Genomic DNA, 42,298 nt, shown 5'->3' with positions numbered 1-42,298 from the left:
TCTAGTAAAATGCTTTACACAAAATTTTATACATCATCAAAGGGGAAACGGTATGAATAAAATGATGTCCGATAAGAAAGTCATCGCTTTATATATACTTCCGTCCTTGCTGCTCATTATGGCATTAGTGTATATTCCAATCTTCATGACAGGCTACTATAGCCTAATGAAATGGGACGGTATTGGTACCATGAAATTTATCGCATTAGATAACTATAAACAATTGATTAAAGATGATATGTTTTGGAGAAGTGCGTATCATTCTTTTTTACTGGCGCTTTTTTCTGTTATTAGTTTAGCAGGATATTTAGCTGTTTCATTGGTGCTTTCGGGAAAAATAAAAGGGGCAAATGTGTTAAGAAAGACTTATTTAATTCCAATGTTATTGTCTTCGGTGGCAATCGCTCAACTTTGGTTAAGGATTTACCATCCGTCTAACGGAATGTTAAACCATTTTCTTACCTCTCTTGGTATCGATGATCCGCCGAACTGGCTGGCTGATCCTTCTATTGCTCTATATTCTATTTTTGTTCCGATTATTTGGCAATATGCCGGTTTTTATATATTGATTTACTATGCCGCTTTGAAAAACATCCCATCTTCCATCATCGAGGCTGCAGTGATCGACGGGGCGAATCCATGGCAGTTGGCCTATAAAATCAAACTTCCGTTAGTTTCTGGAGTGATTAAAATCACCGTTGTGTTAGCAGTCGTCGGTTCATTAAAGTATTTCGATTTAATTTACGTTATGACAGGAGGAGGGCCGAACGGTGCAAGCGAGGTCATCGCTTCGTATATGTATCAAAAAGCGTTCCGCAGCTTCAATTTTGGCTACGGAAGTGCAATTGCTTTTTCTTTATTGCTGATTTGTATTATCATTACGTGGTTGATTAGAAAATTAACCCGCTCCAATGAGGAAATACAATACTAACAAAAAGGAGGGAAAGAAACAATGAGAGAAAAATCAGTGAGACCATTACCGCTGAAGAAATTTGGAAAGCAAGCAGGAATGGCCGTTTTTTATACAATTTTAATTGTTTTTGCAGCTTTACAAGTTCTCCCTCTTGTTTGGCTATTATTTTTTTCCTTGAAGAATAATCAAGAAGTTTTTAATACCCCCTTATTTTCCTTGCCTTCTGTACCAAGGTGGGAAAATTATGTGAAAGTATGGGTGGAGGGCGACATTGGCCGATACTTTTTCAATAGCGTTTGGATCACTACCGTATCTGTCATTTTTACTGTTTTGTTGGCAAGTTTTGCTACATTTGCAATTACCCGCATGAATTGGAAGCTAAAATATGCCATGCTCGGATTGTTTATGGTTGGGTTAATGATTCCGGTTCATTCTACACTTATTCCGTTATTCGGTTTTTTTACAAAGATCCAATTAATTGACCATCCAATGTCTATTATTTTAACAAATGTTGGGTTTAATTTACCAATTACTATTATGATCTTGCTTGGCTTTTATAATGCTTTGCCAAGAGAGTTAGAAGAGTCAGCGGTTATTGATGGGTGTTCCGTTCATCGAATGTTTTTTCAAATCATTTTGCCTATGACCTCTCCTGTTATGGTGACAACGACCATTATTAATATGATTTACAATTGGAACGAGTTTGTTTTTGTTAATACATTTATTAGCTCCGAACAGTATAAAACATTAACGGTAGGCATTCAAAACTTTATCGGTCAATATACAACAGATTGGGGAGCGATTGGAGCTACGCTGATGATCAGTGTGTTGCCTATTTTACTAGCATTCTTTTTTCTTAGCGACAAAATCGTTGAAGGAATTACTGCGGGAGCGATTAAAGGATAAAACCACGATAATTGGAGAGAGGAGAATCATATATGCCGCAAAATATATTTTTTAACGCCCATCATTCACCTGTTGGGGCGTTTGCCAGCTTTACGTTAGGATTTCCGGGAAAGAGTGGAGGGTTCGATCTGGAACTGGCTCGGCCGCCGCGGCAAAACGTATTCATTGGAATCGCCTCTTTGGACGATACAGGACGTTATGAAATGCTGCCTTTTTGGAAATCAGGAGATGACGAGAGCAAAAGATACGATATCGAAAATCCAGACCCTAACCCGCAAAAGCCGAAAATTCTTATACCGTTTCGTAAAGAGCAAATTGAACGAAATTTTCACGTTTCTACTGATACGTGGAAAGCAGGAGACTTAACATTTACTATTTATTCGCCGACCAAACCGGTTCCTAATCCTCAGACAGCAACGGAGGAAGAATTAAAATTTGCCTTAGTTCCAGCCGTGCTTGTTGAAATGACTGTTGACAATACGAAAGGGACAGCGGCAAGAAGGGCGTTTTTTGGTTTTGAAGGAACTGATCCTTACACCTCTATGAGAAGAATCGATGATACGTGCCAAGAGCTGCACGGAGTCGGTCAAGGGAGGATGATTGCCATTGTTTCTAGAGACAATGTGCGATCAGCGCTCCATTTCAGTATGGAAGATATTTTGACAACACCATTAGAGGAAAATTGGACGTTTGGGCTAGGAAAAGTCGGAGCATTAATGATGGATACTCCGGCTGGAAAGAAAAAAACGTATCGATTCGCCGTTTGTTTTTATCGAGCGGGATACATAACGGCTGGGCTAGATGCTTCCTATTATTATAACCGCTTTTTTAAAAACATTGAGGAGGTAGGTGAGTATGCGCTTGCCCATTTTGAAGAGTTAAAGAAAAGTTCGTTACAATCGAATCAATTGATTGAAAAAGAAGGGCTATCCGATGATCAAAAATTTATGATGGCCCATGCGATTCGGAGCTATTACGGAAACACCCAATTACTTGAACATAATGGAAAACCAATTTGGGTTGTCAATGAAGGCGAATATCGAATGATGAATACGTTTGATTTAACCGTTGATCAATTGTTTTTCGAATTGAAAATGAATCCGTGGACTGTGAAAAATGTATTAGATTTTTATGTGGAACGATATAGTTATCACGATCATGTTCGATTTCCCGGAGATGACAAAGAATATCAAGGCGGAATTAGCTTTACTCACGATATGGGAGTAGCCAATACGTTTTCACGCCCTCATTACTCTTCGTATGAACTATATGGGATTAGAGGCTGTTTTTCCCATATGACACACGAGCAACTTGTCAACTGGATACTATGCGCAGCAGTGTATATAGAACAAACAAAGGACTGGGATTGGCGAGATGAGCGTTTATCGATTTTCGAGCAATGTCTAGAAAGTATGGTTCATCGTGACCATCCAGACGCACAAAAAAGAAACGGAATCATGGGGCTTGATAGTAGTCGAACGATGGGAGGAGCAGAAATCACAACATACGATAGTTTGGATGTTTCTCTAGGCCAGGCGCGTAATAATTTGTATTTGGCCGGAAAATGCTGGGCCGCCTATGTAGCGCTTGAAAAATTATTTCGTGATGTTGGCAAAGAAGGGCTCGCTACATTGGCGGGAGAGCAAGCGGAAAAATGCGCAGCGACGATTGTAAGCTATGCGACGATTGAAGGTTACATTCCAGCAGTGATGGGGGAAAGAAACGATTCAAAAATTATTCCAGCTATTGAAGGATTAGTGTTCCCTTATTTTACGAGTTGCCAAGCAGCTCTTGATCCGAACGGCCGGTTTGCTGGATATATTAGGGCTTTGCGAACACATTTGCGATATGTGTTACAGGAAGGGATTTGTCTCTTTCCGGATGGCGGATGGAAAATCTCATCAACGAGCAACAACTCTTGGTTAAGCAAAATTTATTTATGTCAATTTATTGCTCGCCATATTTTAGGCTGGGAGTGGGATGAGGCGGGGAAACGAGCAGACGCCGCGCATGTGTCTTGGCTAACACATCCAGAGCTTTCATTTTGGAGCTGGAGCGATCAAATTATTGCAGGTAAAATCAGTGGAAGCAAGTACTATCCGCGTGGAGTGACGAGTATTTTATGGCTGGAAGAGATAAAGTGAAATTAGCATTTGACAAGTTATGTTGAGTGAATTACTAGTGAGGGGAGGGAGGTCGAAAATGCCCGTGGATGGGAGAGAAGCACAGTTATACCGTGTATGTGATTGGATGGTGAAGTTGGCATACGCGAACTTATTATGGCTAGTTTTTTCGTTAATTGGATTGGTGGCTGTAGGTCTAGCGCCTGCCTCTATCTCATTATTTACGGTTATTCGAAAATGGCTAATTGAAGAGGAGAACATTCCAGTTTTCAAGACGTTTTTTCACACATACAAAAAAGAGTTTTTCCGCGCTAATGCATTAGGATTATTGATCATGCTTGCCATGTGTGTTCTATATGCCGATTTTCTGTATATGCTCAACGAGAAAGGAGTTATGCAAGGCCTTTTTTCTGCAGTTTTATTGATGGCTATCGTATTTTGTATAATGATTGCTCTGTACATTTTTCCTATTTATGTCCATTATCAACTAAGTGTTTTCCAATATATAAAATATGCTTTTTTGATTGGTGCCACTAACCCGATCACTACCGTTGCTATGATTGTTTCTATCTTTTTCTTAGGGATCATTTTCATGTATATGCCAGCATTCATCCCGTTTTTTGGAGCAAGCTCGTTTTCTTTTATTCTAATGTGGGGAGGATTAAGTTGTTTTCGAAAAATTGAGAAGAAAAAACGATTGATCAAGAATGTAAAATAATAGTTTCTTTAATTGCATTTTTACTAAAACTCGGAAATTCATTCTGTAGTTAAATGAACTTCCTCCATCTATACTTTGTTCAGAGGCGGGAGATTTCTCGGTGAATACGTTTAAAATGTTGATGGGGGATGGAGAAGCTCGTTTTCTGCTCGGCCATTGTAGTTAGCCGATTCTTACGAGCAGGCTTTTATCCCACTCCTCCCCTTAAATAAAAAATACTTTCCAAATACCTTTGGAGTAGAGTTTGTCCATAGTGAAGGAGCGCAAACAACTTTGTTTATCTAATAGACAAACAAATTTAAAAAGTGTATAATTTTATTGAAAATTCTGCTTGTTTTGACGTTCGCTAGTTAGTAATCACATTGTAAAACCATGATAAGGAGGAATTTGCTATGCCATATTTTAAAACGATCGGTACAGTCTGTTACGAAGGCCCAACTTCCAAAAATCCGCTGGCGTTTAAGTTTTATAACCCGGAGGAGAAAGTTGGCAATAAGACGATGGAGGAGCATTTGCGGTTCTCTGTTGCGTATTGGCACACATTTGTAGGGGATGGATCTGATCCGTTCGGGGTGGGAACGATGCTTCGTCCGTGGGACCATTATCGCGGAATGGATTTAGCGAAAGCGCGTGTCGAAGCCGCATTTGAATTATTTGAAAAGCTAAATGTACCGTTTTTCTGCTTCCATGATGTCGATATTGCACCAGAGGGAGAAAGTTTAAAAGAAACATATAAAAACTTAGACACGATTGTTGATATGCTTGAAGAATACATGAAAACAAGCAAAACGAAACTGCTTTGGAATACGGCCAATTTGTTTACGCATCCTCGCTTTGTGCACGGGGCGGCGACTTCCTGCAACGCTGATGTATTTGCCTATGCCGCAGCGAAGGTGAAAAAAGGATTGGAAATTGCGAAACGGTTAGGAGCTGAAAACTATGTGTTTTGGGGGGGACGTGAGGGCTATGAAACGCTTTTAAATACAGACTTAAAACTGGAGCTTGACAATTTAGCGCGCTTTTTACATATGGCAGTAGACTATGCAAAAGAAATCGGATTTGATGGGCAATTTTTGATCGAACCGAAGCCAAAAGAGCCAACGAAACACCAATATGATTTTGATGTGGCAAGTGCGCTTGCATTTCTTCAAACATATGGGTTGCAAGATTACTTTAAATTCAATATCGAGGCCAATCACGCAACATTGGCAGGACATACATTTGAGCATGAACTTCGTATGGCGCGGATCCACGGGATGCTAGGCTCTGTCGATGCGAACCAAGGAGACACGTTATTAGGCTGGGATACGGATGAGTTTCCGACAGACTTATATTCTACTACTCTTGCCATGTATGAAATTTTGCAAAACGGCGGTCTTGGCAGAGGCGGATTGAACTTTGATGCGAAAGTAAGAAGAGGATCGTTCGAAGTAGAGGATCTGTTTTATGCGCATATTGCTGGAATGGATAGTTTTGCCGTTGGTTTGAAAGTAGCCCAGCGTTTAATTGAAGATCGCGTTTTTGAGGATGTTATTGATAAACGATATAAAAGCTACACCGAAGGAATTGGCAGGGAAATTGTTGAAGGAACCGCGGATTTTCATAAATTAGAGGCATATGCTTTACAATTAGGAGAAATTCAAAACCAATCAGGGCGTCAAGAGCGGCTTAAAACAGTACTGAATCAATATTTGCTTGAAGTTAGTGCAACCCTTTAATGGAAAGAGGGATTACGTTGGAATATGTTATTGGCATTGACTTAGGAACGAGCGCTGTAAAGGTGCTGCTGGTTGATAAAAACGGCCGAGTAAAAGGAGAATGGACGGAGCCATACCCGCTTTACCAACCGCGTTCCGGATATAGCGAACAAAATCCCGAAGATTGGATAGAAAAAACAATCGCTGCGTTGAAGAATGTATTACAAACAGCGAAAATCGATCCTCACTCTGTTCGGGGCTTAAGTTTTTCCGGGCAAATGCATGGGTTAGTGTTGTTGAATGAGAAACACGAAGTATTGCGGGAGGCCATTCTTTGGAACGACACAAGAACGACAGAAGAGTGCCGAGAAATCGAGGAGCGGGTTGGAAAAGAGAAATTATTGTCCATTACGCAAAATCGGGCTTTAGAAGGCTTTACGCTTCCGAAACTATTGTGGGTGAAAAAATATGAGCCGCATATTTACGAACAGGCCCATACCTTTTTATTACCGAAAGACTATGTTCGTTTCCGCTTTACAGGGCACGTCGCAATGGAATACTCTGATGCTGCAGGGACGTTGCTTTTGGATATAAGAAATAAAGTATGGAGCCGGCAACTTTGCCATGCGCTTGACATTGATATTGGCCTGTGCCCCCCTTTAGTTGAATCGGCTGCCTATGTCGGCACGCTGCTTCCGGAAGTCGCAGAACAAACGGGGCTGCCAACGACTGTAAAGGTGTTTGCTGGAGGAGCGGACAATGCTTGCGGAGCGATTGGCGCGGGGATTTTATCAGAAGGAAGAACAATGTGCAGCATTGGTACGTCGGGTGTTATTTTAGCATATGAACAAACAGGAAATAAACAATTTGCTGGAAAAGTCCATTATTTTAACCATGCCAATCCCAACTCTTATTATATTATGGGGGTTACTCTGGCAGCGGGATACAGTTTTGAATGGTTTAAACGAACATTTGCCCCGGAAGATTCATTTTCCGAAATTGTAAAGCGAGCCTCTGAATCAACGATAGGCGCTAATGGACTATTGTTCACGCCGTACTTAGTAGGCGAGAGAACTCCTTATGCGGATGCTAATATTCGTTCTTCATTTATTGGAATTGATGCATCGCACACAAAATGGGACTTTGCTCGTGCAGTAATAGAAGGAATTACATTTTCTTTAAATGAATCGATAACGATTATCAAAGAAAGCGGAAAGCAAGTAAAATCAGTCGTATCGGTTGGCGGAGGAGCCAAAAGTCAGGAATGGTTACAAATTCAAGCAAACATATTTGATACCCCGATCGAAAAGTTAAAAAATGAACAAGGTCCGGGAATGGGAGCGGCGATGATTGCCGCATGCGGCTGCGGGTGGTTTACATCGTTAGAAGAGTGCGCAAGCGTGTTTAAGCAAGTGGAGCAGATTGTCGAACCGCGAGAGGAAGAAACCAAACTTTATCGGGAACTCTTCCTTGTATACCGCCAGATCTATTCACAAACGAAAGAAATAAATGAACAGTTAAAAAAGCTTCGCAAATAATCAAGCGCCGGTGGCTGCCGGTGCGTTTTTTATGTTTTGGCATGAACCTCTTCCACCTACACTCCGTTAAGAGGTAAGAGGCTTCTCGATGGATATGTTAAAGCCTCTCAGAAGTTTTCACAGCCTTTCTAAGAGCTACCCTATTTTTCTATTTCTGCCAAAAAGTTGAACAGTTTGCTTTATCCTCAATAGTGAACTACCCACCACTTATCAACCTTGCGGTTTGATTGAAGTGGGGGCTTCTCGGGTAGTCCTATCTAACGATAGGAAATGGACCGAGCGAACCCTCTCGTTCCAAGAGTTGTTGTTGTTTATGCTAACGCTAATAAGCCCAATCCTTCATTTTTGATATTGATCGCAGAATTGTGATCGCGATCCAATACCAAACCACAAGAACATTGGTACACACGTTCAGATAACGGCATTTCTTTTTCTTTGCCACAACAAGAACACTTTTTTGTCGAAGGAAACCATTTATCGATTTTGATCAGTTGTTTTCCTTGCTCTTTTAGTTTGTATTCTAAGAATCTTGTGAACATCCCCCACCCGTTATCATGAACGCTTTTTCCAAAATGAAGGGCTTGAGACATCCCCTTCATGTCTAAGTCTTCGATGACTACAGCGTCATAAGTGATTGCTAATTCTTTTGACTTGTGATGAAGAAAATTCATGCGTTGGTTTGCTATTTTTTCATGTAATTTAGCCACTTTTAAGCGTTGTTTTTCCCATCGTGAAGAACCTTTCTTTCTACGGGAAAGAATCCGCCCTGCTTTTGCCAGCTTGTCTAAAGCTTGTCGATAGTAACGTGGGTAATTGGCTTTCTCACCCCGTTCACTCTCGACATATAGACCGTCCATGGCAAAATCTAAACCGACCACTTTTTGAATCTTGACAGGTTCCATTTCCTTTTCATATTCGGTCAAAATCGAAATATAGTATTGGCCCGACTTTGTTTTAGAAATGGTACAAGATTTGATTTTATACTCGGCGGGGATTTCTCGATGTTGCTTCATTTTGATTGGTTTTTTGAACTTGGGCAATTGGATATGACCATTTTCCAACTTAATATTGCCGTTGACCATGTTTGTTGTGTAAGATTGCTTGTGCTTTTTACTTTTGAATTTCGGAAATTCCGTCCGACCTTTGAAAAAGTTTTTATAGGCATTTTGCAGGTTGATTTGCGCGTTTGCCAAAGCTAATGAGTCCACTTCTTTGAGAAACGGAAATTCTTCTTTATATTTGGCGGGTGTTGGCCACTTTTGCTTTTTAAGCCGTTCTTTATCGTTTTTGAATTTTTCATATAGTTCTTTGCGTTCGGCGAGCATTTTATTGTAGACAAACCGCACACAACCAAACGTTTTCTCTAATAACTCTTTCTGTTCTTCATGGGGGTATAGGCGAAACTTGAACGCTTTGTTTTGATGGGTCATATCTCATCAACTCACTTTTTGCCTTGATTCTCAATATACTTCCTTATGACATCTATTGGAGCACCGCCTGTTGTAAGCAGACAAAAGCTTCTTGACCAAAACATTTCTTTCCACAGTTTTGTTCTGATATGAGGAAAATTTTTCTTTATCAGTCGAGAACTTGCGCTTTTATAGGCATTGATAAACTTTGACAATTCGGAATTAGGATGGGCTTTGAATAGAACGTGAACATGATCGTTGTCATGATTCCATTCTGTCAAAGTAATGTTGTATTTGCTTCCAATCTCAATAAACATATTTTTTGCAAAATCAGATATTTCATCAGTGAATACTTCTCTGCGGTACTTCACGACTAATACAAGATGATAATGCAACGAGAACACTGAATGATTATTACTATCTAATTTCATTGATATATCAATCCTTTTATCTTTATAAGACTGATTATATCAAAACCTTTGGTTATCGCCAACCGAAATTCATCTCCCAGCCTACTCACGGGGCTGTGCCCTTCACGTTCCTTGAGGCGGGAGACTTCTTTCGGAAATTACGTTAAATTGAATGATTTTCTCAAGCAGTTCGTAATTTACCGGCTCATTCCAAGGAATTCGAAACAAACCTTTGGTAGCGCTGTAGCCAGCTTGTGCAATGTCATCGGCGAAGTGCGCAATGCATACTTCTTCGGGTGAAACGCTTAGATGATGCTTTGCCGTGGAAAAGCCAATGATAAATGTGCCATGATCGGTAAACATTGGCGTGTTCCACTTAATTTGTGGCTCCAAATTTGGAAATTGATTAGCAACCCATGCCAAAACTTTCTCTGTTCGGTCACGATGGTCGGGGTTATCGATACTTGCTAAATATTTCGCAAAAACTTCCATGTTATTCCCTCCTAAAATAAAAATTATGTCGTTCAGAGAAGTTCCTCAAACGCATTAGTCGTTACAACTCTTCATAGAACGCTCAGACACGTTCTTCAACAACACCCATTTCTAACTACATATTTGACAATCTCGATAGCCAAAACGGCTTAAAATGCAAATTAGAAGCTGTAAAAAGTCTTACAAGTAGAGGATAGAACATATGTTCTTATTCTTCAACCACTTAGGTTAATACCAACGGCCAGTCGTCTCCCACCTTCTCATGGAGATCATGCCCTTCCTATTTCTTTAGATAGGAATCTCGTGTAGGAAAGTGATAAAAAAGGAAATTTGAAAACTACGGGGAAATACAATAATGAAGGGAAAAAATCGGTCAAACAGGGGGAGTAAAATGCAAACAGTATCGTTGGCTTTTTCAGAAAATGTAGCGGTATTGGAGTTAAATCGCCCAGATTCCTTAAATGCAATGGATGTACAAATGTTAAATGAATTAGTAGAGGTGTTGCAGCAAATCGAGCGAAGCGAGGCATCGATCGTTGTTGTGCGCGGCAGGGGAAGAGGGTTTTCTGCTGGCGGCGACATTAAAACGATGTTGAGTGTCGATGCCCCGGAAAAGTTTTACGAGGTGATGAACACCATTAAGCAAGTCATTACAACCTTGTATACGATGCCGAAAATTGTGGTGGCAGCGATACACGGGCCGGCAGCAGGGCTAGGCCTCAGCTTCGCGTTAGCGAGCGACTATGTGATGGCGACTAAAGAAGCGCGTTTAGCCATGAATTTTATCGGTATTGGGCTCATTCCGGATGGTGGAGGGCATTTCTTTTTAGCGAAACGGGTCGGTGTCGTGAAAGCGAAGCACCTGATTTGGGAAGGCAAACAAATGAGCGCAGACGAGGCGTATAAGCATGGCATCGTGGATTTTGTTGCCGAAGATATAGCACAAATTGAACAAAAAATTGCTGAGTGGCGAGCTAAACCACTACAGGCGATGATCGCAACGAAGATGTTGTATGCTGATGTAACGAAAGATGAGCTGCATCGTGTGCTCCAACTTGAAACAGAAGCGCAACAAAAAATGCGACAAACGGAAGATCACCGCGAGGGCGTGCGGGCATTTCTTGAAAAAAGAAAACCGAATTTTATAGGGCGGTAAGTCGTTCTATTGATTAGATACATAGTAGTGTATCTTTTGTATCAACGTACCTGTTGCCGCGAAAACGCGGGTAACAGGTTTGTTTTTATCATTGAGACAGGAGGAATACAGAAATGCAGAAAACAATACTTCATACGCTTCGAATTCCAATTATTCAAGCGCCAATGGCTGGCGGAGTGTCGACGCCTCGATTGGCGGCAACGGTTTCCAATGCAGGCGGACTCGGGTTTTTAGCGGGCGGCTACAAAACGGCAGAAGAGATGAGAAAGGAAATCATAGCGGTTCGGGAAATGACGTCCGCCCCATTCGGCGTGAACGTATTTGTACCGGGCGCGCAAAGTAGCGATGAAAAAGCCCTATCTTCCTATCAGAAAGAACTAAGAAAGGAAGCAGAGCGGTTAGGAGTGCCGCTTGGGGATTGCCAATGGGACGACGACGATTGGGAAGCGAAGCTTGTTGTTTTATATAACGAGAAAATTCCGGTAGTTAGCTTTACGTTTGGATGTCCTTCGGCAGATATTATCGCCCGCTTAAAAGCGAACGGATCTTTTGTTATCGTCACGGTCACATCAACAGAGGAAGCGATCATAGCGGCACAAGCAGGAGCAGAGGCTCTATGTGTTCAAGGAGAAGAAGCCGGAGCGCATCGAGCCGTATTTCGAAATGCAAAAGATGCAGATCAGCACATAGGTCTTTTCACTCTGTTGCAGCAAATTCGTACCATCGTTGATCTTCCGTTAATTGGGGCAGGGGGGATTATGACGGGACGCGATCTTGCCGCAGTGCTAGCAGCGGGTGCGTGCGCGGCGCAGTTAGGAACGGCATTTTTACGCTGTTCGGAAAGCGGGGCACATCCCGTTCACAAAGCAGCGCTTGTCGATCCACAGTTTTCTGAAACCGTTGTGACTCGCGCTTTTACAGGTCGCCCAGCGCGCGGGTTAGTGAATCGATTTTTGGCTAAATATGATGCGATGGCACCGGCGGCTTATCCGCAAGTGCACCATATGACGAAAAGTCTTCGAAAGGCAGCGGCAGAGCAGAACGATCCGCATACGATGGCGCTATGGGCTGGACGAGGGTATCGGCTTGCTAAAGAGATGCCAGCCGCAGAGCTTCTTTCTTTGCTAATGGAAGAGGCGAGAGAGGCTGTGAGGGAAGCGATGGGCAGAGTAGATAAGTTGTGATGGAGAAACGCGGGATACATCGAAAGGTGCGTTTATCGAGGAAAACAAATGAGGTGATTACAAACTATTATTTACGTGGCAAATAAAGGGCTGGCACTCGAAGTCTAACAGGCTCAATTTTAAGGCAGAAAATCCAAAATGACGTGGTTTTCGGCAGAATGATGGAAACGAAAAACTCGGCAAATAGCCGAGCTTTTTGTCATTATCACTTTTATTACCAAGCCTTTATTAAAAGATGGTGTTGATTGTTTGGCAAAAGAAAAAAATCGTTTCAATCTTTTAATGGCTTCTTTTTTGTTATTTTATTAACAATCTTTTTTGAATAATACAACTCTTGTTCCAACACAAACATCTCGCTAGTTTGAGGAAAAGAATCTTTAAATGTATGAAAAAACTGCTCGGCTTGCCGATATGTTTCCATAAAAAAATCGTCATATAAACAATGAAAGGTAGTAGTTAGCAATTCTCCATCTTCAGAATAAATGCTATGAACAATCCAAGGATTATAGTTGATTCTTTTAACGAAATCGATAGATAGTATTTCTTCTTCTACCAATTCCAACAAAATGTATTTTCCGTTGTGAGGTAAAAAATATACTTCTCTTTTTTTAATGGGGTTATTTTTTTTCGCTAATAGACGCATCTGTCTTAACAACCATCTTAAAATATACGCAGACATGGCTTTCGATTTGGAGTGCGAGAAGACAAAATCACCGCTAGATATATTCATATTCGTCATGAATCCGCTATATAATTATATTCTTCAACAAACACCACATTTTCCATGTCAATATTAATTCTTACTTTTGAAATATCCATTCTATTCTGTCCTCTCTTCTTTGTATGTGCACCCTATGTAATTCTAATAGCTGAGATTATTCTTCTCTTAATTAATCTAACCTGTCTGTTGGATTGCAATCAACATCGTTCTTTAACAGAACATGGTATATCGATGAATAAAATATCTACAGTTATTTTAGGGAAGAATCAAGATTTTAATGTATATTGAGTGCTTGTTTGAATAATTTTAGTTCCTGTGTTTCTTCAGTATTTTTGAGTGTAAAGTGTAGTTTTTTCAACTAACACCTCAAAAGCTTCCTCATCTCCTCGCTTTTTAATATTCTAGTTCTGCCTTTTTGAAGTTCAATATTAATGAACCTTCCTCACCTATACTTCCATTAGAGGTGGGAGACTTCTCGGTAGATATGTTAAAAATAACCTCTTAATGTAAATAGTTTTTTGGGAATTTAAAATGATACTTAAAATTACTAGGAAAATGGATAACATTTTCCTGTCAAACTGACTATCAAAATGTAAAAAGTTTGATATAACAACAAAAACGGCATGTAAAACTGATTGTCAGTTAATACACCATTTTGCGTGTCAATTCAATTTTTCCACGACAAAGGTGAACCCGTTCCTCTAAGTCTAGCCATTTATTTTTTTAGTGTAAAAACATGTGAGTCTTTTGTATAATCGATGATAAGATCAAAGTAGAGGTGAAAGCAGTGTGGCAGCTTTGTCTGACGATGGTAGAACGGCTTGGGATTATTGTAATGGTCGCTTTTTTATTAACGCGTCTTCCCTATTTTCGCCGATTGATTTATCATCAGAAAGTAGATGGAATGCAGCGGTTTATTATCATGTTAATTTTCGGAATCTTCGGTATTGTCGGCACTTATACCGGTTTGACGGTGCATGTAGAAACGTTTGCAGTATCAAAATGGACATGGTCATTAAAAGAAAATGAAGCGCTCGCGAATTCACGCGTGATTGGTGTGGTCATTGCCGGACTTCTCGGCGGATGGCAAGTGGGGCTTGGAGCTGGGATTATCGCAGGCATTCACCGATTGTTTCTTGGCGGCTTTACAGCGGTGGCTTGCGGGGTTTCAACAATGGTTGCTGGAGCGATTGCGGGGATGGTGCATCATCGCAAGAAAAGAACGTTTGCACTTTCACCGGCTGTGGCGCTTGTCGTTGGCATGGCGGCGGAGGCTTTACAGATGCTTGTTATTTTATTGATAGCTAAGCCATTTGAACGAGCATGGCTTTTAGTGGAGGAAATTGGCATACCAATGATTATCGCCAATGGGCTAGGGAGCGCTATTTTTATTTTAGTGATTCGCAACGTGTTTCATGAGGAAGAGAAAGCCGGGGCTTTGCAAGCGGAGAAAGCGATGCGTCTTGCAGAAGCAACGGTGCATCATTTGCGCAACGGGCTGACGTCTCAATCGGCCAAAGCGATTTGTGAGCTTTTTATTAAAGAAGTTCCGTCGGTTGCCGTCGCAGTAACCGATCGAACTCACATTCTTGCTCATGTAGGAGCTGGAAGTGATCATCATTTTGCGAATGAACCGATTCAAACGGAAACGACCCGTCAAGTGATCGAAACGGGCGAGATGATGGTTGTGCACGATCGAGTCGTTTGTCATGACCGGGATTGTCCGTTGCACCAGGCGATTATCGCCCCGTTGAAGCGAAAAGATGAAACGGTGGGGACACTAAAGTTTTATTTTCAATCGGAAGCAGATTTATCGTCGATTACATTTGAATTTGTGAAAGGATTATCATCACTTTTAAGCTTGCAGCTGGAGATTGCTGAAGCAGAAAAGTATTATCAATTGATGAAAGAGGCACAAATTAAGGCATTGCATGCACAAGTGCATCCGCATTTTTTGTTCAATGCGCTCAATACGATTGTGTCATGTGTTCGCCTTGACCCCAATAAAGCGAGGCAGCTTCTCGTTTCTTTAGCTTATTATTTCAGAAAGAATTTGATTGGTGCGACTGAAATGATGTCTACATTGGAAGAAGAAATCCGTCACGTCCAAGCGTATTTGACAATTGAAGAAGCGAGATTCCAAGACAAGCTGCGCGTACGGTACGAGATTGAGGAAGGATATGAACAAGTGACGCTGCCGACGATGACGCTACAGCCGCTTGTTGAAAACGCGGTAAAACATGGACTAAAGCATATGAAAAAAGGAAGTGAAATCATCATTTCCGTTCAATCGCATGGAAATATGGTGCGAATTTCCGTTTCTGATAACGGAAAAGGTATGTCGGAGGAACAGGTTTCGCGGCTATTGCGAGCCCCGATTGTGTCGCAACAAGGGGCAGGAATCGGATTATATAATGTGAACGAACGGGTAAAATCGCTGCTTGGAGAAGAGGCGCATTTTTCGATTATATCGAAAGAAGGAGAGGGAACAACGGTTCAATTAATGGTCCCGCTGAAACACGAGGAAAAAGGGGGATATGAAATTGCGCATTCGGGTTATGGTCGTAGATGACGAACCGTTAAGTCGCGAAGAGCTGAAGCATTTATTATGCGTTTATGAACAAGTTGAGTTGGTTGGTGAAGCAGATTGTGGGGAAAGCGCTCTAGAGAAAATTGTGATGTTGGAGCCTGATGTCGTATTTTTGGATATTGAAATGGCGGAAATGTCCGGGCTTAGCCTTGCAAGGATGCTGCAGCGAATGAAGCAGCCGCCAAGCATTGTATTTGCAACAGCGTATCCGAATTATGCAGTAGAGGCGTTCCGCTATGAAGCGGTCGATTATTTACTAAAACCGTTCGACGAGGGACAAGTCGGGGAAACTGTATTGCGTCTCATTCGCAAATTTGAAAAAGAGCGGCTTGACTCTTCGGAACATACGCTTCGTAAGTTAGCCATTGAAGGGGAAGATGGGATTGTATACGTTTCTCCGCACGATATTTTGTATTGCTGCCGAGAAATTAAAGAGACGCTCATTGTAACAAAACAAAAAAGATATTGTACAAAGGTATCTTTAAAAGAATTAGAACAAAAATTAAAAGGAAATCTATTTTTCCGTCCGCACAAAAGCTATCTTGTGAATGTCCAAAAGGTGGAACAGCTGACCCCGTGGTTCAATGGCGCTTATCAGCTGACGCTTTCAGGAACAGACGAAAAAATTCCTGTCAGCCGCAATTATGTAAAAGCATTGCGGCAAAGATTGGAGTTATAAAATGATTTTGGGGTGATTAGTAGCTATAGTTACTTTTTGAATCAGCATATTAATTATTTACATGTATACTTGGCAGACAAAAAAGTATATCAGCAATCCTTCTTATATAACGAAAGATGGGAATGGCTAATTCCCATCTTTTTATACGCGAATTTTATATTTATACGCGAATTTTATAGTTGTGCGTTTCACCGTAATAAAATCTTCTTTAACTCTACTTGAGAGTCAATTGGTGCATTCATATTTTGATTTTTTGCGTAATATTTATTTGTTTTGTACTAGTCGTAACAACTCATATGCTTGTTCCCCTATGAGGGACATTAGATGCTCGAACATCTTATCTCGCTGTAAGTCTAATTCAATAATTCGCTTCGCTAGTTCAAACGCCTCTCTATTCAAATCGCTCCCTCCTTCTTTTTTCTGCATAGGCAGCTATTCGTTCATATTCGCGCCGCAATTCGCTGATCGTCCATTGTTGAAGGGAGGTATCATTCGAAAATATTCCTAATCGTAACAGTTTACCGATGTAAAATTGTTTTTGCCTCAGTACTGCTTCTCGGATCAAACTGCCCATTTTTCTCACTCCCTTTTTATTTATAATCATATATTCATTTTTGGGAAGGGGATATATTATTGTTAGGTTTCATTACATAAAAAATGAACTATTGTTAGGTTTTTTGACATTTTAGTAACGAGTTTAAATAAAAACTTATATAATTATGTTAATAAATTTACCGAAGGGAGAATTGGAATGAAGGGCAAGGATGATTCTTATAAATTGAAAAAAGTTATTTCAATCGGGGTTGTCAGCGAGCTAACTGGGCTGTCGCAGCGGCAAATTCGTTATTATGAAGAGCGGAAGTTGATTTTTCCAGATCGTTCGAGAGGGGCGCGAAAATATTCCTTTGATGATGTCGAGCGGCTAATGGATATTGCGGACAAGAGAGAAGAAGGGGTCACAACACAAGAAATTCGCAGGGAATTGACAAAAGAGCTGAGGGAGAAAATGTTAAAAGGGCAAATGAATGCACATTTTCGGTTTCGCGGGTAGCTAATAACAAAACTGGGAGAGAGAATACGTTGGCTCTATATGCACCATACTAAACATTAGAGGGTGGACTGATTTTTTAAGAAAAGGAGCTGTAAAATATGGAGCCATCTTGGAAAGCTCTTCTCCCGTTTTTAGTAGTAATTCCGTTATCGATATGGACGAGACAAGTCATTCCGGGGTTGTTCGTTGCGCTACTTCTTGGCAGTTATTTAGTGGACCCTACTTTGCTTGGCGGTTTAAAAACGATGCTTTCCTACACTGTGAATAATTTAATGCAGACAAACAACATTCGGATCATAATCTTCCTATATGTGTTCGCCGGTCTTATCAGCATGATTAAATATGCCGGGGGAATTAAAGGATTTGTTCATCTTGTAAGCAAAAAGGTCAAAACGGCAAGAAGCGCTTTACTTCTGACGTGGATTTCAACGATGGTGACGTTTAGCGATCCGGATTTTCGGATTGTAACGATCGCTCCAATCATGAAAGCGCTCAAGAAGCGCCTGCATTTATCTTCTCAGCAAATTGGGTTTACAATCGAGGTCACATCGAATCCCGTCGTGGCGCTAATTCCGCTCGCTACCGCGTTTGTCGGCTATATGGTATCGGTCATTGACAAGGCATTAAAGACGGCAGGGATTCACGAGAAAGCGTACAGCGTGTACGTTCAAAGCATCCCGTTTAACTTTTTTTCATTTACTATCATTATCGTCGGTCTATATTATAGTTTTTTTAAATACTCAAAAAAAGCGAAAACAGCCGAAGATGTGCAAAAATGGAATAGAGCCGTCCTGATGGAAGCGGCAACTGAGGCAGGAGAAAGTCCGAATGAAGCGCAAGGGGAAGAAGATTTAGAGTCGTGCCCTGAAGCGTTTGAGGAGGACACGCCGATTAAGCCATGGAACTTAATCGTTCCGCTTTCCATTGTTTTAGTGTTGACGCTTTTTTTGAGCTGGTGGGATGGACATAAAGGCGCCACGAGTTTCTTTGATGCGTTTCTGCGCAGCGATGCCCTCGGTGTCATGTTAGAAGCGCTAATGATCACTGTAATTGTCACGGTTGTTTATTTTTTAGTACAAAAATTCAAGCTCGCTGATCTTTTGACACATTTTGTTAAAGGCGGAAACGAACTAATGTCTGTTATTTTAATGCTGGCGCTCATTTGGGCGGTATCTGCTATTTCAGAAGATCTAGGGTTTTCCGAGTATATTACCGACCATGTGAAAGGATGGATTCCGCACTACTTTGTAGCTCCTGTGTTATTTTTGTTAGGTGCTCTTATTTCTTATTTTATCGGCTCATCGTGGGGAACGTGGGGATTGTTAATGCCGCTTGGTGTGACGCTCGCCCATGAGTCGGGAACAAACATTTTATTAGTGATTGGAGCTGTATTTGCCAGCGGCACATTTGGCGCTTTTGCCTCCCCGCTTAGCGATAATACGGTAACGTTGTGTACAATTTTAGATTTGCCGGTGATCGAGTATGCTCGCACAAAAATCGTCCCTTCGTTCATAGCAGCCGGACTGGCGGCCGTATTGTTCGGTGTCATGTCGTTTGTGATGAGATGATACAGTAAAAAGTCTAGTTTGCAGGCGCAAACTAGACTTTTTTGCTGTGAATAAATATGGAAAAATACATTTTTGTTTTGTATGATGAATAATAACCAAATCAGCTAAAAACGGAGAGGGGCTTTATGACGTACGATATTTCGTTTTCCAATCGGGAAATGCTCGGCTTATTGCTGACCACATTGTTGGGAATTTTTATTTCTGTTGTATGCCATATCACATTGCTTATTGGATTTACTCCCGGCCTTTTATTTTTAATCGCTGCATGCAAGAAAAAAGGAGTTGGCACCCGTGATCTTATGTTAATGGGATTACGCGGAGCGATGAAAACAAAGGAAGTGATCATTATTCTTCTTTTTGTGAGCATGTTGCTGCCAATGTGGGAGTTAAGTGGGACAATTAACGAAATGGTCGCCCTTTTTTTGCATTTTTTATCAAAGGATCACTTTTTATTTTTGGCGTTTTTATTTATGGTGCTGACATCGCTTTTGTTAGGCACCGCTGTCGGTTCGTTAAGCGCGCTCGGGATTCCGATTATAAGCGCTGCTTCTTCGCTTCATCTGCCGCTTGATATCGTAGCAGGGGCGCTCATTTCCGGCGCGTTTGTCGGCGACAGGACATCTATTTTTTCGAGCGCCTATCAGCTTTTGGCGCATACGGTGGAAGTGCCTCTATACCGTCAATTGCGCAAGCTGTTGCCGACAACGATTCTTGCCGTCGGACTGAGTGCTGCCTTGTATGCATTGTTTGATTCTATGATGATTCCCGCATCGTCTGCTGCTTTTTCGCCGCATATTTCAGCAAACGGCGGTATGGAGTTATTCATTGCCCTTATGCCGCCCGCGGTGCTTCTAACGCTTGTTTGTTTTCGCATCAAAATTAAGTACGCTTTTCTAAGCAGCATCTGCTGTGCAGCGGCCGTTGCGCTATTAAGAGGGGTACCTGCGCTTGCAATTGTAAATCATCTATGGATCGGCGGGGAACGGTTAGGCGGGGGAGTTCATTCGATGTTGTTTTTATTATTATTTATCGCCGTAGCGGGCGTCTATAATGGCATATTGGAGGAATTGCAGCTTGTTCAGCCGTTTTTAAATCGATGGCTGGCGGATGCTCGGTCGCTCGTTTCCTATTCATGGAGAACGATTGTGGCATCGCTTTTCATTGCTGTTGTAGCATGCAATCAAACATTGCCAATCATTTTAACAGGCCGTTCGTTTTTGTTTCATTGGCAAAAAAATTATTCCCGTGAAGAGTTAGCGAGAATTATGGCTGATTCGACGATGCTGTTTCCCGGTTTAATTCCTTGGAGCATCCTTGCCATTATGTGCAGCACGATCACGAAAGTTCCTGTTCTTTCTTACATGCCATATGCTATTTTTTTATGGAGCTTGCCTCTAATGACGCTATTCATTTCTTACGGAAAGCAAGTGCGTGCTAAAGAAGTTGCGTCTGCTGACAAATTTTTTTAGAGAGCAAGGCGGAGTCTCTCTTTCTGATATAATGGTGGTATACCTAATGCGAATACAAATGGGTACATCTCCTAAAGGCGGTGGAGAGACAGATGGCAGATGAGCGGCATTTGTTAAAAAGTGTGCAGGAGCTCAAGCAGTGGCAGTACGAAGATTATGATGCTCAGCTGATGTTGCTAAGGGAGAATCAACAACAAATTCAAACGAATGTGGCCGTATATTACGACGAGCCGAAAGACAAACGGGCAATGGAGCGGTATTACAGAAAAGTTACGAACGAACAAGATGGATTGGCTCTTTTTGTTAAATATCATGAACTTGTGACGCGGACGCATAAGCGGCGCTTGCCTTATTTTTTTAGCAAGGACGAGTATTTATATACATGGGTGGACCTTCACCCTGATGGTTCGGTTAGAAGCATTTATTCCGGGGAAAAGAAAGACCCGGAAACAGTAATTTTGCAAGATTACGAGATTATAAGAAAAAGATACGAAGAGTTTCAGCGGTTGTTAAAGAAAATGAGAAAAAATGAATTTAATATTGAACAAAAAATACGCGGCATTGAGCAGCAGTTGAAATTTAATACAGAGCACGTTGTTCCCCAGTCGTGGTTTGGGTCGAGGGAGCCGATGAAAGGGGATTTGCATCACCTTTTCGTTTGTCAGCCTAAATGCAATACGGTACGCTCGAATTTTCCATACGCTGATTTTCCATTTTATGAACCGGAATCTCCGGATGAGCGAATTCAAAACCACTGCGGTGTAGCCGATAATGGCTGGTTTGAACCGGAATACGGCAAAGGGACAGTTGCTCGGGCGATGTTGTATTTTCTGCTGCGCTATCCGACAGAGATCGCCAAAGCGTTTCGCAGAAAAATTGATATCCTATTGTTAGTACGTTGGCACAAACAGTTTCCTGTTACGATTTATGAAAAACATCGAAATCAAGCTATTTTTCTCATTCAAGGAAACCGAAATCCATTTATTGACGTTCCTCAGCTGGCGGAACGAATGATGTTTCCAATCAAACCAGTTAAAGAATAAACCGGTGATGAATCTCTCCCACCTATCCTCGATGTGGGGGAGACTTCTCGGTGGATTATGTTAAATCGACTGTATAATCCCTGTCCGTTTTTATCATTTTAGGCGAGAAGACTCCCACCTCAAGGAACGAACGTGAGTAGGCGGGAGAGGAATCGCCTTCGGACAAGGCTCTAGAATGATATAAAGATAGATTCAGTTATGGTATAATATGTATATCACCACATCAAGGCAGGGGAACGTCATGAGGATTCACAAATCCTACAAATTTCGTCTCTATCCCAACCTAAAACAAGAAGAGCTCATTAAAAAGACGTTTGGTTGTTGCCGATTTGTGTATAACTATTTTCTAGAAAAATGGGATCGCACCTATAAGGAAACTGGTAAAGGATGGTCGTACCACACTTGTTCCTCCCAACTCACTCAACTAAAAAAAGAATGGGTCTGGTTAAAAGAGGTGGACAGCACAGCTCTTCAATCTTCCCTGAAACACCTCGCGGATGCTTTTTCTCGCTTTTTTAAGAAGCAAAACGATCCACCGCGCTTCAAGTCTAAAAAGAATCAGGTTCAATCGTATACCACTAAGTACACGAATGGAAACATAGCTGTATTAGAAAAACACATCCAACTCCCGAAACTCGGTCTTGTTCGTTTGGCCAAAAGTCGTGAAGTGGAAGGTCGTATCCTATCTGTTACGGTTAGACGGAACCCAAGCGGGAAATATTTTGTATCTATTTTGGTGGAAACGGACGTGCATCCTCTTCCCAAAACGGGTTCAGCGGTTGGAATCGACTTAGGATTGAAAGAGCTGGCGATTCTTTCAACGGGCGAACGATTTGAAAACCCAAAATGGCTGCGCAACATGGAACAAAAACTCATTCGGGCCCAGCGTACCTTGTCCAGACGGGTCAAAGGTTCCTCGAATTGGTATAAGCAACGCATCAAAGTGGCTCGCATTCACGAAAAAATCACCAACACAAGAATCGATTACTTGCAAAAAATTTCAACGCAGATCGTCAAAAACCACGACATCATTGCGTTGGAAGAGTTGCAAGTGTCCAACATGATGAAGAACCACTCATTAGCCAAAGCGATTCACGAAGTGTCTTGGTCACAATTTCGCACCATGTTGGAGTACAAAGTGAAATGGTACGGGAAACAAGTGGTCGTTGTATCGAAGACCTTTGCCTCTTCCCAACTCTGTTCGTGCTGTGGCTACCAACACCAAGAGGTGAAACATCTGAACCTTCGTGAATGGGAATGTCCATCTTGTGGAACCCATCACGATCGGGATCAGAACGCGAGTATCAATATTCTAAAAGAAGGACTGCGCTTGTTGTCGTGTTAGACAACGGAACCGTTGGGACGACGGGGATCGCCTACTAAGAGAACCGAAGGAGGCTTCGGTGTTCGTAGGAATCTCCCACTTTGAAACGAAGTGAAAGTGGGAGTAGTTCAAAAATGGAACATTTAGTGAAAAAACGATATGAAAATGCAAAAGAAAGGATACCCATAAACTTTTATTTTGTAGTATGATAAAAATAGCTATGGTTGAGAAGAATTATCAATATTATTTAGGAGGAAGCAGCAATGGTGCTTACCGACTTGCAGCCCGGTAAGAAAGCAATCATTACAAACTTATCGTTGATGAATGAAAAGCTGAAACAGCGGTTAATTGATATGGGTGTTCATGAAGGGGAAGAAGTGTGCTTGAAATGCACAATGCCGTTCGGTGGACCAGTCATGGTCGAGGTATCGGGACAGTGCATTTGTTTACGCAGGAAGGAAGCAGCGTGTATTGGAGTGGAGTAAGACATGTCACAAATCGCGTTATTTGGCAATCCGAACACAGGAAAAACATCGTTATTTAATAATCTGACTGGCTCTTACGAATATGTCGGGAATTGGAGTGGAGTAACGGTCGAAAAAAAGGTAGGAATTTTGCGCAATCAAAAAGCCAGGGTGGTCGATTTACCTGGAATTTATTCGCTCCATCCGCTTTCTCGAGACGAGGGAGTAGCGACTGACTTTTTGTTGACAGAGCCGTTTTCGGCGATTTTAAATATTGTTGATGCGTCTCAGTTAAAGAGGAATTTGCATTTGACGATTCAGCTGCTCGAGTTCGGCAAGCCGCTTGTGATCGCCTTAAATATGATCGATGTGGCCGAGCGCCATGGAATGAAAATCGATATCAATAAAATATCTGAGTGTTTTCATGTGCCGGTTATACCGGTCGTGGCTCGAAGCGGCAAAGGTGTTGAGGAGTTAGTGGATGTGATGACCGCACCGCAGCAATACGAGCAGCGTTTTACACTTTCATACGGCGAGGCGATTGAAGCGGCTATTGAAAAAATCGTCTGTTGTTTGCCAGAACCAAATGGAATCTCAAAGCGATGGCTCGCTTTGCAGTTTCTTGAAGGTAATGAAAGGGTATGTGAGTATTTACAGGGACAAATCGATATGAAACCGCTCGTTTCTATTCGCGAGATGGTAGAAGAAAACATTCGCCTAATTCAACCTACAGGTTCCATTCGGCAATCGATTCATCACATTCGGGAAATGTTCATTGCCGATGTGTTGAAACAAACGATCACGATCGCTAGAGAGAAAGCGTACACATGGACGGAGAAAATTGATGCGATTGTCACTAACAAGTATTTAGGGATTCCTATTTTTCTTTTATTTATGTATATCATGTTTATGCTCACTTTTGATTGGCTTGGCTCGCCGCTTGCTGATTTGCTTGACCAGTTTTTTTCCGGACCGTTAACGAATATGCTTTCTCGATTGTTATCTGCCTTAGGCGCATCTGTTTTTTTGAAAGAGTTGATTTTAAACGGGATCGTTGCCGGGGTCGGCGGCGTGCTCGTATTTGTTCCGCAAATTTTTATTTTATTCCTTTTTATTTCTTTTTTAGAAGACTCGGGATATATGGCGCGCGTGGCAATGGTGATGGATCGGTTGATGGAATCAATCGGATTAAACGGAAAAGCATTTATCCCTATGATTATCGGATTTGGCTGCAACGTACCAGGAGTGATGGCTGCTCGGACAATTGAACAGCCGCGTGAACGGTTGCTGACGATCTTGTTGCTTCCTCTTATGTCGTGTTCGGCAAGACTGCCGGTGTATGCGTTGTTCGTTGGCGCCTTTTTTAAATCGCATCAGGCGCTTGTCGTCTTTTCGTTATACATCCTTGGCATTGTTGTAGCACTGTTGCTGGCAAAATTATTTTCTACCACTTTACTAAAAAATGAGCACTCGGTATTTGTGATTGAATTGCCGCCGTACCGCATGCCGCAATTGCTCACTTTATGGCGAAGCACATGGGATAAAGGAAAAGGATTTGTTCGGAAGGCAGGAACATTTATCTTTGGAGGATCTGTTGCGATCTGGCTCTTGTCTTATGTCGGCCCAGGCGGTTTGAATGTTTCAATGGATGATAGCTTTTTAGCAGCGATCGGCGGGGTGCTCGCACCTATTTTAGCGCCGCTTGGCTTTGGCACATGGCAGGCGGGTGCATCGTTAATCACTGGCTTCCTAGCGAAGGAAGTTGTCGTTTCGACGATGAATATTATTTACCATGCGAAAGATGCTGATACACTACAAGGGTTGATGGCGCATTATTTTACGCCGCTATCAGCGTTTAGTTTCATGGCGTTTGTCCTTCTTTACGTTCCTTGTCTCGCAACAGTCGCAACGATTCGAAAAGAAACGGCTTCAAATAAATGGATGTTTTTTTCAATCGGCTATGCATTATGCATCGCCTATATCATTGCTTTTTCAATTTATGAAGGCGGAAAGCTATTAGGATTTTCATAGCTTTATTGAAAGAAGGGGAAACATATGATTGCTGATATTGCAATTGGTGGATTGATTTTCCTATATGCCGGCTGGATGCTTGTGCGCCATATAAGAAAAAGCACAAAAGGAGCATGCGCCAGCTGTTCGTTGTCCGACGGATGCTCCTCTTGTCATGCAAACATGAAAAATCAATAAATGGCTCGTTTACAGCTAGAAACAGGAAAAAGGACAAATATACTCGACATTTGTCCTTTTTCTGTCAAATTAGGCGCGAAGACCTATTTACAAGAGTATAGAAAAATAGATTTAATGTGTATAAGTGGTATAATTTTTTGTATATATAGAAAACATTGAATTTTAAGAATAATTGTTCACGTAGAAGATTAAAGGAGAACGAATCATGGTCTACGATGGAATTATCTTGTCATTGTTAATTGGATTTTTTCGCGGAGGAAGCTTGAAAGGGCTTGCGAATATGAAGCTTCGCGGCGGATGGTTGTTTCCAATTTTGTTAGGGATTGAAATTTTTATTTTCATATTGCAAAATAAAATAGAAGTTGTTGCTCGATTTAGCAACGGATTGTTTCTAGCAATCTATGTAATTGGACTTGTTTTTCTATGGCTGAATCGGCACCAGCCGGGATTTATCGTTATTTTTGCCGGAGTTTTGTTAAATTTTGTCGTTATGTCGCTAAACGGCGGAAGAATGCCCGTTTCGCTCGAAGCGGCGCAATTTTTGGGCCATGAATACATAGAAGCGCTTAAGGCAGGGGTATATGGAAAACACGAAGCGATCACTGCGTCAACATGGCTTCCATTTTTAGGCGACATTATTCCGCTCTCTCCGCCATACCCGCGCCAACAAGTAATCAGCATCGGCGATGTCATCATGAACGTGGGGGCGTTTATCTTTATTCAACATCTCATGGTGGATGGGCATCATGACCAATCATCGCACCAACCAGTCCATGAAGGGAGGTGAAAAGGATGAACGCAACAGTGAAAAAAGTGTTGATCAACCTATTCATCATTGGGTCTGTTATTGTGGCGTTGACGTCGGGATATAAACTTGGGGGCTGATTTTTAAAAGGAAGAGAAAATGTACTCTTCCTTCTTAGTATTTTATAAAATAAACGAGAGTGATTTCGAATGTTTTTCAGCAGATGTTTAAAGGTAAAAAATTATGAAAAACTGTATACCTCCATTATTTCATTGTCAGGAATATTTGTGTTTTGGTTAGAGAGTAATTTTCGTACTCAATCTCTAGAGGATTGGGTATTAGTTTATATGTTGTCTGGTTCTATTACTTTGTTGAATTTTTTTCTAATTAACCTTCCTCCCAAAGATAATTCATTTTCAATGGATTCAGCTGTTTATTTAGCTACTTTGTTTCTGTATGGAACACATCTAGCATTAATAGTTCTTCTTCTTTGTAGTATTGTAGAATTATTTTCTAAACATAAAATGTCTTTATGGAGGCATCTATTTAACTTTTCAATGTATTGTTTCATGATATTAGGAGCATATTATTCCTTTTCTTTATTTGATGGTCAAATCGGTGATATAAATATACGCAACTTATTTCCATATATGATTAGCTTAGTAGTGTATTTTAGTATCAATGTTACGTTAATGTTTCTATTTTTCTTGTTTTCGGGGCAAATTTTTAGAGGCGCTTTCGATATGGGAGTATTGCTAGAATCTACTGTAAGCTACTTTGTGACTTTGCTTCTTTCTTTAGTTTTAGCTATTCTACTCAATGAGCAAAGATACTTTGGTTTATTTTTATTTACTGTTTTAGTAACATTATTATCGTTTGTATTTAGGAAATTTTTGAAATTATACCAACATGCTTCCGAGCAAGCTAATAAAGATCATTTAACGGGTCTATACAATCACGGGTTTTTTAAAGAAACATTAAAGGAAAAATTTTCAGATGCAAGGGTACTACACCAACCTCTTTGCCTTGCATTGATAGACTTGGACGATTTTAAAAAATATAATGATTGCAACGGTCATCTGCGCGGTGATGAATTGCTGAAATTTTTTGGAGATTTATTGCAGACGGAGACGAAGGAGAAAAACTATGTTGTGGCACGGTACGGCGGTGAAGAGTTTGCCGTGTTAATGCCGAGCACGACAAAAGAGCAAGCGTTTTTATTTTTGAATCAATTGCGTAAAAAAGTGAATGACACATATTTTCCTGGGGTTGAATATATTCCTTACCGCTGCCTTTCTTTTTCTTGCGGAATTGCCGAGTATGAAAAGGGCATTTATGACAGCGGTGAGTTAATTCATAGAGCTGACCAAGCAATGTATTATGCGAAGGCGCAAGGAAAAAACAATGTGCAAATATATGATGAGAAAAATATTAGTTTGAGTGCGATCGAGTTTAAAGAAGATTTAGATGCGATGGAGCAGCAGCTCAAAATTTTTTTATCAAAAGACGTTTATACGTATCGCCATAGTAAACGAGTGTTTACGTATGCCCTTGAATTTAGTGAAATGCTTGATTTGAACGAACATGAAAAGCAAACGCTCATTTTAGGCGCGCTCATTCATGATATCGGAAAGTTAGAAGTGCCGCGTGATATTTTAAATAAAAAAGAAAAGCTAGAACCGCATGAATGGGAGATTGTTAAAAAGCATGTTACATGGGGAAAAGAGATTTTGGCCTCAGACCGTCGGTTCGACGATTTGCTTCCTCTTGTCGAACTTCACCATGAACGATACGACGGAAAAGGTTATCCGTACGGGTTAAAAGGAGAAGAAATTCCTAAATTAGCGCGCATTTTGTGCGTGATTGACTCGTTTGATGCGATGACGACTGAACGGCCTTATCAACGTACGAAAACATTCGAAGAAGCCGTTGTCGAATTAAGAAAATGTGCTGGAACCCAGTTTGACCCTGTTTATGCGGAAACATTTGCCGAAATGATTGAAACGAAGTATTTGTCGCATCTAAAGAGCAAATGTCTCATTGATGTATAGCACTTGCCTGTGTTAATGGCAAGTGTTTTTGTTTTTTACGGACTTGGAAGTGATGTGAGTGCGGCTGCGGTTGTTGTTTTCATTAACAACCTTCTTTAGTTTTCGAACAAAACACAAAAATATTTGAATGATTATGATTGATTTTCAGTTTAACTATGAAATATTTTGATTGCTTATGAATGTTTATGATTGATTTTTAAAAAAACTTACTATATGATAAAGGTGTAAACACTTACTTGATCTTATGAGGGGGTGAAGAGGTGCTGACGGAGGAACGGCATCGCCTCATTTTAGAGCTATTAGAAGAAAAAAAAGTGGTGAAATTGCAGGAACTTGTGGAAGCTACGTCATCTTCGGAGTCGACGATTCGTCGGGATTTAAGCCAGTTAGAGAAAGAAAAAAAGCTGCGTCGCGTTCATGGCGGTGCGGCGTTGTTGCATCAAAAACGAGAAGAGCTGAGCGTGCTTGAAAAATCGATGAAAAACATTGATGAAAAACGAATCATCGCCAAATATGCGGCTAGTCTTGTACAAGATGGCGATTGCATCTATTTAGACGCAGGGACGACAACGCTCGAAATGATTCCTCATTTAAATGCGAGGGACATCATTGTTGTTACAAACGGAGTGACCCATTTAGATGCATTACTAGAAAAGGAGATCCCAACGTATTTACTTGGCGGAATGATTAAAAAGAAAACAAAAGCGCTTATTGGCCGAGGAGCGTTGAGCTCGTTAGAAAATTATAGTTTTGATAAATGCTTTATCGGTGTAAACGGAGTTCATTTTGAATACGGATACACAACACCAGATCCGGAAGAAGCGATGGTTAAAAGTTTGGCGATCAAGCTTTCTCGACAAGCGTATGTTTTAGCCGATCATTCGAAAATCAATGAAAGTACATTTGCGAAAATTGCTGATTTGCAAGCTGCGGCGATTATTACAGACGAACTAGATGCAGAATTGCTAGAACTATACGAAGCTAAAACCGTAATAGAGGTTGTGACAAAATGATTTATACATGTACGTTGAATCCTTCTGTTGATTATATTGTGGAGGTTGATGACTTTCACATCGGCGAGCTGAACCGGGCAACAAAGACGACTATATTCCCAGGCGGGAAAGGGATTAACGTTTCACGCGTATTGAAACGCCTTGGGGTAGATAATACCGCTTTAGGCTTTATTGGCGGATTTACCGGAAAATATATTGAAGATGAATTGCAGCGCGAAAACATTCGGTTCGATTTTGTCAAAGTACCCGGAAATACAAGAATCAACATTAAGCTCAAACATGGGAAAGAGACGGAAATCAACGGCTGCGGACCAATGATTTCCCCGCAGTGGGAAGCGGAACTCATCCATAAAATTCAATCGTTGCAAAGCGGTGACGTTCTCGTCTTAGCTGGGAGTATTCCTTCATCTGTTTCAACAAGTTTTGAACAAAAAATCATCAATACAGCAAGAGCAATGAATGTTCAAGTGGCGGTGGACACGAGCGGGGACGCTTTAAAACAATGGATCAAATACAAACCGTTTTTTATAAAGCCGAATCACCGGGAATTAGGGGAGTTGTTTGATACGGTTCTTCATAAGAAGGAGGAGGCAATTACATATGGATTTAAGCTTGTCGAGCTAGGAGTAGAAAATGTGATTGTCTCATTGGCTGATGAAGGCGCATTATTTTTCAACCAAGACGTAGCGCTATTGGCGGAGGCGCCGAAAGGAACGGTAAGAAATTCGGTCGGAGCCGGCGATTCGATGGTTGCAGGATTTCTAGCGGCATATACAGGCGGCAAGAACATAGAAGAATCGTTTGCTTATAGTGTAGCAGCGGGAAGCGCCACAGCATTTTCGCATGATTTATGTACAAAAGAGAAGGTCGAGCAGCTGTTTCATAAAGTAAAAGTTACTCGCATCGAAGGGGGAATGGGATAGATGAAAATGACAGAGTTATTAACTCGGGACACAATTGTTCTTGATGTGAAAGCAAGAACGAAAGAAGAAGTCATTGACGAGCTTGCCAGAACGCTTGATCAAGCAGGTGTATTAAATGACTTGCAAGCGTTTAAAGACGCCATTTTTGCCCGCGAATCGCAAAGTACAACAGGAATCGGGGATGGGATTGCCATTCCCCACGCCAAAACAAAAGCGGTGAAACGCCCAGCGGTTGCCTTTGGCCGTTCTAAAAACGGAATTGATTACGATTCTTTAGATGGGAAGCCGAGTTATTTATTTTTCATGATTGCGGCTCCAGAGGGAGCGAATCAGGCGCATTTAGAAACGCTTTCCCGCTTGTCGTCGATGTTGATGGATGCTTCGTTTCGTTCGCGGATTGAAAGCGCTTCATCGGAAGAAGAACTGCTTCATATAATCGCTCAGAAAGAAGAGGAAGTAGGGAACGAAAGCGAAGAGAAGGCTTCGTCAGGAAAGAAAATTGTAGCGGTTACCGCTTGCCCAACTGGGATCGCGCATACGTATATGGCCGCTGACGCGTTAAAAGCGAAAGCAAAGGAAATGAATGTCGATATCAAAGTCGAAACAAACGGTTCTAGCGGAGTTAAAAATGAACTGACAACGAATGATATTGAAGAAGCGGTTGCCGTGATTGTGGCAGCGGATAAACAAGTTGAAATGGAACGTTTTAGAGGAAAACATGTCATTCAGGTGCCGGTCGCTCATGCGATTCGCATGCCGGAGCGACTGATTGAACAAGCGCTAAAGCAAGATGCGCCGATTTACCAAGGATATGGGGCGAAAAGAGAGACATTGCCTACAAAAGGACGCACAGGATTTTACAAACATTTGATGAACGGTGTATCAAATATGCTTCCGTTCGTCGTTGGCGGGGGGATTCTGATCGCCATTTCATTCACTTTCGGAATCAAAGCTTTCGATCCGAAAGATCCTTCTTTTCATCCAATAGCCAAGACATTAATGGATATTGGTGGCGGCAGCGCATTTGCGTTAATGATTCCGGTACTGGCTGCGTTTATTGCGATGAGTATTGCTGATCGTCCTGGTTTTGCGCCGGGAATGGTGGGCGGATTTATGGCGGCAAACGGGGGAGCTGGCTTCTTAGGAGGATTAATCGCTGGATTTTTAGCAGGATACTTAGTCGTTGGTCTAAAAAAGCTATTTAGCCGCTTGCCGCAATCGTTTGAGGGAATTAAACCCGTATTAATTTATCCGTTATTTGGTGTTTTGTTAACAGGTATTGTTATGATGTATGTAGTCATTGATCCAGTAAAAGCGTTAAATGACGGAATGAAGCATTGGCTTACAAATATGGGCACAGGAAACCTCGTGTTATTAGGTTTCATTCTGGGCGGAATGATGGCTGTCGATATGGGGGGGCCGATCAATAAGGCAGCGTTTACATTCGGTCTTGCGATGATTGATGCTGGAAATTATGCGCCGCATGCAGCCATTATGGCAGGAGGAATGGTACCGCCGTTAGGATTGGCGTTAGCTACGACATTGTTTAAAAATAAATTTACAAAGGCTGAGCGCGAGGCAGGAAAAACATGTTATATTATGGGAGCATCCTTTATTACTGAAGGGGCGATTCCATTCGCGGCTGCCGATCCGGTGCGCGTGATTCCTTCGATTATCGTTGGATCGGCTATTGCAGGAGCGCTGACGATGCTGTTTAAAATCGGTCTTCCTGCGCCGCACGGCGGGATTTTCGTAATTCCAATCGTGAAAGGAAGCGCATGGTTATATATACTTGCGATTTTAGTTGGCTCTTTTGTGACAGCGATTATGGTCGGACTATTGAAAAAAGAAGTAAAAGAGTAGGAGATTCAGAGGAAAACAGGGCAAATATAGCCCTGTTTTTTTATGACAATATTTCACTAAATTCTCATGAAACATAATAGAGACCATGATAAAATAAATCGTTGTAGGTTCTATTTTTAAAGAAAAAGAAAAGGAGAAGCCGCATGAAATCTTTTCTGCAGCTGAATACTATTTTTGTTAGCATTTTAATAGAATCGATGCCGTTTGTTTTAATCGGCGTATTTATTTCAGGAATTATTCAAATGTTTGTAACAGAAGAAATGGTGCAAAGATGGGTGCCGAAAAATAAAGTGTTGGCCGTGCTGTATTCAGCGCTGATTGGCATTCTGTTTCCCGCGTGCGAATGCGGGATCGTGCCGATTACAAGGCGCTTAGTCGCAAAAGGAGTTCCGTTACATGCGGTGATTCCGTTCATGCTTACGGGGCCTATCATCAATCCAATCGTGTTATTTTCCACTTACATTGCGTTTGGCAGCAACATAAAAATGGTGCTTTACCGTTCCATTTTTTCTTGTATTGTTGCTGTTATCATCGGATTGATATTGTCTGTGCAATATAAAGACGACCAACTCCGGAAAAAAGAGGTGATTTCATCCGTCTCTTCCAAGACATTAAAGGAGAAATGGATGGGGACGCTCCAGCATGCGGTCGATGAGTTTTTTGCATCGGGAAAATATTTAATTATCGGTGCGTTCATTGCTTCCGCTATGCAAACGTATGTAAAAACATCGATATTTTTAGCAATCGGTCATGGTAAAGCGACGTCATCGCTTGTCATGATGGCGCTGGCGTTTGTGTTATCATTATGTTCAGAAGCGGATGCGTTCATCGCGTCGTCGTTCCAAAATACATTTTCGTTCGGGGCGTTAGCCGCGTTTTTAGTGTACGGTCCAATGCTAGATATTAAAAATACGCTAATGCTTTTCCAGTCATTTAAAACTCGTTTTGTATTAGTACTAATTGCTTATATCACCGTCTTTGTATTTATCGGCTCGTTATTTATTTAAAGGGAGGTGGTTGGATGCTACGGACATATATTTTGCTTGGGTTTGCCTTTTTGTTTTTTCATCTGCATGCTACCGGCGACATAAGTAAGTATATTAATATGCGTTATTCTTATTTGTCGTTCAGTGCTATTTTTCTTTTTGCTTTCCTGACAATTGTCCAGTTTGTCATCGCGAACCGAAAAGAGAAGGAGCATCATTGTCATGATGGATGCTGTCACCATCATGATGAAGAATCACCAAAATGGAAGCGGGCACTTAATTATATGGTATTTATTTTTCCAATTGTTTCTGCTCTCTTATTTCCAATTGCTACGCTGGATTCGGACATTGTCAAAGCGAAAGGCTTCCATATCCCGGGGTTCGATACAAAAAGTGAGGACCCAACAGTACAACGACAATTTCTCCGTCCGGATACAAGCATTTATTACGATAAAGATGGATACAATGACTTGATGCAAAAAGAATTGTCGTATTTCGGGAAACAGCGCCGCCTTGTGCTAAATGATGAAAATTATTTAAAGGCGATCGAAACCGTTTACCAATTCCCAGGAGAGTTCAGCGATCGGGAAATTGAATTTGACGGTTTTGTTTATCATGATGAGACAACGAATCAAAACCAATTGTTTATTTTGCGATTTGGTATTATTCATTGTGTGGCTGATTCCGGCGTCTACGGATTGCTAACGCAGTTTTCAAAGCCGCCTCATTTGAAAAATGATGAATGGGTTCACATCAAAGGGAAATTGTCAACGATTTATTACCAACCGTATAACGCAACTATTCCGTATGTTGAGGTAAAGTCTTGGCATACGATCAGACAGCCGGAAGAGCCGTACGTATTTCGCGGTTACGATAGATAAAAATTTTTATAGTGGTCGGTTAAGAAATGAGATCAATGCACCAAAAGCCCTTATCTTTAGAACAGATAAGGGCTTTTTTATGGAGAGTGGTCGCACTCCAACACTTCTCCTAACTTTAAGCATTGGAGCCGTTCTGTTTCGAGACGATGCCGCTCCCATTCTGAAAGCAGGCGGTCAAGCGCTTCTTTTGGCGTATCATCGGCAAGCCTGAACGCACCGTAATGCATCGGAATAAAGATTTTCGCCTGGCAATCAAGGAAAGCTTGTATCGCTTCTTCAGGGGTGACATGTTGAGGTCCCATAAACCATTCCGGTTCATAGGCGCCGATGGGCAAGAGAGCATAATCGATCGAAAATCGTTCCCCGATTTCACGAAATCCGCGGAAGTAGCCGCTGTCCCCAGCAAAATAAAACGTTGGTCGGTCGTCTGCCTGAATAACCCAACCTCCCCAATGTGATGTATTCATGTCAAACAACGATCGCCTTGTCCAATGTTGAGCCGGAACAAAGGTAAAGGTCACGTCATTATGTGCCACGGTATCCCACCAAGAGCATTCAACAACATTTGAATAGCCTTTTTGTAAAAATAAGCGGCCAAGTCCCGCAGGAACGAAAAAGCGCGGATTTCCTTTCAGCTTTCGAATGCTAGAAAAATGTAAATGGTCATAATGTCCGTGAGAAATAAGAACAACATCTACAGGCGGCATCTCTTCAATAGGAATACCAGGAGCTGTCAGCCTTTTTGCTGTTCCCATTCGATTCGCCCAGACGGGATCTGTTACGATTGTAAGGCCGTTTAACTGAATGATAAATGTCGAGTGTCCGATCCAAGAGAGCAACGTTTTTGAGCGGTTCGTACGAAGCCGTTCATGCTCCGGCGGATCAACATGAGGCACCCGATACGAAAGATCTTTTTGTTTACCTTTCCGTTCTTTTTGCCAGCGACGAAAATCGGCGAACGTTTTTTTCGTTGGGACACGATCTAAATTTTCATATCGCTTCATCATTTTCCCTTCCCTTTTTGCGTGCGTTATAATGTAAGAGTAGCAAAACGGCTTATACATGACAAATAATTGATATGGGGTGGTACATCGTGTTGCAGTCATTTTCGATTCGAACGACGAAGCGGGATGAGATGATCGATATTACTCGTTTTGTGGAGGAAACAGTACGTCAATCGGGGGTAGCAGAAGGGCTCGCAATTGTATATTGTCCGCATACAACAGCCGGAATTACGATTAATGAAAATGCTGATCCGGATGTAAAAAGCGATATGATACGCCGCTTTGATGAAACGTATCCGTGGCGCCATCCGCTTGACCAGCATGCCGAGGGAAATACAGCGGCGCATATGAAAGCCAGCACGGTTGGCGCGTCACAGCACGTCATTATTACAAATGGCAAGCTCCTTTTGGGGACATGGCAAGGGATTTATTTTTGCGAGTACGATGGTCCGCGGCAGCGCACGTTTTTTGTGAAAGTATGGGAAGGATGAGAAGATAAAAAAATCAATAGGACTGCCCCAAAAGCGGGGGAGCCCTATTGATCGGTAGTCGTTAAAATCAACGGACCGTTTTTTGTGATTGCAATCGTATGCTCGTACTGTGCCGAATAGGAACCGTCCACTGTTCTTGCTGTCCAACCGTTGCGATCCATTTTACTTTGCCATTGCCCCATGTTGACCATTGGTTCGATGGTAATGACCATTCCTTCCTTTAATCTCAGTCCTTTTCCTTTTTCCCCAAAATGCGGAATAAAAGGCTCTTCGTGAATCGACGGTCCGATACCGTGACCAGTAAAGTCACGAACGACAGAAAAACCATGTGCTTCGACGTATGTTTGAATTGCATGGCCAATATCACCAACTCGGTTTCCAGGAATGGCTTGCTCAATTCCTTTATATAACGACTGTTCAGTGACAGAGAGCAGCGTTTTTACTCTCTCGCTAATTTCTCCCACAGCATATGTCCACGCTGAATCCGCAAGCGCTCCATGTAAATTGACCACGAAGTCGATGGTGACGATATCTCCGCTTTTTAACGGTTCATTGCGCGGGAAGCCGTGGCATATTTCATCGTTGATCGAGGCGCATGTTGCATAAGAGTAACCTTTGTACCCCTTCTGTTCTGGTTTGGCTCCGTGCTTGTCAAGAAAGCTTTCAACGAAGCGGTCGATTTCCATTGTCGTGATTCCTGGTCGGATCAGCTTTGCGATTTCTTGGTGACAGGCAGCTAACAGCTGTCCCGCTTCACGCATCAATTGGATTTCTCTTTCTGTTTTCAAATGAATCATAGCAATCACTGTTCTCCTTGTTACAGTATGTATGTTATTTTTATTGTAATATACAAGCTATATAGTAAGCAAAAAACTATATAAAAAGAACATTTTTCTTTTTGTTGATCGCTTCGCTTCGATTCAATTGTGCTATTGGAAAATAAATACAAACGGTAGTTCCCTTATTGACTTCGCTAGTAATATGAATTGTTCCGTCCATCGATTCGACAATGCGGTATACGACCATCATGCCAAGCCCTGTTCCTTTTGTTCCTTTTGTCGTGAAATAAGGTTCGCCCAGTCGATCAATCTGTTCTTTCGTCATGCCGATTCCCGTATCGCTAATGCGAATTAAAATTTGGTCATGTTCAATAGAGACATAAACATCGAGCGTTCCGCCGTTCGGCATTGCTTCGATCGAATTTTTCATAATATTCAACAAACATTGCTGGAATTTTTCGCGTTCTCCTTTTACATGAAACGGAATGAGTGATGATTGGATTTCGACGCTGTTCATATTAGCAAGCGGACGTAATAAATCAATCACACGTTCGATTTCTGTCTTCACATTTAGCTTTTCGACGCATTCTGGAGCAGGTTTTGCAAATGTCAAATAATCAGTAATAATGGATTCAGCGCGGTCCAATTCTTCAATGGCGATTTGTATATATTGCTTCCTTTTTTCTAGAGACAAATGGCTTTGTTCAAGGAGCTGCATAAATCCTCGAGCAGCGGTAAGAGGGTTGCGTACCTCATGAGAAATGGAAGCTGCCAAATGGCTGACGACTTCCATTTTTTCTGCACGAATAATTTGTTTGCGCAACGAGCTATTTTTATAAAGCATTTCCTTTAAATAACAAGCGACTGCCATGCTGAGCGGTTGAATGACTAAGTAAGAAGACCAAAATGGCAGAGAAGCGAAAGCCATTTCATCCAAAATAACTGTTAGCATGCCGGAGAGAGCAGACAATACAAACGCAAGCAAGATGCGCTGTTTTGCGGATAGCGATAAAAAATATTTTGACAAAACGATGCTGACGAACATAATAACAAGAGAGGAAAGAACAGTAATGATCCATCCGCCTTCCCCTAAAAGCATGTGGTATCCAATTGCCAGCGCGCAAAGCAAGAAGCTAACGAACGCTCCCCTATATAAACCTCCGAGCCAAAGGGGAATTTGGTGCAAATCATAGATGTGCTCTGTGTCGGTGCCAATCGGAAAGGCCATACAGAGGAGTGTGGTGATGGCAAAGGAAAATGTTAATATATGTTTTTTCAATTGTTTCGGTACGTTCCGTTCTTCAAGCCATAATGGCACGACAAAAATAGGCGCAAGAATAAAAAATAAATTTAACAAAAAATCTTTCAAAATGGCCAGCATTAAAGAGCACCTTCTTTCGCGTTTCGACAGCGTGTACTAGACTATTTCATTGTAAACAAAAAAGATGTCAAATGTTAAGAGGGAATCATTAGAGTTATTTTGACATAAATCACGATTTTTCAACACAACCCGAATAAACGACAATATTCACCCTTTTTTATTAGGAATTTGTTGATTTTTTTTTGTTTATTGTTCTTCGCTTTCTTTTTTATAATTTTAGTGTATCAGAAAGAAAAGGGGGATTTTCTTATGACGGGGGATCAATATATACAACTGATTAAATGGATTCAGCAAAAGCAGCCTGTTAAGATAAAAATGCGTCAAGGAGAAGCGACGTTTTTGCCCGTTAAACTATATAAAGACGCACGTAAATTGTTTGTGTATAATCGGAGAATGAGATTAATGAATATTGCTTTAGATGATATTGTATCGATTCAGCCAACGCGTATTTACGGTTCGTTTGACATGCGAAGCGAGGGGCTGATACATACGTTATAAATGAGCAAGAGCGGCCAATGGGTCGTTCTTTTTTATTGCGCAATAAGCGATGATTGCTTAAAATGGAACAAATAAGGAAGGGGGATTCCTGTTGAAAGGAAAACGGATTGTTTTATGCGCGTCAAGAAAACTAGACGAAATGACAACAATTATTGAAAAACAAGGCGGCATTCCGCTCGTCCGCCCGGCGCAAGGAACAGTATTTGCAAAAGAAGACGAGCTAGTACAAGAAATTCGCGATATTATTTCCATGCAGCCAGATTGGTTCATTTTTACGACTGGTGTAGGTGCCGACGCGTTGCTTGCGGCGGCTGAGCGAGGGGGAATGAAAAAGGAATGGCTCGACACGATACGTCAAGCTCGTGTGGCGGTTCGCGGTTATAAAACGACAAGTGCGCTAAAAAAAATCGATGTTTCTCCGGTTGCTGAAAGTAGTGACGGAACGACAAAAGGGTTAATCCGTGCGCTTCAGCCGTTTTCATTTGCAGGTAAGCGAGCGGTCGTGCAATTGCATGGAGATACAGCGCCAATGTTAAAACAATTTCTTTCGGAATGTGGCGCGCTTTATACAGAATTGCTTCCTTATCGTCACGTTTCTCCGGATCGTTCTGTTCTTGAAACATTATATAACGAAGTAGTTGAGCAAAAAGTCGATGCTGTTTGCTTTACAACAGCGATGCAAGTGCGTTTTTTCTTTTCATTTGCGAAAGATAACAAAGATCTTGAACAGTTGCGCCGCGCTTTTTCTGAACAAGTGGTCGCTTGTGCCGTTGGCAAGGTGACGGCTGAGGCTCTTAGAGAAGAAGGGATTGAGCGCGTCATTTCTCCGGAGCTAGAACGAATGGGAGCGATGATTGTTACGCTCGCTAAATATTTTGAACGATGTCAGTAAACGATAATCTGGAGAGCGAAATAGCGCTCTCTCGTTTTTGGTATATGGCGTTCGCGGATTGTGACGGAAACTATATTAAGAGGCATCCCCGTTTTTTAGCTGGCGACTAAATATGTATCAATACATTTTGTATGTTATTTCACAATAACCGGTAAAAAAGAGGGAAGAAATCGGAAGGTTATACAACTTTCAGTGAATGTTGTTTTTTTGATAAAAACTCATCGGCTTTGATTTGTGTTTCGATCTCTTTAGCTAATAATGAAGCATCGTGAAATGATTGAATCGGCGGAGAAGAAAAATGAGGATAGTCGTAATAAAACACTGTGTCAGCCGTCGCTGGATAGACTACGACTTTCCAATGGTAGATGTGGCTATTGGGCTGAATCGGCGAGCCTTCTAAAGCAACGAACCAATGCGTTGCCAACAAAAGCATATCGGTATTTTCAGAAAACGTTTGCAAAAAAGTGGATCGATCGCTTTCGCCTATCGGAATAAAAGACCTCGGATAAAAATCTTCATAGTTTCGAAACATAACACCCCTCCCTTATCTTTATGTTTATATATGTATATGAGAAAAAATGATAAATTGCATTCTTTTTTTCAGAAAATAAAGAAAAATTTTGATGCGCATCATGTCGCCTATACTTCCGCACAGGGATCTAAGTTTATTAAATAATCTGTTGGAAAGTTACCCGTTTCATGTGCTACGTTTCTCATACAAAAAATCAGTATTTGTATTAAAAGAGTAAAGGGAGGGCAGTGAGATCACAGTCTTCCTAAAGAGATTGCCAGCAAATCGTTAACGCCTGATAAAAAATCGATGCTTGTTCGTTTTGTGATATAATCAATGAAAACGTGCGTGTAGGTGATGAAGCTTGCGTTATCATACACATGTTGTAACATCTTTGTGCATCGGAGCGGCTGTCGCTTCGCAAACTCCGTTGTCGTTTACTCTAGGTTACACAGCGGGGATTATAGTAGGGAGCTTGCTTCCGGATATTGATGAACCAACCTCTTATGTCGGACGCCGTTCGCTTGGAATGTCTCGTAAAGTAAAGGAGGCATTCGGTCATCGCGGCATGACGCATTCTCTGTTTATATGGGCGGCAGTGGCTCTCGTCGTTTTATACGAGTCATCATCGGCATTTGCGGTTGGAACTATATTAGGATATTTGTTTCATATTATAGAAGATCTTTTGTCTGTGCAAGGAGTGCCGCTATTATGGCCGTTTCAGACGAAGCGCTATAAAATCCCGCTATACCGTACGGGTGGCGGAGTTGAAAGATTGATCTTTTACGGATCATTTGCATTATTGATTTACATAGGTAATCAGTACCATTTGTTGGAGGAGTGGCTTCGTTCGTTTCGCCCGTTTTTTCAACAGTTCTTTTAATTCCAATGAAGGTGGACACGCGTCTTTTCTTTCTTGGCCGAATCTGTTATGTTTATGTACATAAGGATGTTGAATGAAAAGAGGTAGGAAGGATTGGAAACACCGTTTGATTTATTGCCATATTTATCACTATTCAGCGCGCTTTTGGTGGCGATGAAATGTTATGTGACCCAGTATCAGAAAAATAAGGTGTTTCTTGAGCAAATGCTGTTTTACGATGTCGATGCTCGCGGTCAGCATCGAGATGATCGTGTCACGTCGTTTCCGATTCATCGTTTATTTGTGTCGAAACAGCGCAAAGTTCCGGCACGCGAACGATCGCATGTTTCTGATGAGGAAGGAAGGCGGCTCCTTGTTATTTCGTTAATTAGTTGAACAAACAAGGAGGATACAATGATGAAGAAAAAATGGCTGTTTTTTCTATTAATGATTGCAGCACTACTGAGCGGTTGCAACCGCAATGCCCCGATTAATGAGCATAGTCAAGGAGTATGGGACCATTACTTTGTTTATCCGATGTCTAAATTGCTTTTAACATTAGGGCATTTATTTAGCGGAAATTATGGATTGGCGATTATCGCATTGACGCTAATCATTCGTTTTTGCTTATTGCCTTTAATGCTAAGGCAGTTCAAAACGGCGGTGGCAATGCAGAAACTTCGCCCTGAAATGCAAAAGCTTCAGGAAAAATATAAAGGCACGGACGTAGAAACGCAGCGGAAGCTTCAGCAAGAAATGATGATGCTGTACCAGAAGCACGGGGTCAACCCGATGAGCGGCTGCCTGCCAGCTCTTATTCAAATGCCGATTTTTATGGCGCTTTATTACGCCATTCGGCGCACGGAAGAAATTAAGCTTCACTCGTTTTTATGGGTGCAACTAGGGCATCGCGATCCATATTTTATTTTGCCGGTGTTGGCTGCAGTAACGACATTTATCTCGATGAGACTATCGCCTTCAATGTCGGAGCAGCAAATGTCGCAAATGGCGATCATGTCGTATATTATGCCAGTGATGATTTTTATGGGTGCTAGTTCTGTCCCATCTGCCTTGTCGTTATACTGGGTTGTCGGCGGTTGTTTTTCGATTATTCAATCATTGATTTTGCGCACGCAGCTTAAATCCGCGAAAATCGCGGAGAACGGACAAGCTTCGTAAAATATAAGCCGCTTCCACTACAAATGGAAGCGGCTTCAGCTTTCTATCTCCCATTACTCTACTCGACACTAAATAAAAACTTGCACGTTTTTTACCGGAATGGGGGTGTTTCCCTATATTTTTTACGAGTCTTAGACGAAACTCTAGTGCGAGATACACGGATTCAGCCCATGTCAATTATTCACAAAAGTAAAAACAAAAGTAAAACCAAATATACTATTATTCTACATTACTTTTTTTAGAGTGTTTATTTTTACTGTAGATGGTGTTGCAAAACTAGAGTAAAAACTCGAAGTTATGCATAAGGATACAGCATAACACATGCAGTACATATCGATGAAATCCATACCATCGCGGCTGTTCCACCCCATCACTTTTTAACTCATTAAATACCCGTTCAATCCCGCGGCGAAGCCCAAACAGCCATTGGCCAAACCTCGTTTTCAAAAAGACAGGAAGAACCCGGCCATAGGCATCTTTCCGTTCCTCGCTATTGCGGCGGTTGATAGGGGAAATAAATAGGATTCCTGACTGCTCAGCTGTTTGACGAACCTTTTCGCTGTCATACGCGGCATC

At 41.6% G+C, this 42,298-nt stretch carries 42 protein-coding genes; 31 read left to right on the top strand and 11 right to left on the bottom strand.

All coding sequences use genetic code 11. From position 1 onward, the window contains the following. Positions 1–52 precede the first annotated feature (52 nt). From N667_RS0115100 to xylB, 6 genes are all read left to right on the top strand, one after another. The gene (locus N667_RS0115100) at positions 53–931 is read left to right on the top strand and encodes a carbohydrate ABC transporter permease (RefSeq protein ID WP_027410336.1); all 879 of its coding nucleotides are present in this window, start codon (positions 53–55) and stop codon (positions 929–931) included. Positions 932–1,009: 78 nt separating this feature from the next. Continuing rightward, a complete protein-coding gene (locus N667_RS0115095; RefSeq protein ID WP_232223983.1) occupies positions 1,010–1,819 on the top strand; it encodes a carbohydrate ABC transporter permease in 810 nt (269 codons plus the stop codon). Positions 1,820–1,851: 32 nt separating this feature from the next. Continuing rightward, positions 1,852–3,963, top strand: a complete 2,112-nt coding sequence (locus N667_RS0115090; protein ID WP_027410334.1) for a glycoside hydrolase family 52 protein — start codon at positions 1,852–1,854, stop codon at positions 3,961–3,963. Between the two features lie 58 nt (positions 3,964–4,021). After that, on the top strand, positions 4,022–4,660 hold the full coding sequence (locus N667_RS0115085) for a YesL family protein (RefSeq protein WP_027410333.1): 639 nt from the start codon (positions 4,022–4,024) through the stop codon (positions 4,658–4,660). Positions 4,661–5,052: 392 nt separating this feature from the next. Continuing rightward, positions 5,053–6,378, top strand: a complete 1,326-nt coding sequence (gene xylA / locus N667_RS0115080) for a xylose isomerase (protein ID WP_027410332.1) — start codon at positions 5,053–5,055, stop codon at positions 6,376–6,378. Between the two features lie 17 nt (positions 6,379–6,395). Then, on the top strand, positions 6,396–7,895 hold the full coding sequence (gene xylB / locus N667_RS0115075; RefSeq protein ID WP_027410331.1) for a xylulokinase: 1,500 nt from the start codon (positions 6,396–6,398) through the stop codon (positions 7,893–7,895). A 311-nt stretch (positions 7,896–8,206) separates the two neighbouring features. Here the strand turns inward: xylB and N667_RS0115070 are convergent, their stop codons facing one another. The 3 genes from N667_RS0115070 to N667_RS0115060 all read right to left on the bottom strand — a co-directional run bounded on the left by N667_RS0115070 (position 8,207) and on the right by N667_RS0115060 (position 10,206). Next, complete coding sequence (locus N667_RS0115070) at positions 8,207–9,325, bottom strand: RNA-guided endonuclease TnpB family protein (RefSeq protein ID WP_027410330.1); 1,119 nt, start codon at positions 9,323–9,325, stop codon at positions 8,207–8,209. Between the two features lie 11 nt (positions 9,326–9,336). Then, positions 9,337–9,735, bottom strand: coding sequence for an IS200/IS605 family transposase (tnpA, locus tag N667_RS0115065; RefSeq protein WP_027410329.1), 399 nt, complete (start codon positions 9,733–9,735; stop codon positions 9,337–9,339). A 102-nt stretch (positions 9,736–9,837) separates the two neighbouring features. Beyond that, the gene (locus tag N667_RS0115060) at positions 9,838–10,206 is read right to left on the bottom strand and encodes an iron chaperone (protein WP_027410328.1); all 369 of its coding nucleotides are present in this window, start codon (positions 10,204–10,206) and stop codon (positions 9,838–9,840) included. 391 nt (positions 10,207–10,597) lie between these two features. Between N667_RS0115060 and N667_RS0115055 the strand changes: the two genes are divergently transcribed. After that, positions 10,598–11,362: an enoyl-CoA hydratase gene (locus N667_RS0115055; RefSeq protein ID WP_027410327.1), complete on the top strand. Its 765-nt coding sequence runs from the start codon at positions 10,598–10,600 to the stop codon at positions 11,360–11,362. Positions 11,363–11,475: 113 nt separating this feature from the next. Further along, positions 11,476–12,546: a nitronate monooxygenase gene (locus N667_RS0115050; RefSeq protein WP_035099062.1), complete on the top strand. Its 1,071-nt coding sequence runs from the start codon at positions 11,476–11,478 to the stop codon at positions 12,544–12,546. Positions 12,547–12,817: 271 nt separating this feature from the next. Here the strand turns inward: N667_RS0115050 and N667_RS0115045 are convergent, their stop codons facing one another. Beyond that, entirely contained in the window at positions 12,818–13,189 is a 372-nt protein-coding gene (locus N667_RS0115045; RefSeq protein ID WP_027410325.1) for a hypothetical protein, read from the bottom strand. 865 nt (positions 13,190–14,054) lie between these two features. Between N667_RS0115045 and N667_RS18800 the strand changes: the two genes are divergently transcribed. Both N667_RS18800 and N667_RS0115030 read left to right on the top strand, forming a co-directional pair. Beyond that, the gene (locus N667_RS18800; RefSeq protein WP_051530062.1) at positions 14,055–15,839 is read left to right on the top strand and encodes a sensor histidine kinase; all 1,785 of its coding nucleotides are present in this window, start codon (positions 14,055–14,057) and stop codon (positions 15,837–15,839) included. Further along, entirely contained in the window at positions 15,805–16,536 is a 732-nt protein-coding gene (locus N667_RS0115030; protein ID WP_027410324.1) for a LytR/AlgR family response regulator transcription factor, read from the top strand. Before N667_RS18800 ends, N667_RS0115030 begins: the two co-directional genes overlap by 35 nt. Positions 16,537–16,800: 264 nt before the next feature. Here N667_RS0115030 and N667_RS20355 read toward each other — a convergent pair whose 3' ends face one another. Next, complete coding sequence (locus N667_RS20355; protein ID WP_269528360.1) at positions 16,801–16,935, bottom strand: hypothetical protein; 135 nt, start codon at positions 16,933–16,935, stop codon at positions 16,801–16,803. After that, entirely contained in the window at positions 16,928–17,110 is a 183-nt protein-coding gene (locus N667_RS20235) for a Fur-regulated basic protein FbpA (protein ID WP_035099061.1), read from the bottom strand. Before N667_RS20235 ends, N667_RS20355 begins: the two co-directional genes overlap by 8 nt. Before the next feature lie 177 nt (positions 17,111–17,287). On the opposite strand from N667_RS20235, the gene N667_RS0115015 reads away from it, so the two are divergent. The 15 genes from N667_RS0115015 to N667_RS0114940 all read left to right on the top strand — a co-directional run bounded on the left by N667_RS0115015 (position 17,288) and on the right by N667_RS0114940 (position 34,125). Then, positions 17,288–17,587, top strand: a complete 300-nt coding sequence (locus N667_RS0115015; RefSeq protein WP_027410323.1) for a MerR family transcriptional regulator — start codon at positions 17,288–17,290, stop codon at positions 17,585–17,587. A gap of 98 nt (positions 17,588–17,685) precedes the next feature. After that, positions 17,686–19,155, top strand: coding sequence for a Na+/H+ antiporter NhaC family protein (locus N667_RS0115010; protein ID WP_027410322.1), 1,470 nt, complete (start codon positions 17,686–17,688; stop codon positions 19,153–19,155). A gap of 125 nt (positions 19,156–19,280) precedes the next feature. After that, positions 19,281–20,624 carry a Na+/H+ antiporter NhaC family protein gene (locus tag N667_RS0115005; RefSeq protein ID WP_027410321.1) on the top strand — a complete coding sequence of 448 codons (1,344 nt, stop codon included), beginning with the start codon at positions 19,281–19,283 and terminating at the stop codon, positions 20,622–20,624. A gap of 92 nt (positions 20,625–20,716) precedes the next feature. Further along, positions 20,717–21,667: an endonuclease I family protein gene (locus N667_RS0115000; protein WP_027410320.1), complete on the top strand. Its 951-nt coding sequence runs from the start codon at positions 20,717–20,719 to the stop codon at positions 21,665–21,667. Positions 21,668–21,908: 241 nt separating this feature from the next. Then, positions 21,909–23,012: an IS200/IS605 family element RNA-guided endonuclease TnpB gene (tnpB, locus tag N667_RS0114995; protein ID WP_027410319.1), complete on the top strand. Its 1,104-nt coding sequence runs from the start codon at positions 21,909–21,911 to the stop codon at positions 23,010–23,012. Positions 23,013–23,254: 242 nt separating this feature from the next. Next, positions 23,255–23,476 carry a ferrous iron transport protein A gene (locus N667_RS0114990; RefSeq protein ID WP_027410318.1) on the top strand — a complete coding sequence of 74 codons (222 nt, stop codon included), beginning with the start codon at positions 23,255–23,257 and terminating at the stop codon, positions 23,474–23,476. Positions 23,477–23,479: 3 nt separating this feature from the next. Beyond that, a complete protein-coding gene (feoB, locus tag N667_RS0114985) occupies positions 23,480–25,486 on the top strand; it encodes a ferrous iron transport protein B (protein ID WP_027410317.1) in 2,007 nt (668 codons plus the stop codon). A 24-nt stretch (positions 25,487–25,510) separates the two neighbouring features. Beyond that, positions 25,511–25,663, top strand: a complete 153-nt coding sequence (locus N667_RS19560) for a FeoB-associated Cys-rich membrane protein (protein WP_084279244.1) — start codon at positions 25,511–25,513, stop codon at positions 25,661–25,663. A 205-nt stretch (positions 25,664–25,868) separates the two neighbouring features. Further along, a complete protein-coding gene (locus tag N667_RS0114975; RefSeq protein ID WP_027410316.1) occupies positions 25,869–26,450 on the top strand; it encodes a DUF5317 domain-containing protein in 582 nt (193 codons plus the stop codon). Positions 26,451–26,617: 167 nt separating this feature from the next. Further along, positions 26,618–28,459 (top strand): diguanylate cyclase, encoded by a 1,842-nt coding sequence (locus N667_RS0114965; RefSeq protein ID WP_035099058.1) that lies wholly within the window; start codon positions 26,618–26,620, stop codon positions 28,457–28,459. A gap of 260 nt (positions 28,460–28,719) precedes the next feature. Beyond that, the gene (locus N667_RS0114960) at positions 28,720–29,472 is read left to right on the top strand and encodes a DeoR/GlpR family DNA-binding transcription regulator (RefSeq protein WP_027410314.1); all 753 of its coding nucleotides are present in this window, start codon (positions 28,720–28,722) and stop codon (positions 29,470–29,472) included. Further along, on the top strand, positions 29,469–30,395 hold the full coding sequence (gene pfkB, locus N667_RS0114955) for a 1-phosphofructokinase (RefSeq protein WP_027410313.1): 927 nt from the start codon (positions 29,469–29,471) through the stop codon (positions 30,393–30,395). Before N667_RS0114960 ends, pfkB begins: the two co-directional genes overlap by 4 nt. After that, entirely contained in the window at positions 30,396–32,258 is a 1,863-nt protein-coding gene (locus N667_RS0114950) for a PTS fructose transporter subunit IIABC (protein ID WP_027410312.1), read from the top strand. It begins immediately after the preceding gene. Positions 32,259–32,401: 143 nt separating this feature from the next. Further along, on the top strand, positions 32,402–33,265 hold the full coding sequence (locus N667_RS0114945) for a permease (protein ID WP_027410311.1): 864 nt from the start codon (positions 32,402–32,404) through the stop codon (positions 33,263–33,265). 14 nt (positions 33,266–33,279) lie between these two features. Then, entirely contained in the window at positions 33,280–34,125 is an 846-nt protein-coding gene (locus N667_RS0114940; RefSeq protein ID WP_027410310.1) for a TIGR03943 family putative permease subunit, read from the top strand. Between the two features lie 77 nt (positions 34,126–34,202). Here N667_RS0114940 and N667_RS0114935 read toward each other — a convergent pair whose 3' ends face one another. Continuing rightward, positions 34,203–35,132 carry an MBL fold metallo-hydrolase gene (locus N667_RS0114935; RefSeq protein WP_027410309.1) on the bottom strand — a complete coding sequence of 310 codons (930 nt, stop codon included), beginning with the start codon at positions 35,130–35,132 and terminating at the stop codon, positions 34,203–34,205. An 86-nt stretch (positions 35,133–35,218) separates the two neighbouring features. Between N667_RS0114935 and N667_RS0114930 the strand changes: the two genes are divergently transcribed. Beyond that, the gene (locus tag N667_RS0114930) at positions 35,219–35,620 is read left to right on the top strand and encodes a secondary thiamine-phosphate synthase enzyme YjbQ (protein WP_027410308.1); all 402 of its coding nucleotides are present in this window, start codon (positions 35,219–35,221) and stop codon (positions 35,618–35,620) included. 44 nt (positions 35,621–35,664) lie between these two features. Here the strand turns inward: N667_RS0114930 and map are convergent, their stop codons facing one another. Together map and N667_RS0114920 are read right to left on the bottom strand one after the other, a co-directional pair. Next, positions 35,665–36,417, bottom strand: coding sequence for a type I methionyl aminopeptidase (map, locus tag N667_RS0114925; protein ID WP_027410307.1), 753 nt, complete (start codon positions 36,415–36,417; stop codon positions 35,665–35,667). 76 nt (positions 36,418–36,493) lie between these two features. Continuing rightward, entirely contained in the window at positions 36,494–37,780 is a 1,287-nt protein-coding gene (locus N667_RS0114920) for an ATP-binding protein (RefSeq protein ID WP_027410306.1), read from the bottom strand. A 249-nt stretch (positions 37,781–38,029) separates the two neighbouring features. Here N667_RS0114920 and N667_RS0114915 point away from each other — a divergent pair, with 249 nt between their 5' ends. Together N667_RS0114915 and N667_RS0114910 are read left to right on the top strand one after the other, a co-directional pair. Continuing rightward, positions 38,030–38,278, top strand: coding sequence for a hypothetical protein (locus N667_RS0114915; protein ID WP_027410305.1), 249 nt, complete (start codon positions 38,030–38,032; stop codon positions 38,276–38,278). Between the two features lie 91 nt (positions 38,279–38,369). Next, positions 38,370–39,170: a uroporphyrinogen-III synthase gene (locus tag N667_RS0114910; RefSeq protein WP_027410304.1), complete on the top strand. Its 801-nt coding sequence runs from the start codon at positions 38,370–38,372 to the stop codon at positions 39,168–39,170. A 178-nt stretch (positions 39,171–39,348) separates the two neighbouring features. Here N667_RS0114910 and N667_RS0114905 read toward each other — a convergent pair whose 3' ends face one another. Then, a complete protein-coding gene (locus tag N667_RS0114905; RefSeq protein ID WP_027410303.1) occupies positions 39,349–39,702 on the bottom strand; it encodes a hypothetical protein in 354 nt (117 codons plus the stop codon). A gap of 343 nt (positions 39,703–40,045) precedes the next feature. Between N667_RS0114905 and N667_RS0114900 the strand changes: the two genes are divergently transcribed. The 3 genes from N667_RS0114900 (at position 40,046) to yidC (ending at position 41,722) form a co-directional block, all read left to right on the top strand. Next, positions 40,046–40,564, top strand: coding sequence for a metal-dependent hydrolase (locus N667_RS0114900; RefSeq protein WP_027410302.1), 519 nt, complete (start codon positions 40,046–40,048; stop codon positions 40,562–40,564). A gap of 93 nt (positions 40,565–40,657) precedes the next feature. Next, the gene (locus tag N667_RS0114895) at positions 40,658–40,939 is read left to right on the top strand and encodes a hypothetical protein (RefSeq protein ID WP_027410301.1); all 282 of its coding nucleotides are present in this window, start codon (positions 40,658–40,660) and stop codon (positions 40,937–40,939) included. Positions 40,940–40,960: 21 nt separating this feature from the next. Continuing rightward, positions 40,961–41,722 carry a membrane protein insertase YidC gene (gene yidC, locus N667_RS0114890; RefSeq protein ID WP_027410300.1) on the top strand — a complete coding sequence of 254 codons (762 nt, stop codon included), beginning with the start codon at positions 40,961–40,963 and terminating at the stop codon, positions 41,720–41,722. A gap of 276 nt (positions 41,723–41,998) precedes the next feature. Here yidC and N667_RS18790 read toward each other — a convergent pair. After that, on the bottom strand, positions 41,999–42,298 hold a 300-nt coding region (locus N667_RS18790; RefSeq protein WP_035099055.1), incomplete at its 5' end, for a transposase.

Source organism: Anoxybacillus tepidamans PS2 (assembly GCF_000620165.1).
Classification (GTDB): domain Bacteria; phylum Bacillota; class Bacilli; order Bacillales; family Anoxybacillaceae; genus Anoxybacteroides; species Anoxybacteroides tepidamans_A.
Note: the sequence above shows the minus strand (reverse complement) of the source record. Positions and strands in the feature narration are given on the sequence as shown.

Excerpts from the sequence above, each read along its gene's own strand:
- N667_RS0115100 (WP_027410336.1), top strand. The coding sequence starts at position 53 with ATGAATAAAATGATGTCCGATAAGAAAGTCATCGCTTTATATATACTT.
- N667_RS0115095 (WP_232223983.1), top strand. The coding sequence starts at position 1,010 with ATGGCCGTTTTTTATACAATTTTAATTGTTTTTGCAGCTTTACAAGTT.
- N667_RS0115090 (WP_027410334.1), top strand. The coding sequence starts at position 1,852 with ATGCCGCAAAATATATTTTTTAACGCCCATCATTCACCTGTTGGGGCG.
- N667_RS0115085 (WP_027410333.1), top strand. The coding sequence starts at position 4,022 with ATGCCCGTGGATGGGAGAGAAGCACAGTTATACCGTGTATGTGATTGG.
- xylA (WP_027410332.1), top strand. The coding sequence starts at position 5,053 with ATGCCATATTTTAAAACGATCGGTACAGTCTGTTACGAAGGCCCAACT.
- N667_RS0115070 (WP_027410330.1), bottom strand. The coding sequence starts at position 9,325 with ATGACCCATCAAAACAAAGCGTTCAAGTTTCGCCTATACCCCCATGAA.
- tnpA (WP_027410329.1), bottom strand. The coding sequence starts at position 9,735 with ATGAAATTAGATAGTAATAATCATTCAGTGTTCTCGTTGCATTATCAT.
- N667_RS0115060 (WP_027410328.1), bottom strand. The coding sequence starts at position 10,206 with ATGGAAGTTTTTGCGAAATATTTAGCAAGTATCGATAACCCCGACCAT.
- N667_RS0115055 (WP_027410327.1), top strand. The coding sequence starts at position 10,598 with ATGCAAACAGTATCGTTGGCTTTTTCAGAAAATGTAGCGGTATTGGAG.
- N667_RS0115050 (WP_035099062.1), top strand. The coding sequence starts at position 11,476 with ATGCAGAAAACAATACTTCATACGCTTCGAATTCCAATTATTCAAGCG.
- N667_RS0115045 (WP_027410325.1), bottom strand. The coding sequence starts at position 13,189 with ATGCGTCTATTAGCGAAAAAAAATAACCCCATTAAAAAAAGAGAAGTA.
- N667_RS0115030 (WP_027410324.1), top strand. The coding sequence starts at position 15,805 with ATGAAATTGCGCATTCGGGTTATGGTCGTAGATGACGAACCGTTAAGT.
- N667_RS20235 (WP_035099061.1), bottom strand. The coding sequence starts at position 17,110 with ATGGGCAGTTTGATCCGAGAAGCAGTACTGAGGCAAAAACAATTTTAC.
- N667_RS0115015 (WP_027410323.1), top strand. The coding sequence starts at position 17,288 with ATGAAGGGCAAGGATGATTCTTATAAATTGAAAAAAGTTATTTCAATC.
- N667_RS0115010 (WP_027410322.1), top strand. The coding sequence starts at position 17,686 with ATGGAGCCATCTTGGAAAGCTCTTCTCCCGTTTTTAGTAGTAATTCCG.
- N667_RS0115005 (WP_027410321.1), top strand. The coding sequence starts at position 19,281 with ATGACGTACGATATTTCGTTTTCCAATCGGGAAATGCTCGGCTTATTG.
- N667_RS0115000 (WP_027410320.1), top strand. The coding sequence starts at position 20,717 with ATGGCAGATGAGCGGCATTTGTTAAAAAGTGTGCAGGAGCTCAAGCAG.
- tnpB (WP_027410319.1), top strand. The coding sequence starts at position 21,909 with ATGAGGATTCACAAATCCTACAAATTTCGTCTCTATCCCAACCTAAAA.
- N667_RS0114990 (WP_027410318.1), top strand. The coding sequence starts at position 23,255 with ATGGTGCTTACCGACTTGCAGCCCGGTAAGAAAGCAATCATTACAAAC.
- feoB (WP_027410317.1), top strand. The coding sequence starts at position 23,480 with ATGTCACAAATCGCGTTATTTGGCAATCCGAACACAGGAAAAACATCG.
- N667_RS19560 (WP_084279244.1), top strand. The coding sequence starts at position 25,511 with ATGATTGCTGATATTGCAATTGGTGGATTGATTTTCCTATATGCCGGC.
- N667_RS0114975 (WP_027410316.1), top strand. The coding sequence starts at position 25,869 with ATGGTCTACGATGGAATTATCTTGTCATTGTTAATTGGATTTTTTCGC.
- N667_RS0114965 (WP_035099058.1), top strand. The coding sequence starts at position 26,618 with ATGTTTTTCAGCAGATGTTTAAAGGTAAAAAATTATGAAAAACTGTAT.
- pfkB (WP_027410313.1), top strand. The coding sequence starts at position 29,469 with ATGATTTATACATGTACGTTGAATCCTTCTGTTGATTATATTGTGGAG.
- N667_RS0114950 (WP_027410312.1), top strand. The coding sequence starts at position 30,396 with ATGAAAATGACAGAGTTATTAACTCGGGACACAATTGTTCTTGATGTG.
- N667_RS0114945 (WP_027410311.1), top strand. The coding sequence starts at position 32,402 with ATGAAATCTTTTCTGCAGCTGAATACTATTTTTGTTAGCATTTTAATA.
- N667_RS0114940 (WP_027410310.1), top strand. The coding sequence starts at position 33,280 with ATGCTACGGACATATATTTTGCTTGGGTTTGCCTTTTTGTTTTTTCAT.
- N667_RS0114935 (WP_027410309.1), bottom strand. The coding sequence starts at position 35,132 with ATGATGAAGCGATATGAAAATTTAGATCGTGTCCCAACGAAAAAAACG.
- map (WP_027410307.1), bottom strand. The coding sequence starts at position 36,417 with ATGATTCATTTGAAAACAGAAAGAGAAATCCAATTGATGCGTGAAGCG.
- N667_RS0114920 (WP_027410306.1), bottom strand. The coding sequence starts at position 37,780 with ATGCTGGCCATTTTGAAAGATTTTTTGTTAAATTTATTTTTTATTCTT.
- N667_RS0114915 (WP_027410305.1), top strand. The coding sequence starts at position 38,030 with ATGACGGGGGATCAATATATACAACTGATTAAATGGATTCAGCAAAAG.
- N667_RS0114905 (WP_027410303.1), bottom strand. The coding sequence starts at position 39,702 with ATGTTTCGAAACTATGAAGATTTTTATCCGAGGTCTTTTATTCCGATA.
- yidC (WP_027410300.1), top strand. The coding sequence starts at position 40,961 with ATGAAGAAAAAATGGCTGTTTTTTCTATTAATGATTGCAGCACTACTG.